Below are 57671 nucleotides of genomic sequence, written 5' to 3' on the forward strand. Positions count from 1 at the left end.
CGGTGCCCGTAGCCGCTTTCAGGCCGGTGCCAAGGCTGTGGCCAAGGGATGGCTTACGGGCGACGAATAGCGACTGATGGCGGAGAAGCCCCTGTCGCCAGGTCAGAGCGGACCGGCAGCCCCTCGGATGGCGTCGGGGGCACGACCCGGCCTCCAGTGGCGGCGGGGAAGGCGGAAGCCGGGATATCGCGCAGTGCCGACACGACATCCGGCCCGGCGCCGTGCTCGATGTCCGCCCCTGGTGTGAGAGCGGGCCGAGATGGAACGCGAGCGACGCGGTGGATCTTCCACCGCGTCCGCTGCACTGATTCGGTAACCGGAAGGATCCGTTCGACAAGGCGCAGGAGGTTCTACTCGATCGTGAGATTCCATCGCCATCAGAGGCTCTCCCACCACTCCTGAAGCCGGGCCGGCTCGCCGAACCCGTTGACGAAAAGACGCCACCGACGTTAGACGTCGGTATCACCGCGGAGTCAGGAGCCGATGGCGGAGGCCCAGGAGGCGTGCAGGTCGGCGTAGACGCCGTCCTCCCCGACCAGCTCGGCGTGCGGGCCGCGCTGGACGATCCGGCCGTGCTGGAACACCAGGACCTCGTCGGCCGCCTCGGCGGTGGACAGCCGGTGGGCGATCGACACGGCGGTCCTGCCCCGGGTGACGCCGTCGAGCGCCCGCGCGAGCCGTACCTCGGTGGCGGGGTCCACCGCCGAGGTCGCCTCGTCGAGCAGCAGCAGGTCGGGGTCGGCGAGGTAGGCGCGGGCGAGCGCGACGAGCTGCCGCTCCCCCGCCGACAGCGACTCGCCGCGCTGACCGACCGGGGTGTCCAGACCGGCGGGGAGGCCGTCGAGCCAGTCGGCGAGCCCGAGCTCGGTCAGGGCGATCCTGATCTCCTCGTCCGAGGCCGACGGCCGGCCGAACCTGATGTTGTCCGCCAGCGAAGCGTCGAACAGGAACCCGTCCTGCGGCACCATCACGATCCGCTCCCGCAGCGAGGAGAAGCTCACCTCGCGCAGGTCGACGCCGTCGACCAGGATCCGGCCCGAGGTGGGGTCCATGAGCCGGGTGAGCAGCTTGGCGAACGTCGTCTTGCCCGATCCCGTCTCCCCGACGACCGCCATCCGCGTGCCCGGTGTGATCTCCACGGAGACGTCGTGCAGCACCGGCGGGCCGCCGGGGTAGGCGAAGCCGACGCGCTCGAAGGCGACCGAGATCGGGCCGCGCGGCAGCGTCACGCCGTCGGCGGGGTCGGCCACGTCGGCCGGGGTGTCGAGCACGCCGAGGACGCGCCGCCATCCCGCGATCGCGTTCTGCGCCTCGTTGAGCACCTCGGTCGCCGTCTGCAGCGGGCTGATGAACAGCGTGATCAGGAACAGGAACGCGATGAGCCGCCCCTGCGTGATCGACCCGGCCACTCCCAGGTGGACGCCCAGGACGATGACGCCGGCGACCGCGACGGCCGCGACCATCTCGGTGGTCGGGAACGTGAAACCGATGATCATCTGAGCCCGGGTCTGCGCCCTGCGCTGGCCGATCACGGCCCGGTCGATCCGCTCGGCCGTACGGTCCTCCGAGCCGTACGCCCGGATGACGGCGCTGCCGACGACCGACTCGCTGACGGCGGCCAGGACGTCGCCGGCCCGCTCCCGCACCCTCGTGTACGCCCGGGAGACCATGCGCTGGAACCGGGGCAACACGATCATCACCGGCAGGAAGCACACCCACACCAGCAGCGTGAGCCGCCAAGAGAAGACGGCCATCAGCGCGGTCGCGACGACGAGCTGCCCGACCGCGATGATGATAGTCAGACCGCCCCACTGCATGAACGCGCTGATCTGGTCCACGTCCCCGGTAACCCGTGACACCAGTGCGCCGCGCCGTTCGCTGTTCTGGGTCAGTACGGAAAGGTCGTGCACGTGGCGGAATCCCTTGCCGCGCAGCGTGGCCAGCCCCGACTCGGTGGACCGGTAGAGCCTGACGTTCATCAGGTAGCCGCACAGGGCGGTCAGCAGCACGGCCACCGCGCACAGGAGGACGGCGTTCCTGATGAACGGCACGTCCGGCGTGCCGCCGTCCAGCCCCCGGTCGATCACCTGCTGGACCGCGATCGGCACGATGATCTTCCCGAGCGTGGCCAGCACGGCCAGCGCGAGGGTCCCGGCCAGCCCGTGCCGGAACTCGGGCGAAAGGCGCAGGCCGTGCCGGACGGTCTCCATGGCCGAACGCTCGGCCTCCCGCAGGGTCTCCTCGGCCCGCGCCTCGTCCGTCACGCCGTCGCCGGCCCTTTCGTCCACGGCGGTCACGCCACGACCTCCTCGTCGCTGTCGAAGGACTCGTCGACGACCTCGTCGAGCGCGTCGGCCCGTTCGGCCTCCTCGCGCTCGTAGGCGGTCACCAGCGCGCGGTAGCCCTCGCACCGCGCCAGCAGTTCGTCGTGCGGGCCGTGATCGACCACCGTGCCCTGCTCCAGGTAGACGACCTCGTCGGCCAGCGCGATCGTCGCCATCCGGTAGGCGACCACGACCACGGTCGACTCGGCGGACTCCTCCCGCAGCCCGTGCAGGATCCGCTTCTCCACCTGCGGGTCCACGCTGGAGGTGGCGTCGTCCAGGATGAGCAGCCGGGGCTCACGTACGAGCGCGCGGGCCAGCGCGAGACGCTGCCGCTGGCCGCCGGAGAGCGACGCGCCGCGCTCGCCGACGCGGGTGTCCAGCCCGGACCGCAGCGCGCTCACGAACCCCTCGGCCTGCGCCAGCCGCAGCGCCGCCCAGATCTTCTCGTCCGGCACGTCGAGGCCGAGCGTGACGTTGCCGCGCACGGTGTCGTCGAACAGGAACGTCTGCTGGAGGACCAGCGCCACCGCGCCGCTCACCCCGCCCTTGGCCACGTCGCGCAGGTCGGTCCCGTCGATCCTGACGACCCCGACGTCGGGGTCGATCAGACGGGCGAGAAGCTGCGTGAGCGTGGACTTGCCCGATCCGGTCGGGCCGACGACGGCGACCGTCCGGCCCGGTTCGACCCGGAAGGAGACGTCCCGCAGCACGGGCGCGCCGGGGTCGTAGCCGTACCGCACGTTCTCGGCCGTCACCCGTGCGGGGCCCGCGCCGTCGAGCGAGGCCGTGCCGTACGCCATGGAGCCGGTGGCGTCGAGCACGTCGCGCACCCGGCTCCAGCCGACGACGCTGCGCGGCAGCTCGGCCAGCACCCAGCCGAGCGCGCGGATCGGCCAGGCGAGCAGCGTGAAGAGGTAGGACACCTGGACCAGGTCGCCGGTCGCGAGGCTGCCCGACTCCAGGCGGGCCGCGCCGACGAGCAGCACGGCGAGCACGCCGAGCGTGGGCAGCGCCTCCAGCAGCGGGTCGAACAGTCCGCGCACCCGCCCCACGGCGATGTTGGCGTCGCGCAGCTCGTCGGCCCGCGCCTGGAAGCGCGCGGCCTCGGCGTCCTCCCGGCCGAGCGTCTTGACCACCAGCGCCCCGTCGAAGCTCTCGTGCGCGACCTCGCTCACCTCGGCCCTGAGCCGCTGCGCCCGCATCGCCAGCGGGGACAGCCTGCGCTGGTAGACCAGGTTGAGCAGGGCGATGGCCGGGAAGATCAGGAAACCGACGAGCGCGAGGACCGGGTCGACGAGCACGATCGCCACGGCGGCGGTCACGAGCATCACGATCACGCCGACGGCCATGGGCAGCGGGGCCAGCGGGCCCCAGGCCGCCTCGACGTCGGAGTTGGCGTTGGACAGGAGCTGCCCGGTGGGGTGCCGGTGGTGCCAGGCCAGCGGCAGCCGCAGGTACTGCCGGGTCACCTCGCGCCTGGACCGGGCCTGCATGCGGTACTGCATGACCCCGGCGAGGATGCGCCGTCCCATGACCCCGGCCGCCTTGAGCACGGCCACGCCGACGATGAACAGCGCGGCGAGAAGCAGCGCTCCCGTGGCCGCCTCTCCGCCGTCGCGGAACGCGGGCAGGACGGCGTGGTCGGTCGCCCAGCCCAGCGCCCACGAGGAGGCCACGGTCATCCCGCCGTAGAGCGCGCTGGCGAGGACCGCGGCGGTGAACACTCCCGGCTCCGCCCTGACGGCCACCCCGATCACCCGAAAACCCTGGAGCATGACAGAACGGGCCGGTGCTTTCGATTCTTCGGACTTTTCAGACTCTCTGGACTCTTCGGACTCCTTGGACTCCGTGGACTCCTTGGACACTCGGGGCGTTTCCTCTCAATCAGGGGAAAGGGCCGGGCGCTCCCGCATACGGCGGGAGGACATCGCACCCGCGGGTCGCGGTGCGCGGATCGGCCTCCGGCCGCGGACGGGCGCCGAGCCCTCGGTCCTAGACTCTCCCAATCGCCGCGATCAGCCGGTTATTCCGGCGGTTAGGCTGACCGTGTGAAACATGCCCGACAGGAGCGCGCAGCGCTCTGCGATCTGCTGGACCGGCTCGGCCCCGGCGCCCCCACGCTCTGCGAGGGCTGGGCCACCGAGGACCTCGCCGCCCACCTCGTGCTCCGCGAGCGGCGTCTCGACGCCGCCCCGGGCATCGCGATCCCGTTCCTGTCCGGTCACACCCGTGCGGTGCAGGAGCGGATCAAGACCCGCCACCCCTACCCCGAGCTCGTCGATCTGGTGCGGCAGGGCCCGCCGGCGTGGTCGCCGTACGGGCTCCCCGGCCTCGACGAGCTGGTCGGCACGGTGGAACTGTTCATCCATCATGAGGACGTCCGCCGGGCGCAGGCGGGATGGGCGCCGCGCACACTCCCCGCCGGTCTGCAGGACGTGCTGTGGCGGCGGCTGCGCACCATGGCCCGCCTGCTGCTGCGCCGGTCCCCCGTCGGCGTCGTGCTGCGCCGTACGAGCGGGGAGAAGACCGCGGGCAGGCGTGCTTCGCCCGTGGTGATCGTCAGCGGCGAGCCGGCCGAACTCACGCTGTTCGCCTTCGGACGCGGGGAACAGGCGATGGTCGACTACTCCGGCGAGCCCTCGGCCGTCGACCGTCTGCGGCAGACCCGATTCGGGCTGTAACGGCTCACCCGACACAAACGCCCGGGTGGACGATTCAGCCACATCCTCTCGGCTCCATGGGGCAGCATGTGGTCAACGCATCACGGTTGGAGCCCCGAATGAACGTCAAAAAAGTGCTGACCTATGTGGCCGTCGCCTTTGTGATCTTCTATCTGTTCACCCAACCGGCCAATGCCGCCGCCGCCGTGAAGGGCGTGTTCGGCGGCATCACCACGGGAGCCGAACGCCTCGGGGCGTTCTTCACATCCCTTGTCTCCGGTTGAGGGGCGGTAGAGCCTCGTGTCCTTGCGGCTAGTTATGATCATTTCAGTCACCGGGTACAAACAGCCGGGAAACTGACTGCAGGAGGCTCCCCAATGCAGGTCAAGAAGGTTCTTACGTACGCGGCCATCGCGTTCGTGGTCTTCTACCTCTACAACCAGCCGCACGCGGCCGCGGCCGCCGTGAAGGGCGTCTTCGAGACCGTCAACACCGGTGCGTCGCGATTGGCGACGTTCTTCACCTCGGTGTTGGGATGATGCCGCCCGGCCCGCCGTTTTGACCCGGGGCGGACGCGGTGCTCGGCGCGCCCGTAATCGATGAAGACGCCGATCATCGCCCGCCATATCGCCTCCGCGACATCGGGGGATGCTCGCCACCGGCGGCCCGCTCACGCGCGGCCGCCACCACGCACTCGACCCGGTCGGGTGCCCGGACGGTCTGATCGTCCCCTCGGAACGGCCGCCCGGACCCGATGAGACGCCGGCGGAGTCCCCGCCGGCACCGAGATCGGCCGAGCCATCCCTCCACTCCCCCACCCGTGATCTTGCGATTTCTCGCAGGATGGCCTTCTGACCTGCACGAATCGATTCCGTGATCTTGCAGATACTCGCAGCCATGGCGTCCGACCTGCCGATATGCGTTAGCCGATCTTGCACTCGATCGGAAAGTGCAAGATCGGCTAAGGCGTTTTCACCGCTCGGCGGGCAGACCTGCAAGAAACTGCGAGATCACAAACGCGAAGTGCCTGCTCTCAGTACCCGCGTGCGAGTTTTCGCAAGATCACGGGGTGGGGTCAGCGGACGGGGTGACCGGCAGCGCGCAGCGCGTCCTTGACCTCTTGGATCTTGAGCTGGCCGAAATGGAACACCGAGGCGGCCAGCACCGCGTCGGCGCCGGCCTCGATGGCGGGCGGGAAGTCCGCCAGGCCGCCGGCGCCGCCCGAGGCGATCACCGGGACGGAGACCGCGGCGCGCACGGCCCGGATCATCTCCAGGTCGTACCCCGACTTCGTGCCGTCACCGTCCATCGAGTTGAGCAGGATCTCCCCCACGCCGAGCTCCTCGGCCCGCGCGGCCCACTCGACCGCGTCGATGCCCGTGCCCCGGCGGCCCCCGTGGGTCGTCACCTCGAAGCCGGACGGGGTGGGCGGCCCGTCGACGACCCTGCGGGCGTCCACGGACAGCACGACGCACTGGGCGCCGAACCGGCGGGACGCCTCGGTCAGCAGCTCGGGCCGGGCGATGGCGGCGGTGTTGATCCCGACCTTGTCCGCTCCGGCGCGCAGCAGCCGGTCCACGTCCTCGACCGAGCGCACGCCGCCGCCGACCGTCAGCGGGATGAAGACCTGCTCGGCCGTACGGCGTACCGCCTCCAGCGTGGTCTCCCGCTCGCCCGACGACGCGGTGATGTCCAGGAACGTCAGCTCGTCGGCCCCCTCGGCGTCGTAGCGCCGGGCCAGCTCGACCGGGTCGCCCGCGTCGCGGAGGTTCTCGAAGTTGACCCCCTTGACGACCCGGCCGCCGTCGACGTCGAGGCAGGGAATGACCCGTACCGCGACGGTCATCGCGTCTCCTCCCCCCGGTCGACCCGGTATGCCTCGACCTCGACCTCGACCAGCATCCGGGGGTCGACGAGCCCGGCGACCTGGACGCTCGTGCAGACGGGCCGCACCGAGCCGAACACCTGGCCATGTGCCCGTCCGACCGCGTCGAAGTCGGCGGCCTTGACCACGAAGAGCCGGGTGCGGACGACGTCCTCGACCGAGACGCCCGCCTTCTCGACCGCGTCCAGAGCGATGGAGATGGCGGTGAGCGTCTGGTTGAAGGCGTCGCCCACGTGCTGGACCTCGCCGCCTACCGTGGCGGTGCATCCGGACACCAGCACGTGCGGACCCGCGACGACCGCGCGGGCGTAGCCGTACCGGTCCTCCCAGGGACCGCCCGAGAAGATGCGGCCGTGCGCGTCGGTGTCGCCGGTCATGACGCGCTCACCGCCGCCAGCGCCTCTTCCAGCGTGAACTCCTGGGCGTACAGCGCCTTGCCGACGATCGCGCCCTCGACGCCGTCCGGCACGAGCGAAGCCAGCGTGCGCAGGTCGTCCAGCGACGACACACCGCCGCTCGCGATCACCGGCCGGTCGGTCCTGGCGCAGACCTGCCGCAGCAGGTCGACATTGGGGCCGCGCAGCGTGCCGTCCTTGGTGACGTCGGTGACCACGTAGCGGGGGCAGCCGTCGGACTCCAGCCGGTCGAGCACCTCCCACAGGTCACCGCCCTCCTTCGTCCAGCCGCGGGCGGCCAGTGTGGTCCCCCGGACGTCCAGCCCCACCGCGACGCGGTCGCCGTACTCCGCGATGATCTTCGAGCACCAGGCCGGCTCCTCCAGCGCGGCCGTGCCGATGTTGACCCGGCGGCAGCCGGTGGCCAGCGCGGCGGTCAGCGACTCGTCGTCGCGGATGCCGCCGGACAGCTCGACGTTCACGTCCAGCCGTCCGATCACCGAGGCGAGCAGCTCACGGTTGTCGCCCCGGCCGAACGCCGCGTCGAGGTCGACCAGATGGATCCACTCCGCGCCGGCCTCCTGCCAGGCGAGCGCGGCGGCCAGCGGATCCCCGTATGAGGTCTCCGTCCCCGCCTCCCCCTGCACCAAGCGGACGGCCTGGCCGTCCGCGACGTCCACGGCTGGGAGCAATACGAGCGACATTGGAACACGACCTCCGGTCAGGAACGATGGTGACGAGCACCGGGTTCGGCGGGACCCACGATTAGGACGGGTCCCACTCAGGACAGGTTCACAGCGTTCTCACAGCCTGTCCAGCCAGTTCGACAGCAGTACGGCTCCCGCCTCGCCGGACTTCTCCGGATGGAACTGGGTGGCCATGAGCGGCCCGTTCTCCACGGCGGCCACGAACGGCGCGCCGTGCTCGGACCAGGCGACCAGGGGCTCGGCGAAGCCCGGGCCGGCCTCCAGCCGCCACTCCCGCACCCCGTAGGAGTGCACGAAGTAGAAGCGGGTGCCGGCGTCCAGGCCCCGGAACAGGACGCCGCCGGTGGGCGCGGCGACCGTGTTCCAGCCCATGTGGGGCAGCACCGGGGCGTCGAGGCGCTCCACCACCCCGGGCCACTCGCCGCAGCCGGGGGTGTGGACGCCGTGCTCGACGCCCTTCTCGAACAGGATCTGCATGCCGACGCAGATGCCGAGCACGGGCCTGCCGCCGGCCAGGCGGCGGCCGATGATCTGCTCGCCGCGCACCCGCCGGAGCCCCTCCATGCACGCCGAGAACGCGCCGACCCCCGGGACCACCAGGCCGTCGGCCTCGAGCGCGGCGTCGAAGTCGGCCGTCACCGTCACCTCGGCGCCGGCCCTGGCCAGCGCCCGCTCAGCGGAGCGGAGGTTGCCCGAGCCGTAGTCGAGGACGACCACGCGGTTCCTCACTCCCACCACAGCACCCCCGCGGTGATCGCCAGCACGGCTCCGACGCCGGCCAGCACGGCCAGCGGCTTGATCCCCTGCCGCACCCCGGAGATGACCCCGCCGATCAGGAAGAGACCGACGAAGATCATCCCCACCGAGGCGAGGGTCATCAGAGCACGCCCTTGGTGCTGGGCACGCCGCTCGCCCGCGGGTCCCGCTCGGAGGCCTCGCGCAGGGCCCGGGCGAGGGCCTTGAACTGCGCCTCCACGATGTGGTGCGCGTTGCGCCCGTACGGCACGTGCACGTGCAGGCACACGGCCGCCTGGGCCACGAACGACTCCAGGATGTGCCGCGTCATCGTCGTGTCGTACTCCGGCCCGATCATGGGGGCCATGCCCGCCGGCTCGGTGTGCACCAGGTACGGCCGGCCGGACAGGTCCACAGTGACCTGGGCGAGCGTCTCGTCCAGCGGGCAGAACGCGGTGCCGAACCGCCGGATGCCCGACTTGTCGCCCAGGGCCTCGCGGAACGCGGCGCCCAGCGCGAGAGAGGTGTCCTCGATCGTGTGGTGCGAGTCGATGTGGAGGTCGCCCTCGGTCTTCACGGTCAGGTCGAACAGCCCGTGCTTGCCGAGCTGGGCCAGCATGTGGTCGAAGAACCCCACGCCGGTCGAGACGTCGACGACGCCGGTGCCGTCGAGGCCGACCTCGACCAGCACGGACGTCTCCTTCGTGCTGCGCTCGACCCGGCCACGACGCTCGTTACTCATTGGAGGACCCCTTCCACAGCGGCACGGAAGGCCGCCATCTCTTCCCGGGTGCCGATCGACACCCTGAGCCAGCCGTCCGGGCCGGTCTCCCTGATCAGCACTCCGCGTTCCAGCAGCCCCTCCCAGACGGCGTGCCGGTCGGGGAACCGCCCGAACAGCACGAAGTTCGCGTCCGAGTCGGCGACCGTCAGGCCGAGCCCGCGCAGCCAGTCCACCGTGGCGTCGCGCTCGGCGCGCAGCGCGTCGACCGTGCCGAGCAGCTCGGCGCGGTGCGCGAGCGCGACCCGCGCGGCCGCCTGGGTCAGGGTCGACAGATGATACGGCAGGCGGACCAGCAGCAGCCCGTCGATGACGGCGGGGTCGGCGGCCAGGTACCCGAGCCGGGTGCCGGCCATGGCGAACGCCTTCGACATGGTCCGCGTCACGATCAGCCGGGGGTGGCCGGACAGCAGGGCCAGCGCCGACGGCGTGCCCTCCCTGGCGAACTCGGCGTAGGCCTCGTCGACCACCACCATGCCCGGCGCCGCACGCAGGACGTGCTCGATCACGTCGAGCGGCAGCGCCGTACCGGTCGGGTTGTTCGGGGAGGTCAGGAAGACCACGTCGGGGCGGTGGCGGCGGATGTCGGCGACGGCGGCCTCGGGGTCGATCGCGAAGCCCTCGTCGCGGGCGGCCTCGATCCAGCGGGTGCCGGTGGCGCCCGAGATGATCGGATGCATCGAGTAGGACGGCTCGAAGCCGATGGCCGAACGCCCCGGACCGCCGAACGCCTGCAGGATCTGCTGGATGATCTCGTTCGACCCGTTGGCCGCCCACACCTGCCGGGCCGTCAGACCGTGGCCCAGGTAGTCGGCGAGGTCCTTGCGCAGCTCGACCGCGTCCCGGTCGGGATAGCGGTTGAGCGTGGCGGCGCCGTGCCGTACGGCCCGGGCGAGGTCGTCGATCAGCGCCGCCGACGGCGGGTAGGGGTTCTCGTTGGTGTTGAGCTGGACGGGCACGTCGAGCTGCGGCGCGCCGTACGGCTGCTTGCCGCGCAGGTCGTCGCGGAGCGGCAGATCGTCAAGGGTCATGAGGGAATGTTCCAGTCGAACCGGGCGCGGATGGCGGCGCCGTGTGCGGGCAGGTCCTCGGCGTCGGCGAGCGCGCAGACGTACGGCGCGGCCTCGGCGAGCGCTTCGCGGGTGTAGTCGACGACATGGATGCCGCGCAGGAACGTCTGCACCGACAGCCCCGAGGAGTGGCAGGCGCAGCCTCCGGTCGGCAGCACGTGGTTGGACCCGGCCATGTAGTCGCCCAGGGAGACCGGGGCGTACGGCCCGACGAAGATCGCCCCGGCGTTGCGCACCCGCGCGGCGACCGCCGCGGCGTCGGCCGTCTGGATCTCCAGGTGCTCGGCGGCGTAGGCGTCGACGACCTTCAGCCCGTCCTCGATGTCCGACACCAGCACGATGCCGGACTGCCGGCCGGCCAGCGCCTGCGTGATCCGCTCGCTGTGGCGGGTCGCGGCGACCTGGCCGGGCAGTTCCTTCTCCACCGCGTCGGCCAGCGCCGGGCTGGTGGTGACCAGCACGGAGGCGGCGATGACGTCGTGCTCGGCCTGGCTGATCAGGTCGGCCGCGACGTGCACGGGGTCGGCGGTCTCGTCGGCGAGGATCGCGATCTCGGTGGGCCCGGCCTCGGAGTCGATGCCGATGCGGCCCTTGAGCAGCCGCTTGGCCGCGGCCACCCAGATGTTGCCCGGCCCGGTCACCATGTCGGCACGCGGACACTCCTCGGTGCCGTACGCGAACATCGCCACGGCCTGCGCGCCGCCCACGGCGTACACCTCGTCGACCCCGAGCAGCGCGCACGCGGCGAGGATCGCGGGGTGCGGCAGGCCGCCGAAGTCCGCCTGGGCCGGGGAGGTGACGGCGAGCGAGGGCACCCCCGCCTCCTGGGCTGGGACCACGTTCATGACCACGCTGGAGGGGTAGACGGCCCGGCCGCCCGGCACGTACAGCCCGACCCGGCCGACCGGGACCCACCGCTCGGTGACCGTGCCGCCGGGCACGACGTTCGTGGTGGTGTCGGTGCGGCGCTGGTCGCGGTGGACCAGGCGGGCCCGCCTGATCGACTCCTGGAGCGCGGCGCGCACCTTCGGATCAAGGTCGGCCAGCGCGCGCTCGATCTCGGCGACCGGCACGCGGGCCCTGTCCAGCTCGACGCCGTCGAACTTCGCGGTCAGCTCCCGTACGGCCGCCGCACCGCGATGGCGCACCTCCTCGCAGATGGGCCGCACCTTCTCCAGGGCGGCCTCGACGTCGAGCTCGGCGCGGGGCAGCACGGCGCGCAGGTCTCCCGGCAGGGAGCCGCGCAGGTCGATACGGGAAATCACCGTAACAGTCTACGGAGAACCGGCAACCGCTCCGGCTCTCCGTCCACCATCCGGGCACCGTCTCGCCCCGCGAATGACCACCGCTTGGCAGGGGCGGCTCCCGGGCGGCGGGGCGCCAAAAGCCGGCCTCGCGGTGGATGAGCAGCCCATCGTCCTGAAGCACCATGAATGCATGCGACATGCATGCTAAAATGCAGGCATGGGTACTATTCAGATTCGCGATGTCCCCGACACGACCGAGCGGACGCTCAAAGCACGGGCGGAGCGCGAAGGCAAGTCGCTGGCCGCCTACGTGCGGGACCTGCTGAACGAGGAGGCGGCCACACCGACCCTGGACGAGGTGATGACCAAGATCGCCGCTGACGAGCCGGTGCCGTACGATCCCGACTTCGTACGCGAGGCGATGCGCGAGGGCCGTCGGTGACCGTGGTCGTCGACGCCTCGATCGTTTTCCGCCTGTTGGCCAACGTGAAGGGCGACGATCTTCTTCGGCGGCGGTTGGCCCGGAAGCTGCACGCACCGGCGCTGATCGATGTCGAGATCGCTTCGGTGGTGCGTGGGCATGTGATCACCAGCAAGCCGGAGGTGCGCATCTCGGAGGCACGGGCCAGAACCATGCTGGAACGCTATGCACAGCTCAAGATCGTCCGGCATTCCATGTTGCCGCTACAGCCGCGAGTGCTGGAGCTTCGGAACAATCTCACCGCCTATGACGGCATGTACGTCGCCCTCGCGGAGCTGCTGGGGGTACCGCTCTTGACCGACGACGCGAAGTTCGCCGGTTCGACCGGGCACCGCGCGGAGATCCACCGTTATCCGCCGCCATGGCAGGCCGATCAGTCACCCGAAGGCGTTTAGGCGGTCGACATCGCACCATCGAAAGCTCCGGCGGCAGGACGGGCGGTGATGGTCTGTGCCCCAGGGCGCGTCTGGTCCCGCTGGTATCGAGAGACCATTCCGTTGGCCGAGCGACGCTACGCCGCATACCGCGCCGAGAAAGAACTGGAGAGCTACCGATGAGTCCTGCACGAAACTGGCGGGAGGTCAAGGCTGAGGCCCACCGGCTGCACCCGGAGATGACGGACCCCGCACGGCGGGCCGCCGCCGATGCGCGTTTGAACGCTCGGGTCACTCATCATCGCCTGAAGGAACTGCGCCAGAGGCTGGGCAAGACCCAGGGCGAGATCGCCGCCGTGCTGGGGGTGTCCCAGTCGAGGATCTCCCAGATCGAAAATGGCGAGGTGCATGCCATGGAGCTGGAGACTTTGCGGTCATACGTCGCCGCTCTGGGCGGTCATCTGGATGTGACCGCCGGTGTCGGTGCATGCACGATCAAGGTCGCCTGAGCCTTTGGCCGGTGTGGCCGCCCACACCGGACGAGGTTTGATCACCTGCGACGAGCCGGTGGCGTACGATCCCGGCCTCGTACGCCAGACATGATGCTCGACAGGCCGCCGGTGACGACATCCCGGCGGTCCTCGAGGGCTACTCGATGGTGTAGGCGAGGTTGGGGCGCAGCCAGTGCTCGATCTCGCTCAGGGCGAGGCCGCGCCGTACGGCGTAGTCCTCGGCCTGGTCCCGGTTGATCCGTCCCACTGTGAAGTAGCGCGAGGAGGGGTGGGCGAAGATCAGCCCGCTGACGGCGGACCCCGGGGTCATGGCGCAGGACTCGGTGAGGCCCATGCCGACCTGCCCGGCGTCGAGCAGTTCGAACAGGATCCGCTTCTCGCTGTGGTCGGGGCAGGCGGGGTAGCCGAGGGCCGGGCGGATGCCGCGGAAGCGCTCGGCGTGCAGGTCCTCGATGCGCGGGTCGGCGTCGGGCTCGAACCAGGCGCGCCGCGCCTGCAGGTGGATGTGTTCGGCGAACGCCTCGGCGAGCCGGTCGGCCAGGGCCTTCACCATGATCGCCCGATAGTCGTCGTGCTCGGCCTCGAACTCGGCGGCGAGCTCGTCGGCTCCGTGTACGGCGACGGCGAACCCGCCGATGTGGTCCCCGGAGGGAGCCAGGTAGTCCGCGAGGCATCGGTTGGGCCGGCCTTCGGGCTTGACGGTCTGCTGGCGCAGCATCGGCAGGCGTACGACGCCGTCCCCGCCCGCTGCGGCGGTCTCGAGCACGATGTCGTCGCCCTCGGAGTGGGCGGGCCAGAAGCCGAAGGCGCCGTGTGCCCGCAGCCGCTCCCCCGCGATGATCTGGTCGAGCAGGGCGAGCGCCTCGTCGTAGAGTTCGCGGGCCACCGGCTGGTCGAGGATCGCGGGGAACTTGCCCTTCAGGTCCCAGGCGAGGAACAGGAACTGCCAGTCGATCATCGCGCGCAGCTCCGTCAGGTCCGGCCGGACGACGCGGACGCCGGTGAAGTCCGGGACGGGCAGGTCGGCGAAGTCGACCCGCTCGCGGTTGGCTCGGGCCTGGGCGAGGGAGAGCAGCGGGGTCTGCCGCCGGTTCTCGTGCTGCTCGCGCAGCCGCTCCTGCTCGGCCAGGTTGCGCGTGACCAGTTCGTCGGCGCGCTCCGGATCGAGCAGGTCGGACACGACGCCCACCACGCGGGAGGCGTCGAGCACGTGGACGGTGGGGCCGTCGTAGGCGGGGGCGATGCGGACGGCGGTGTGCTGGCGCGAGGTGGTGGCGCCGCCGATCAGCAGCGGCAGCTTCAGCCCGCGGCGGCGCATCTCCCCGGCGACGTTGACCATCTCGTCGAGCGACGGGGTGATCAGGCCGGACAGGCCCACGGCGTCGGCGCCCTCGGCCACGGCGGTGTCGAGGATGACGCTCGCCGGGACCATGACGCCGAGGTCGACGACCTCGTAGTTGTTGCAGCCGAGGACGACGCCCACGATGTTCTTGCCGATGTCGTGCACGTCGCCCTTGACGGTGGCGAGCACGATCTTTCCGTTGCCCCTGACGACGTCGGCCGACTCCAGCTGGGCCTGCTCCTTCTCGGCCTCCATGTACGGCTCCAGATAGGCGACCGAGCGCTTCATCACCCGCGCGCTCTTGACCACCTGCGGCAGGAACATCTTGCCGGAGCCGAACAGGTCGCCCACGATCTTCATGCCGTCCATGAGCGGCCCCTCGATCACGTCGAGCGGGCGGGCCGCCCCCTGCCGGGCCTCCTCCGTGTCGGCCTCGATGAAGTCCACGATGCCGTGCACGAGCGCGTGCGCCAGGCGCTTCTCGACGGGCGCGTCGCGCCAGGCCAGGTCGACCGTACGGCGGGCCGCCGTGCCGCTGACCGTCTCGGCGAAGGCGACGAGCCGGTCGGTGGCGTCGGGCCGCCGGTCGAAGAGCACGTCCTCGACGAGCTCCAGCAGGTCCTCGGGGATGTCCTGGTAGACGGCGAGCTGCCCGGCGTTGACGATGCCCATGTCCAGGCCGGCCCGTACGGCGTGGAAGAGGAACGCCGAGTGCATCGCCTCCCGCACGGTGTCGTTGCCGCGGAAGGAGAACGACAGGTTGGAGATGCCGCCGCTGGTCCGCACCCCGGGGCAGCGCTCCTTGATGAGCGGCAGGGCGTCGATGAACGCCTTGGCGTAGCCGTTGTGCTCGGCGATGCCGGTGGCGACGGCGAGCACGTTCGGGTCGAACACGATGTCCTCGGCGGGGAATCCCGCCTGCTGCGTGAGCAGGTCGTAGGCGCGGGCGCAGATCTCCACCTTGCGCTCGACGGTGTCGGCCTGGCCGCGCTCGTCGAAGGCCATGACGACCACGCCGGCGCCGTAGTCGCGGATCAGCCGCGCCTGCTCCAGGAACGGGCCCTCGCCCTCCTTGAGGCTGATCGAGTTGACGATGCCCTTGCCCTGCACGCACTTGAGCCCGGCCTCGAGCACGCTCCACCGCGAGCTGTCGATCATGATCGGCACACGGGCGACCTCGGGCTCGGTGGCGATCAGGTTCAGGAACGTGGTCATCGCCAGCTCGCCGTCGAGCAGGTCGGCGTCCATGTTGACGTCGAGCACGTTGGCCCCGCCGCGCACCTGGTCCAGCGCGACGTCGACGGCCGCCTGGTAGTCGTCGGCCTCGATGAGGCGGCGGAAACGCTTCGACCCGGTGACGTTGGTGCGCTCTCCGATCATCACGAAGCCGGTGTCGTCGCCGATCTCGAACGGCTCCAGCCCGCTGAAGCGGGGGCGTGCCGGCGGCGTGGGAACCGCACGCGGCGACAGGCCGGACACCGCGCCGGCGATCCGCCCAATGTGCTCCGGGGTCGTGCCGCAGCATCCGCCCACGACGTTGACCATGCCCGACTCGGCGAACTCGCGGAGCAGCCGGGCGGTCTCCTGCGGAGTCTGGTCGTATCCGCCGAACGCGTTCGGCAGCCCCGCGTTGGGATGACAGGCCGTGTAGGTGCCGGCCAGCCGGGACAGCTCGGCGACATGCGGGCGCATCTCCTCCGCGCCCAGCGAGCAGTTCACGCCCACGACCAGCGGATCGGCGTGTTCGATGGAGCGCCAGAACGCCTCGACCGTCTGCCCCGACAGCGTGCGCCCGCTCAGGTCGACGATCGTGACCGAGATCCACAGCGGCAGGTCGGGGGCGACGTCGCGCGCCGCCGCGATCGCGGCCTTGGCGTTGAGCGTGTCGAAGATCGTCTCGATCAGCAGCAGGTCGACGCCGCCCTCGGCCAGCGCCCGGATCTGCTCCGCGTACGCCTCACGGACCTGGTCGAAGGTGACCGCGCGGTAGGCGGGGTCCTCCACCCGGGGAGAGAGCGAAAGCGTGACGTTGAGCGGCCCGACCGACCCGGCGACGAAACGCCCCCCGGCCTCGTCCGCCGCCTGTCGTGCCAGCCGGGCGCCCTGGATGTTCATCTCCCGCACCAGCGACTGAAGTCCGTAGTCGGCCTGGCCGATGCTCGTCGCGGTGAACGTGTTCGTCGTGGTGATGTCCGCGCCCGCCGCGAGATATCGCCGGTGGACGTCGAGGATGACGTCCGGCCGGGTCAGGTTCAGCAGGTCGGGGTCGCCGGCGACGTCACGCGGGTGGTCGCGGAGCAGTTCCCCGCGATAGTCGTCCGCGGTGAGCCCGGCGCCCTGGAGCATCGTGCCCCACGCGCCGTCGAGCACCGCGATCCGCCGATCGAACAGCTCTCGCAGTCGCAGCGTACGATCCTCGGCTCGGTCGTCGTCGTGCTTTGAACGTGTGTTCACCGGTCACCTCCCGGCTGTCGGGAGGCGCCCTTGACGATACGTCGCCCGGCCGAGCGTGGCGGGCCTCAGCCCGTTGCAGCGCCTCTCGACCGGGATCTCCACGGTACCGAAAAGCCGCCGGAAAAATCTACCGCCCCGGTGGGGAAGCCGATCACGGGAGGATCCGTGCCCTACGCTTCCAGACGTGGGCAAGACCAACAAGGGCAGGGGCGGGCAGGGGACTCCCGCGACGGTGGCGCTGGCCAAGGCCGGGGCCGACTTCACCCTCCACCCCTATGAGCACGATCCCAGCGCGCAGGCGTACGGCGAGGAGGCCGCCGACGCGCTCGGCGTGCCGTACGAGCGGATCTTCAAGACTCTGGTGGCGGAGACCGAGCGGGGGCTGGCCGTCGCCGTGGTCCCGGTCGCGGCCAAGCTGGACCTGAAGGCGTTCGCCTCCGCGCTGCACGGCAAGCGCGCGACGATGGCCGAGGCGGCCAAGGTGGAGCGGGTCACCGGATACGTCGTCGGGGGCATCAGCCCGCTCGGCCAGCGCAGGCAGCTGCCCACGGTCGTCGACGAGTCGGCGCTCGGCTTCGAGACCGTCTATTTCTCCGCCGGCCGGCGCGGCCTGCAGATCGAGACGGCTCCCGCCACCCTCGTCGAGCTCACCGGCGCCTTCGTCGCCGCGATCGCCAGGACCGACTGACGCCTCTCGCCGGACCTTCCGGCGGCCGCCGCACAGCCGAATGTCACGTCTCGGGCATTCGGCACGTCTCTATAGCGGAAGGAGACGACAAGGAGGCGGCATGCCCGTGGTGACTGAGGCGGAACCCACTCCGGTGGCGGACTTGGAGAACAGCGGAAACCTGTTATCCGGAGTCGCCTACCGCGTGCTGGGCGGGGTGGCGGACGCCGAGGCCGGAGCCAGGCGGAGCGGAGGCCACGCGTGAGCGAGCTGAAATCCGTTCCGAGGCGCGTCGCGGGGTCGGCGACCTTCCTCGACGAGCGACTGGGCGCCGGCAACATCGTCAGGCGCAACATGCGCAAGATCTTCCCCGACCACTGGTCGTTCCTCCTGGGCGAGATCGCGCTCTATTCGTTCATCATCCTGCTGCTGACCGGAACGTTCCTGACCTTCTGGTTCAAGCCGAGCATGGGTGAGATCGTCTACAACGGCCCCTACGCGCCCCTGAAGGGCGTCATGATGTCCGAGGCCTACGCGTCGACGCTGCAGATCAGCTTCGAGGTCCGCGGCGGCCTGCTCATCCGCCAGATACACCACTGGGCGGCGCTGCTGTTCATCGCCGGGATGATGGCGCACGCGCTGCGCGTGTTCTTCACCGGCGCCTACCGCAAGCCGCGCGAGCTCAACTGGCTGATCGGCATACTGATCCTCACGCTGGCGCTGGCCGAGGGCCTGACCGGCTACTCGCTCCCCGACGACCTGCTGTCCGGCGCGGGCCTGCGGGTCACCGAAGGCGTGATCATCTCGCTGCCGGTGGTGGGCACCTATATCCGGTTCTTCCTGTTCGGCGGGGAGTATCCGGGCGAGGACGTGATCTCGCGGTTCTACTCGATTCACATCCTGCTCATCCCGGGCATCATCCTGGCGCTCGTCTCGGCCCACCTGGTGCTCATGTGGGTGCAGAAGCACACCCAGATGCCCGGCACCGGCCGGACGAACCGGAACGTGGTGGGCGCCCCCTTCTACCCGACCTTCATGGCCAAGGCCGGCGCCTACTTCATGTTCACCTTCGGCGTGCTCGCCCTCCTGGGCACCTTCGCGCAGATCAACCCGGTCTGGCTGTACGGTCCCTACAGTCCAGCGGACATCTCCGCCGGCTCGCAGCCCGACTTCTACCTGGCCTTCCTCGAAGGCGCGCTGCGCATCATGCCGGCGTGGGAGATCAACCTCTTCGGCACGTCCCACGGCGGAACGCTGCCGCTCAGCGTGATCATCCCCGCGCTACTGCCGCTGGGCATCGTCACCGTGGGCATGGCGCTCTACCCCTTCGCCGAACGCTGGATAACCGGGGACGACCGCGAGCACCACATCGCGGACCGCCCGCGCAACAACCCGCACCGCACGTCGATCGGCATGGCCGTCATCGCGTTCTACGGCGTGCTCTGGCTGTTCGGCGCCAACGACATCATCTCGACCAACTTCCACATCAGCCTCTACACGACCACGTACGCGGGACGGGTGCTGGTGTTCCTCGCGCCGGCCCTGGCCTACGTGATCACCTATCGGGTCTGCCTCGGCCTCCAGCGCTCCGACGCCGCGCTGATCGCCCACGGGGTGGAATCCGGCGTGATCAAGCGGCTGCCGGACGGCCGGTACGTCGAGGTCCACTCGACGCTGGCCGAGGACGTCGAGGCGCACCTTCGCGGCAAGGAGCCGGTGCCGACGCTGTCGGCGCCTGCGGGCGACGGGGTCCCGGCGAAGGAACTGCGCGGACCCGTCGGCAGGCTGCGGGCCCGGATGTCCCGGGCGTACGGAGGCGAGAAGATCCCCCTCGGGAACGGCCACGTGCCGGGCGAGGACGGGGAGGCCGCCATCGGCGCGGAAGGCGGCACCCGTGCGGGCGGCGACACCCGCGCGCTGACCCGCTGACGATCCCGCCGCGGGTCCGGGGGCGCGCTCCGGGCCCGCGGTCTCCCTTGGGGGGAGCGGGTGGTCACCCTCGGGCCGCGCTCCTCAGCGGAGCGCGGCCCGAGTCCCGCGTGACACTCCCTAGGCCGGACGGATCTCGCTGAACAGTTTGAGCATGACGGGCCGCAGCCGCTGCCGCGCCTGCGGCGGCCAGCGCAGGCTCACGGAGGGGAACACCGCCTCCAGGACGATCTTCAGGTACGGCCGGCCGGACCCGACCGGCACCTCGACGCACAGCCCCGACACCGCGGTGACGATCTCACGCCGGCCGAGCCGCAGCAGGGCGCGGCCGCCGACCCTGTTCTGTGCTCCGTCCGCCCACAGTTCCATCGACTCCCAGAAAAGCACGGGCTCCGATTCCTCACGAAGCCATCCGGGGCGGACGGGCAGCGGCAATCGCAGGGTGAATCCCGCCAGCAGCCCATGACGGCTCAAATAGAAGGAACCGTGGAAGCGCGGCAGTTCGTAAAGGACCTTCGGCTCGTTCGACGTCATCATCGAGATCGTCCCCGCGCTGGCCTCCATGGCGATCCGCCAGGCACTGGGGTCGCTGTAATAGGCATCCGGAACGAAGGCCAAGGGAATTCACCTCGCTGTGCGTAAGAGGGGCGACCACGCGAAGTCCTGGCAGCGACAGCCGGGCCGACCCCAGCTATAAGAAAGACGAAACGGACCGGGGTGAAAGTGACATCCCGCGACTTCGACGGCAGGCGCGAAAGAGCCTCACCTGGCAAATCAGGTGTGCCGGGTGGCGCATGTCACATTCCCACCCGCAGCGCGCATCTCATGGAGAAATCGGTACGTCCTCCGATGAGAGCGCATGGCGGCGCCGATGTCAAAGGATCGGCGGCGAAAAGCTGTCCCCGGAGGATCATCACGGGGTAAATTACGGCAACAAGCGGCATATGACGGCATTCCACAGCGGCACGCACTGTTTCGGAAATCAGCCCGGCCGGCGGGACGGCTCGCCGGATGGGACCGCCGGCAAGGAGGGCGCATGGGTGCAGGGCAATCTCCGGAGCCACCGGCCGATGAGCCCTGTGCGGACCATGTCTTCCAGCGGCACGCCGCTCTGCTCCACGCGGTGGCGTTCAGCGTGCTCGGCGACGACGGGGAGGCCGACAAGGTCGTCCGGGAGACCCGCGCCCGTTGGCTGGCCGAGGCCGACGGCCCCGCGCCGCGATCCCCCGTCGGGCTGCTCCGGATCGCCACCGTCCTGGCGCTCACCCGCCTGCGCGCCGCGCACTCGGCCGGCGAGTCCCACGTCGGTCCCTGGCTCCCCGGGTCACTGCGGAACGAGCCCGAGCTCATGGTGGCCGAGTCGATCTCGGCCGCCCTCTCGACCGTCATCGACGCGCTGGGGCGGGATGAGCGCGTGGTGTTCCTGCTGCGCCGTGCCTTCGGCCTCGCCTACGCGAACATCGCGGCGGTGACCGGGCTGCCGGAGGCGGAGGTCCGGCGGATCGACGCCGAGGCCGAGGCACGGGTGCGCTGTGCGGTGCGGCCACCCGAACGCCGGCAAGTGTGCGACTGAGGAAAGCACACAGTCGACCGGCGTCCGCCGGACGCCCCGCTCAGCGGCCGCGCTCCGTCAGCCCGTAGAGGTTCCCGTCGTGGCCGCGGATCTGCGCCCAGCGGCCGCCTTCGCGCCAGGGCGTGGCCTGCGGCTCCACGACGAACTCCACGCCACGCGCGCGCAGGTCGTCGCAGGTGGCGTCGAGATCGTCGCAGTCGAACCAGCCGATGGCCATCCGGCCGGCCCGGGCATGGAGCGCCGCCAGGACGTCCGGGCCGACGGCGGCGAGCGCCACGCAGGTCTGCGCCCCGGGCGGGCGGACCTCGACCCAGCGTCCGCCGTCGGCGTGCGGGACGTCCACCACCGGTTCGAAGCCGAGCGTGTCGACCAGGAACTCCAGCGTTCTGCTCTGGTCGCCTACGTAGAGCACGGCGAGCCGAGGGTTGACGATCAACGTGAGTCCTTCCGGCGAATGGGGCGGGGACAGGGCTACTCGGGCGAGATTCCGTACGCTCCCGGCGGGCGGCCTCACCCGCTCCCGGCGGGCAGGGGCCGGGCGTCGTACCGCTGGAGCGGCGCGGCCGGGTCGGGGGCGACGGCGATGTGGATCCGGCTCAGCCTGGCGGGATCCCCGATGACGTCGACGGCGCCGATGCGGTCGTCCACGAAGGCGAACCGCAAGGCGAGCAGCAGCCGGCCGCGCGGCGCGACGACGGCGCCGAGCGCGCCGTCGACCAGGGCCGGCCGGGCGAAGCGCGCTCTGGCCGCGTTGGTCCTGGTCTCCTCCGCGACCAGGCGGGCGCCGCGGATCTCCGCCCCGGCCTGTCCGCGCAGCGCGGCCTGGTCGGCCCGCCGTACGGCGTCGGGGGCCAGCACGGCCAGCAGCGCGTCCAGATCACCGGTCCGCGAGGCGGCGAGGAAGGCGTCCACGATCACACGGTGCCGCGCGAGATCGGCGCTGCCCGCCGTGGCCGTGCCGTGCACGCGTCGGCGGGCACGGCTGGCCAGCTTCTTGGCGGCGTCGGGTGACCGATCGACGATCCCGGCGATCTGGTCGAACGGCACGGCGAACAGATCGTGGAGCACGAAGGCGGTGCGCTCGGCGGGGCCGAGCGCGTTGAGCACCACGAGCAGCGCGAGCCCGACCGAGTCGGCCAGCACCACCTCGTCCGCCGGGTCGGCGTCGTCGACGACGGCGAGCAGGTCGAGTTCGGTGAGGTCGGCGAACTCCTCGCGCCGCCGCTGTCTGGAACGCAGCATGTCGAGGCAGACGCGCCCCACGATCGTGGTCAGCCACGCCGTCAGGTTGCCGACACCGGCGGCCCCCGCGCGTGAGGCACGCAGCCAGGTCTCCTGCACCGCGTCGTCGGCCTCGTCCACCGACCCCAGCATGCGGAAGGCGACCCCCCGCAGATGGCCGCGGGAACGGTCGAAGTGCTCGGCCAATGCGGACTGGTCGTCCATCGGTCACCTTTCGTCGTCGTGGTTCGTCATAGGTGTGGGAGATGAACTGCACGCGATTGACAAGGAGAGCCGGGTGTCCGTACTGATTATTGACGCCGGGCCGCCGGAGCGGGTGTGATGGGTGTGGCCGGGGCGAGCGGGTCGGCGTTCGCCGGCGCCGCGGGTGAGCGGGCGGAGAACGTCGGATACATATCCTATCGCCGCACCCCGTCCCCCGAGTTTGCCACCCCACCACTGCGGGACAAGGACGCGGACAATTACCCGTCCGGCGCCCACGCAATGCCAGGGCCTCGTTGAACCCCTGCGTGCCCGGTTGAACCCTCCGCGCCTCGTGGATTCCCATGCCGGCGTCCACTCTACGGCGACGGTCCTCCCTTGGTCGGCTTCACGCGACAGAAATGTCCCCACTGCATGGATCGCTCGTGATCATCGCCGGATGTCCATAGATGGACTCCTTTACTCTGGAATAAACGCGATTCAGAAACTAAGCTGACTCCCGTTGAGCTCCTGTGAAGAATCACCCTCTCCCACATTCCTTCATCCAGGAAGGTCCCGCAGTGCCCCTTCACGCCGAAGCCGACACCGGTCAGAAAGACAAAAGCCATCTTCCCGAGGCGTCGGAACTGCTCCGTGATCTTCCCCTGGAGGTCGTGCCGATTAAAGACCTGATGCCATCGCTTTCACCCCGTGAACGGCAGGAGGACCCGGCCCATATCCGCCTGCTCGCGGAGATGGACGGCGTCATGAGTCCGCTCCTCGCGCACCGTCCCACCATGCGCGTCATCGACGGCATGCATCGCCTGCGCGCGGCCGCGATGAGAGGTCAGACCGAAATCGCGGTCAAATTCTTCGACGGGAGCGAGGCCGACGCGTTCGTCCTCTCCGTCCAGCTCAACGTCGGGCACGGCCTTCCCCTGACGCTGAACGAGCGCAAGGCGGCCGCCCGTCGCATCATCCGCTCCCATCCGCACTGGTCGGACCGTGCCATCGCCGAGCGGGCGGGGTTGAGCCCCAAGACCGTCGGCAAGGTGCGCAGGCAGATGAACGGCGAGTCTCAGCTCATGGGCAGCCGTCTCGGCCGCGACGGCAGGTCGAGGCCGCTCAGCAGCGCCGAGGGGCGTCTGACCGCGGCCGCCCTGCTGGCGACCGGCACCGATATGTCGCTTCGCGAGCTGTCGAGGAGGACCGGCCTGTCCACCGGGACCGTGCGGGACGTGCGCGACCGCCTCGGCCGCGGCCTCGACCCGATCCCGGAGCGGCTGCGTGCCGGGGCGCGAAGGGCGCCCGCCGCCCCACCGGACACCATCGCCGTCACGACACGGGGCGAAGCGCCGGCCCCGCACGCCGGGACCGCCCGGCGGCAGCCCGCGGGCCGGCCGCACCGCGAGGCGCGGGCGGCCCAGGGCACGGTCGAGACCGCCTCGGTCGTACGGAAGCTCGCCAGAGACCCGTCCATGCGCGCGACGGAGTCGGGACGCCTGCTGCTGCGGATGCTCCTGGCCACGGAGATGGATCCGGCCCAGTGGGAGGAGATCGCCGAAGCGATCCCGGCCCACTGCGTGCCGCTCATCCGTGCGGTCGTGCTGAAGCGATGCGAGGACTGGCGGAAGCTGGCGAGCATGGTCCCGCCCATGTCCGAAAAATCCATCTAAAGACTGTCATTTAAAGATTCAATCGAACTTCTTCCAATTCCCCATTCACCGTTGAGCGACGGCCGCCATTGGAGGGTTCATCGTGTCAGAAATCCGGCGTTTTCCCGGTACGGACGCGGAGATCGAGCTTCGCAGGATCAATCGAGAGACGGTCGAGAAGTACATGAACACCAGGGGCGAGGAGCGGCTGCGCCGCCACCTGCTCTTCACCGAGGACGGCGTCGGGGGCCTGTGGACCAACGACACCGGCCGGCCGATCGCCATCCACGGCCGCGACCGCCTCGCCGAGCACGCGATCTGGTCGCTGAAGTGCTTCCCCGACTGGGTCTGGACCAATATCCAGATCTTCGAGACGCAGGACCCGAACTTCTTCTGGGTCGAATGCGACGGCGAGGGGGCGATCCGCTTCGCCGGCTACCCGGAGGGCCACTACAAGAACCACTTCCTGCACTCGTTCCTCCTGGAGAACGGGAAGATCAGGCAGCAGCGGGAGTTCATGAACCCGTTCGAGCAACTGCGCGCGCTCGGCATCCCCGTCCCCGAGATCAGGCGTGAGGGGATCCCCACCTGACGCCGCCGTCACCCCGACGGGCGCGAGGACCGGCTCGTTCGGCAGGCGATCCCGTTCATCCCATCTTGGGGCGGCTGACCCGGATCCGACAGAAAGGACGGTCATGCCCGGCATACCGGTAATTGAGCCTTACCCCATTCCGACCGCGGGCGAGTTGCCGCCCAGCATCGCGCGGTGGACGCCGGACCCCGAGCGCGCGGTGCTTCTCATCCACGACATGCAGCGCTACTTCGTCGAGCCCTTTCCGGGTTCCGTACGGGACCGGCTCGTCGCGAACATCGCGCTGCTGCGCGACCGCAGCGCCGCCCTCGGCGTACCGGTGGGGTACACGGCCCAGCCCGGAGACATGAGCGACGAGGTCCGGGGGCTGCTCAAGGACTTCTGGGGACCGGGCATGCGCAGGGCGCCGGCGGACCGTCAGGTGGTCGACGAACTGGCCCCCGCCCCCGGCGACTGGATGTTCACCAAGCTGCGCTACAGCGCGTTCTTCCGGTCCGATCTGCTGGAGCGCATCCGGGACCGCGGGCGTGACCAGCTCATCGTCTGCGGGGTGTACGCGCACGTCGGCGTCCTGATGACGGCGATCGACGCGTTCACCAACGACCTGCAGACGTTCCTGGTCGCCGACGCCGTCGCCGATTTCACCGCCGATTACCACCGGATGGCCCTGACGTACGCGGCCGAGCGCTGCGCGGTCGTCCTCGATGCGAAGGAGGTGTTCGCGTGACGACTCCCGGAGGCGGGGACCTGCTCGACGCGGTGCTGGAGCTCCAGGTGCCCGCCTTCGCGCTGCTCCACCGGCCGGAGACCACCGGCCAGGAGCTGCTCGACGTCCTGATCGGCGAGTTCGCCGAGGTGGAGACGCTGGCGGAGCTCCCTCTTCCCGGGGCCGACCGTCAGGGCACGGCCGAGGGACGGCCGCGGGAGCGGGACGGCGCCCGCCACGACGTGCTGGCGCTGATCCCGTACCGGCAGATCCGCGAACGCGGCTTCACCTGCGTCGACGACGGCGCCCCGCTGCTCGCGATGACCGTGACCGCCCAGGAGACGATGCCGGCGGCCGAGGCGCTGTCCCGGATCCCCGACCTGCCGATCGCCGTGTCCGACGGACGTTTCGACGTGGCCGACGACGACTACGCCGAGACCGTGCGCCGGGTGGTCAAGGAGGCGATCGGCGAGGGCGAGGGCGCCAACTTCGTCATCAAGCGCTCCTACGTCACCGAGATCGAGGACTACACGCCCCGTTCCGCGCTCGCCCTCTTCCGGCGACTGATGAAGATCGAGTCGGGAGCGTACTGGACCTTCGTCGTCCACACCGGGGAACGCACCTTCGTCGGCGCCACCCCAGAACGCCACATCACCCTGCACGACGGCGTCGTGACGATGAACCCCATCAGCGGCACCTACCGCTATCCGCCGTCCGGCCCCACCCTGCCGGAGATCATGGGCTTCCTCGCCGACAGGAAGGAGTCCGACGAGCTCTACATGGTCCTCGACGAGGAGCTCAAGATGATGACCCGGATCTGCGCCCCGGGCGTGCGGGTGATCGGTCCCCGGCTCAAGGAGATGGCGCGGCTGGCGCACACCGAGTACGTCATCGAGGGCGACAGCGACTGGGACGTCCGCGACATCCTCCGCGAGTCGATGTTCGCCCCGACCGTCACGGGCAGCCCGTTGCAGAACGCCTGCCGGGTCATCGGCAGGCACGAGCCACGGGGCCGCGGCTACTACAGCGGAGTCGTCGCCCTCATCGGACGCGACGGGTCCGGCGGACGGACGCTCGACTCGTCCATCCTCATCCGCACCGCCGACATCGACGCGGCGGGCCGGGCCGAGATCGCGGTCGGCGCCACGCTCGTACGGCACTCCGACCCGATGTCCGAGGTCGCCGAGACCCACGCCAAGGCGTCCGGACTGCTCACCGCGCTCGGCAGCGGGCCCGCCGCCAGGCTCGACGCCCACCCCCGGGTCCGCGCCGCACTGGAGGACCGCAACGCGACAATCGCCGGTTTCTGGCTGGGCGGCGCCGAGCCGGCGACGGCGTTCCCCCGGCTGGCCGGATGCCGGACGCTCATCGTCGACGCCGAGGACACCTTCACCTCGATGCTCGACCATCAGCTGCGCAGCATGGGCATGCGGGTGACCATGCGCCGGCACGACGAGATCCCCTCGTTCGACGGCTACGACCTCGTCGTCCTGGGCCCGGGTCCCGGCGACCCCCGCGATCTGCGCCATCCCAGGATCGCCTACCTGCGGTCGGCCGCCGACACCCTGCTGGCCGAGCGGCGCCCCTTCCTGGCCGTCTGCCTGAGCCACCAGGTCCTGTGCCTCCGGCTCGGGCTCGCCCTGCAGCGGCGCGACGCGCCCAACCAGGGCGTGCAGAAGGAGATCGACCTGTTCGGCGAGCGGGAACGCGTCGGGTTCTACAACACCTTCGCGGCCCGCTCGACGGCGGACGGGACCGAGATCCACGGCGTCGGCACGCTGGCGATCTGCCGGGATCCGGTGACGGAAGAGGTGCACGCCCTGCACGGCCCGTGGTTCTCCTCGCTCCAGTTCCACGCGGAGTCCGTGCTCACCCAGAACGGCCCGCGCATCCTCGGCTCCTCCATCGAAAGGGCGCTGTTCCGATGACGACAGATCCGGCCGTGCCGGCCGGGACGCACCCGTACGTGGTCGTCGACTCGTTCACCGACACCCCGCTGCGGGGCAACCCCGTCGCCGTCTTCTTCGACGCGGCGGACCTCCCCGCCGAGCGCATGCAGCGGATCGCCAGGGAGATGAACCTCTCCGAGGTCACCTTCGTCCTCCCGCCCGAGCGGGGCGGCGACGCCCACATCCGCATCTTCACCCCCGTCAACGAGCTGCCGTTCGCCGGGCACCCGCTCCTCGGCACGGCCATCGCGCTCGGCGAGTCGTTCTACGGGGACCGGCTCCGGCTGGAGACGGTGATGGGGATCATCACCTTCGACCTGGAGCGCTCCGGCGGGAGGATCGTCTCCGCCGAGATGGGGCAGCCGGTGCCGACCTGGACGGAGTTCGACCGCGCCGAAGAACTGCTCGCCGCGCTGGGCCTGGAGAAGTCCGAACTTCCGGTGGAGATCTACACCAACGGCCCCCGGCACGTCTTCGTCGGGCTGGACGGCGTGGCCGCGCTGTCGCGGCTCAACCCCGACCACCGGGCTCTGGCGGCGTTCCCCGACATGGCGACCAACTGTTTCGCGGGCAGCGGCACGAGCTGGCGCAGCCGCATGTTCTCTCCCGCCTACGGCGTGACCGAGGACGCGGCCACGGGCTCTGCCGCCGGTCCGCTCGCCGTCCACCTCGCCCGCCACGGGTGCGTCGGGTTCGGCCGGTGGATCGACATCCACCAGGGAGTCGAGATGGGCCGCCCCTCGCTGATGCGGGCGTGCGCCGAGGGCGCAGCCGACGGCATCACGTCGGTGCGGGTCGCTGGAGCGGGCGTCGTCGTCGCCCGCGGAGTGATCTACGTGTGAGGAGTGCGCAGGTGAGCAGCAGGTTCGAGAGCCTGACCGGCGTCATCGACCCGGCCTTCCCGGAGTACGGCGCGCCGCCGGACGAGCCCATGGAGTTGTTGCGGCGCTGGATCGCGTCCGCCGTCGAGGCGGGCGTGCGCGAGCCCCTCGCCCTCGCGCTCGCCACGGCCGACCACCGGGGCCGCGCCTCCAGCCGCATGGTCGCCGTCGTCGAGGTCTCCACCCTGGGCCTGGTCTTCACCAGCCACAGCACGAGCCGGAAGGGCCGGGAGATCGCCGAGACCGGATGGGCCTCGGGCCTGCTCTACTGGCGGGAGACGGCACAGCAGTTGATCATCTGCGGCCCGGTGGTGATGCTGCCCGAGGCGGAGTCCGACCGGCTCTGGAACTCCCGGCCGGCGCCGCTGCACGCGATGTCGACCGCCTCCCGGCAGAGCGAGCCCCTCGGCGACGTCGCCGCCCTGCGCGCGGAGGCGGAGCGGCTGGCGGCCGACGGAATCGCCCTGCCCCGGCCGCGGCGATTCGCCGGCTACCGCCTCGAACCGGAGTCCGTCGAGTTCTGGTCGGCGGCCCCCGACAGGCTGCACCGGCGGCTGCGTTACGACAAGACCCCCGAAGGCTGGCACGCCACCCGGCTGCAGCCCTGATCGGGCCCGTGCCCCCGGGCACACCCCCGCGCCATCGAAAGAAGCACAGAAGGAGTACGGCCCTTGACCGACACGAAGCAGACCCATTTCGATGCGATCGTCATCGGTGCCGGTTTCGCCGGCTTATACATGCTCCACAAGCTCCGCAACGAGCTCGGCCTGACCGTCCGTCTCTTCGACCGGGCCGGCGGCATCGGCGGCACCTGGTACTGGAACCGCTACCCCGGCGCGATGTCGGACGTCGACAGCTACATCTACCGCTACTCCTTCGACAAGGAACTGCTCCAGGAGTGGAACTGGACCACCCGCTACAGCCCGCAGCGGGAGATCCTCGCCTACCTCCAGACGGTGGTCGACCGGCACGATCTGGCCAGGGACATCCAGCTCGACACGTCCGTCGAGGCGGCGGTCTTCGATGAGTCGCGCGACCGGTGGACCGTGTCCGCCGACACCGGCGAGACCTTCACCTCGCGCTACCTGGTCACCGCGCTGGGACCGCTGTCGAGCCGGAACTTCCCGGACATCAAGGGCCGCGACACCTTCCAGGGCCGGATGGTCCACACCGGCGCCTGGCCCGACGACCTCGACATCGAGGGCAAGCGGGTCGGCGTCATCGGCACCGGTTCCACCGGAACCCAGTTCGTCTGCGCGGCCTCGAAGCTCGCCGGGCACCTGACCGTGTTCCAGCGGTCCGCGCAGTACTGCGTACCCTCCGGGCACGGACCGGTCAGCGAGGAGTACGTGGCCGAGTGCCGGGCCAACTACGACAAGATCTGGGAGCAGGCGCGCGCGTCCCGGGTCGCATGCGGATTCGAGGAGAGCGACATCCCCGCGATGAGCGTGTCCGAGGAGGAACGCCGCCGCATCTTCCAGGAGAACTGGGACAAGGGCAACGGCTTCCGCTTCATGTTCGGCACCTTCTCCGACATCGCCACCGACCCGGCGGCCAACGAGGCCGCCTGCGAGTTCATCAGGTCGAAGATCAGGGAGATCGTCAAGGATCCGGAGACGGCGCGCAAGCTCATCCCGACCCAGCCCTACGCCAAGCGGCCGATCTGCAACCCCGACTACTACGAGAGCTACAACCGCGACAACGTCACCCTGGTCAGCATCAAGGAGAACCCGATCAGGGAGATGACGCCGAAGGGCGTGGTGACCGAGGACGGCGTCGAGCACGAACTCGACGTCCTGGTCTTCGCGACCGGGTACGACGCCGTCGACGGCAGCTACCGGCAGATCGACATCCGCGGCCGGGGCGGCAGGACGATCCAGGAGCACTGGGACGACGGGCCCACCAGCTATCTGGGCGTCGCCACGCACGGGTTCCCGAACCTCTTCATGGTGCTCGGCCCGAACAGCGCCTTCAGCAACCTGCCGCCCTGCATCGAGACCCAGGTCGAGTGGCTCACTGACCTGATCAGGACCGCCGAGGAGAGCGGCAGGACCTCCATCGAGCCCACCGGGCAGGCCGAGGCGGAGTGGACCCGCACCTGCAAGGAACTCGCCGACTACACCATCTTCGCGAAGGTCGACTCCTGGATCTTCGGCGCCAACATCCCCGGCAAGAAGAACCGGGTCATGTTCTACTTCGCCGGTCTCGCCGCCTACCGCCAGAAGCTGGACGAGGTGGCCGCCGCCGGCTACGACGGCTTCGTCCTCGACAGCAGCCCGTCCATGACGCCGGCCTGACGCCCGCACCGGCGCCCCGTACCCGAGGAGTCCGGCGGGCCGGGGCGCCGGCCCGTGCCCCCGGTCCGCCGGCTCCCCGGCGCGTCCGCCGCTCCCCCTTGCGTGAATCGCCATTTCCTGCTCTCGGCGAAACGTAATTACGTGAGTAACTCCCCCATCCGGGACGCCGAATGGATAAACAACAAGGCTTGACTTTTCCGACCTGAATTCAGATAGCATGGACTCATGAGTGAGACCGTGATTCGCGTCGAGGATCAAGTGGTGACCTTCATCAACATCCTCGACGTCGACCCGACGAAACAGCAGGAACTCATCGACGTCCTGAACGAGGGCACCGAGAAGGTGATGAGCCACCGGCCGGGATTCGTGTCGGTGAACATTCTCGCCAGCCTGGACGGCACCCGAGTGGTGAACCTCGCTCAGTGGCGCAGCCTGGACGACATCAAGGCGACCATGACCGACCCGGAGGCGCAGAACTTCGCGAAGAGGGCGGCCGAGATCGCCAAGGCGGCACCAGCCCCTTATCGGGTCGTTTCCGTACATCACGCCTGATAACTAAAGAATCCTCGCGCGGAGGGTGAGAACAGCGAGGATTCGACCATGTTCCACCGCCCCGCTGGTCGGCATCGGCGGGGCGGTCCCCTGTCCGCGCAGGCGCGTCGCCGCCTTCGGTTCTGGTCACTCACCGTAGTAGGTGCCCGCGACGCACCGTCCCTGGGAACGACACGTCAGCCCGACACCAGACCCGCAGGGAGCACCGTCGCCATGACCACCGCCAACACTCCTGACATCGTGATCGCCGGCGCCGGCATCGGCGGGCTCACCACGGCCCTCGCACTGCACGCCCGCGGGATCGACTCGATCGTGCTCGAGGTCGCCGCCGAGATCCGCCCGCTCGGAGTCGGCATCAACATCCAGCCCGCCGCGATCGCCGAGCTGACCGGCCTCGGGCTCGGAGAGGCCCTGGCGGCGACCGGGATCCCCACCCGTGAGCACCGCTACCTCGACCACCGCGGCGCCCTGCTCTGGGCCGAACCGCGGGGCATCGCGGCAGGCCATCGGCATCCGCAGTACTCGATCCACCGGGGTGAGCTGCAGACGCTGCTGCTGGCCGCGGTCCGCGACCGGCTCGGCCCCGGCGCCGTACGCACCGGAATCCGGGTGCACGACTTCGCGCACGTCAGCGGCGGAGTCCGCGTTCACGCCGCCGACGAGGTCGCCGGCACCGAGGTCGCCTACGACGCCGAGGCGCTGATCGGCGCGGACGGCCTCCACTCCGCCGTACGGTCCCGGCTCCACCCGGATCAGACCCCGCTGCGCGCCGCCGGGGTGAGCATGTGGCGCGGCCTGACCGAGCTCGACGGCTTCCTCGACGGCCGCACCATGATCCTCGCCAACGACGAGCAGGCCACCCGGCTGGTCGCCTATCCGATCTCGGCGCGGCACGCCGCACGCGGCAAGGCCCTGCTCAACTGGGTCTGCCTGGTCGCCACTCCGGGGCGGGAGCGGTCCGCCGACGCGGGCCGGAACCGTCCGGGCCGGCTGGACGAGGTGCTGCCGCACTTCGCGCACTGGGACTTCGGCTGGCTCGACGTGCCGCGGGTGCTCGCCGGCGGCGGGCGGATCCTGCACTACCGGATGGTGGACCGCGATCCGCTGGAGAGCTGGGGGAACGGCAGGGTGACGCTGCTCGGCGACGCCGCCCACCCGATGTACCCGATCGGCGCCAACGGCGCCTCACAGGCGATCCTGGACGCCGCCGTCCTCGCCGCCGAGCTCGCTCAGGGCGATGACGTGACGGCCGCGCTGGCAAGGTACGAGGAGGACCGCCGTCCGGCCACCACCGCGATCACCCTGGCCAACCGGAGGATGGACGGCGCCGAGCGCGCCATGGTCGGCCGATCCGACGCGGACAAGACCTCCACCCTCTCCGCGATAACGGAGAGTTACCAGCGGACGGTCGAGCAGGCCCGGCCGGCCGCGTCGGCGTGAGCGGTGGTCCGCTCCTTTCCCGCGACGCGTCCAGGGCACGGCACGAGCCCGGATCGGGATCACACCCGGCCTCGCATTCTTCCGCTCCGGCGAGAAGGTCTCCCGTGCCGTGCTCCGTTTCCCGTACGGACTCCGTCTCCCCTCCGGTGCGCGACGGCCGTCCGCGACGACGAAAGCAGACCAGAAAAAGGGCAGCGTGAAAAAAGGCACTCAGAAAAAGGGGAGCCCTGGATAAAGGCATCCGCAACAAAGGCCGCAAAAGAATATGCCGGAACGCCGCTCCGTGAATTGGCGAAGCGACGGCACCGGTACCGCAGAAATGGACGGCATCGGGCTCCCGACGCCGACGGAATTCATCGGCGGAGAAGACACTCCGCCGATCGTCCGCACACCGCCGGAGAGAACTTCCGGCACCGCGTCATCGCTTCCGGCACCGTTTCGTCCACGGCATTCCTCGGCCGGTGGATCGCCCGGCGATCCGGGCGCCACAACGTCTGATCGTCCGTCCCGGCGGCCACCTCCTCACCGATATGACGAACGGCGATGTCGAAAGGTGACCGGGTGGTCCGGCGACGGAGCCGGCGGTGTCCGTACGGCCCGGCCGGCGCGACGGACACCGCCGGCGGGCTCAGCGTGAACGCGCCGCCGCTCTCCCGCCCACCGGGCGGGCGGCCAGCTCGGTCACCGCGGTCCACGCCGCCGTGAGCGAGTCGGCCGCCAGCGGCTTGAACCGAGCCAGCTGCGGCACGTCCCCGGCCCTGGTCATCTCGGCGTGGACGAAGTGGAGGTTCTCCTCGGACACCCCCAGGTCGGTGAAGTACGCCCGGAGGTAGGGCGTCTGGAAGTCGAAACCCTCCCTCGGCGTGCCGGGCGCGTAACAGCCGCCCCGTGCGGTGACCACGACCACCCTCGTCCGGCGCAGCAGGCGCTCCCCCGTGCCGGACGCGAGGAACGCCCCCGGGAACGTGATCCGGTCGATCCAGGCCTTCAGGGAGGCCGGGACCGAGAAGTTGTACATGGGCACGCCGAGGAGCACGGTGTCCGCCGCCAGCATCTCCTCGATCAGGGGCAGGGTCAGCGCCCACTCGCGTTCCTCGGCCGCTGTCTCGGTCATCCCGGCCACCTTCGCCAGCGGCACGGCCCCCTGTCTCTCCACCCGCAGGCCGAGCGAGACGAAGGCCGGGGAGACGAGTGACACCGGGTCGGCGGCCAGGTCCCGATAGCGGTATCCGTCGGCGCCGTGCAGCTTCCGCCACACCTGTGCGAAACCGGCGGTCAGCTGCCTGCTGATCGAGTCGCCCGCATCGGTGGCGCTGGAATCCACATGCAGCAGGGATGTCACCGGTCCACCCCCGGCGGCTCTGGACGAGTCATAAGTCCCCCTTCTACTACTCTTCGTGTCACTTGCTTCACCAACAGTAGTCAGCATGGGCTCCGGTCCCGGACTCGGTCGGCAAAGGGCGGGGCGGCGGCTCGGCGAGTGTTGCCATCGCGGGCGGCGGGGCGGGTAGGCGAGACTCGGAGGCGACAGCCGTACGAACCGGGCCGGCCGGAGCCGGTCCCGGCCGGGAGCCGGGCCGGACGCACTCTCTTGGGGGGACCGTCGATGACCGAGTTGCACGACCTCACCGCGACCGAGATGTCCGAGTTGCTGCGCACCGGGAAGGTGAGCGCGGTGGAGTTGACCGAGGCGTGCCTGCGGCGGATCGACGAGGTGAACGGCGAGGTCAACGCCATCGTGACGCTGGTGGCGGACCGGGCGCTCGACGAGGCGGCGAAGGCCGACGCCGACCTGGCACGCGGCCATTGGCGCGGCCCGCTGCACGGGCTGCCCGTCGCCCACAAGGACCTCGCCGACACGGCCGGGGTGCGCACGACGTACGGCTCCCGCGCGTTCGCCGATCACGTCCCCACCGAGGACGACCCGCTCGTACGGCGGATCCGCGAGTCCGGCGGCATCATGATCGGCAAGACCAACACCCCCGAGTTCGGCACCGGATCGCACACGGTCAACGAGGTGTTCGGCGCGACCCGCAACCCCTATGACCTGTCCAGGAGCGCGGGCGGCAGCAGCGGCGGGGCGGCGGCTGCGCTGGCCACCCGGATGGTGCCTCTGGCCGACGGTTCCGACATGGGCGGTTCCCTGCGCAACCCCGCGTCGTTCTGCAACGTGACCGGGCTGCGGCCGACGCCGGGGCGGGTGCCGGCCAAGTCGGCCACCGCCGCGTGGTTCACGCTGCCGGTCTCGGGGCCGATGGCGCGGACGGTGGGCGACCTGGCGCTCTTCATGTCGGCCATCGCCGGTTTCGACCCGGCCTCGCCGTACTCGATCAGGGAGGACGGCTCGGCCTTCGCCGCCCCGTGGGACGGCGACGTCGCGGGCGCCCGGGTCGCGTTCAGCCCTGATCTCGGCGGGCTGCCGGTGGATCCGGAGACCACGCGGGTGACGGCGGAGGCGGCGGCGGTGCTGACCGGTCTCGGGGCGAAGGTCGAGCGGGTGGATCTCGACCTGTCCGACGCCGAGGACGCCTTCCGGATCTACCGGGCGTGGTATTACGCGCTCAACTTCGACGGCGTCTCCGGCGTCGGGCCCAACGTCGCGTGGAACGTCGAGCGGGGGCGTGAGGTCACCGGGGCCGACCTCGCCCGCGCCGAGCGGCTGCGCACCGGGCTGTTCCACCGGATGCGCGCGTTCTTCGACGACTACGACTTCCTGGTCGCGCCGGTCAGCCAGGTGCCGCCGTTCCCGGTGGACGATCCGTACGTCACGCAGGTCGCCGGGCAGCCGATGCCCGACTATCTGGCGTGGATGCGCTCCTGCTACTGGATCAGCGTGCTGCACGCGCCCGCGATGTCGGTGCCGTGCGGGTTCACCTCGGGCGGTCTGCCGGTCGGCGTGCAGATCGTCGGCAGGCCGTGGGCGGACGCCGAGGTGCTGCGGCTCGGGTACGCCTTCGAGCGGGCGACCGGGCACTGGCGCACGCGTCCGGCCGGCGTCTGAGCCGGATCAGATCCCGCGCACCTCGCGGCGCTCCCGTGAGAAGAACACGAACTCGATCATCCAGAAGACGGCGGTGGCCAGCATCGGCCAGGCCAGCAGCACGCCGTGCGCGGTCACGCCGAGCGAGGTGGTCGTGGTGAGACCACCGGGGGCGGCGGCCTGGAGCGTCCCTTTCGCCGTTCCGCCGACCAGGAGCGCGAGGTAGCCGGCGAGCAGGCCGCCGCCCGCGAGGCCCACCAGGACCTCGACGGGCCGCCGGCGGGCCAGGACGTACCCGGCGATGCCGCAGAGCAGACCGAACCCGCCGGTGATGACGGCGAACCAGCCGTCGGCCTCGATGAGCGTCTGCGCCTCCGGATCGGCGAGCATCGGGCCGGCGTCGGTCAGCACGAAGCGCGAGGCCGGCGCGACCGCCGACCAGACGAATCCGGCCACCACGCCGAGCGGTGCCAGGACGAGGACGGTAAGTGCCGCCACCTGAAGATTGCCCCTCACATACCGCACCGTCCAAATGGTACCTACGCCGCACTGGTCACCTGCTGATCAGATCCAGCCCGTTACGCTTGTTTCACCTGCGCACTCGAGGAGACGACGTGAGCGAGCAGAGCGAGCGAGCCAACAGGCACGGCAGGCAAGAGGTGTGGCAGATCGACCCGTCCGGGCCGCTGCGGGGGGACGTCGAGGTACGCGGCTCGAAGAACGCGGTGTCCAAGCACATGGTCGCGGCCATGCTGGGCACCGGTCCGAGCACCCTGCACAACGCCCCCGAGGTCGGCGAGGTGGGGTTGACCGCGGCGATGCTGGAGGCCCTCGGCATCCACGTGGAGATCACCCCGGGCGAGATCAACGTCGAGCGTGGCACCGATATCCGGCCTCGCGTCCCCGAGGAGTACACGGGTCTCAACCGCATTCCGATCCTGATGCTCGGCCCGCTGCTGCACCTGGCCGGTGAGGCGTTCGTCCCGCTGGTCGGCGGCGACCCGATCGGGCGGCGGCCGGTCAACTACCACGTCGAGGCGCTGCGGTCGATGGGCGCCGAGATCGAGGTGGGCGAGAACGGGATCAGCGCCAAGGCCAAGCGGCTGCGCGGCAGCCGGATCACGCTGCCCTATCCCAGCGTCGGCGCCACCGAGACGATCCTGATGACGGCCGTGCTCGCCGAGGGCAAAACGGTCATCAAGGGCGCCGCGATGGAGCCGGAGGTGGTGGAGCTGGCGCTGTTCCTCCAGCGGATGGGCGCGATGATCGAGCTCAGTCCGGACCGGCGCATCGTCATCGAGGGCGTGGAACGGCTGCACGGCGCCTCCACCTGGCTGGCCGGCGACCGCATCGAGGCGTTCTCCTACCTGGTGGCGGGGCTCGTCACCGGGGGTGAGGTGCGGGTGCACGGCTGCCCGCAGGACCGCCTGGTCACCGCCATCACCACGCTGGCCAGGATGGGCGCCCGGTTCGAGATCACCGACGAGTGGCTGTGCGCCTCGGCCCCCGACGGTCTGCGCGCGGCCGCCGTGCAGACCGACACCCATCCCGGGTTCATGACGGACTGGCAGACGCCGCTGATGGTGCTGTTCACCCGGGCCGAGGGCATGTCGGTGCTGCACGAGACGGTCTTCGAGAACCGGCTGGTCTACGTGCCGGCGCTGCAGAAGCTGGGCTGCGAGATCGAGGTGTTCGCGCAGTGCCTGGGCGGCCCGGCCTGCCGCTATCACGACACCAACGCCAAGCACTCCGCGGTGGTGCGCGGGGTGTCGAAGCTGCGGGGCGCCGACGTCACCCTGCCCGACATCCGGGCCGGTTTCTCGGCGGTGCTGGCGGCCGCGGTGGCGGAGGGCACCTCCACCCTGCGCGGGGTCAACCACATCGAACGTGGATATCACCGGCCGTTCGAGCAGTTCACCTCACTTGGGCTGAAGATCAGCAGGCCGATGTAAAGCTTTCGCCCGATCACGTTTGGACGTGATCCGGGGGTCGCACTGATATTCCCGTGACCTCTCGTCTACTCGGCGCCGCCGCCGCGTTGGGCTTGGCGGGCGCGGCCGGGGGAATTCTGGTCGCGGGCCTGGCCATGCCGCTGGTGAGCGGGGCCGGCCTGGCGGCCAGGAACGCCACGTCCATGTTCACGGAACTGCCACCGCCGCCCAGCGAGGATCGCCTGCCGGAGATGACCAGGATCCTCGACCGCAATGGCGAGCAGATCGCGCAGTTCTACTACCAGAACCGCCGGTCCGTGCCGCTCGACCGGGTCGCCCCGGTCATGCGGCAGGCCATCGTGGCCATCGAGGACTCCCGGTTCTACGAGCACGGCGGGCTCGACGTCAAGGGCACGCTGCGGGCGCTCATCGCCAACACCAGGGCGGGCGGCATCCGCCAGGGCGGCTCCTCGATCACCCAGCAGCTCGTGAAGAACATCATGGTCACGCAGGCGGAGACCGCCCGCGAGCGTGCCCTGGCCCGGGTACGGAGCATCCAGAGAAAGATCGACGAGCTGCGCTACGCGCTGGCGTTGGAGAAGAAGTACACCAAGGACGAGATCCTGGAGCGCTACCTCAACATCGCCTATTTCGGGGCGGGCGCCTTCGGGGTGCAGGCCGCCGCCCAGCGGTTCTTCGGCGTCGACGCCGCCGATCTCACGCTCCCGCAGGCGGCCACGCTCGCCGGGGCGGTGCGCACGCCGTACGACACCGATCCGTCGATCGGCGCGGGGCAGCGGGCGCGGCTGCTCGCCCGGCGCAACCTGGTGATCGGCCGGATGGCCGAGCTGCATGTGATCGGCCCGGAGACGGCGCGTACGGCACGTGCCGCGCCGCTGGGACTGCGCATGCGCGCCGAGCCCGGTGGCTGTCAGGCGAGCGCCTACCCGTTCTTCTGCGTGTACGTGCAGCAGGAGGTGCTGACCGATCCCGCGTTCGGGCGCACCCGGGCCGAGCGCGAGCGCCGTCTCCAGCGGGGCGGGCTCACGCTGTGGACCACGGTCGACCCGGTGGCGCAGCGGGCCGCCGAGCGGGCCATCGCGGCACGGGTCGACCCCCGGGACAATCAGACGGCCGCCGAGACCATGGTCGAGCCGGGCACCGGGTTCATCCGGGCGATGACGGTCAGCAAGCGGTACGGACGCAACCGGCACAACCGAAGCATCGGGCCGCGCACCACCTACAACCTGGCCGCCGACCAGGCGCACGGCGGCGGGCTCGGCCTGCAGGCGGGGTCGACGTTCAAGGCGTTCACGCTGGCGACGGCGCTGTCACAGGGCATGCGGTTCGGCGACGGGTTCCAGATCCCGGGGGCGTTCGTCCCGGGCAGCGGCTACCGGGACTGCTCGGGCAAGGCGGTCAACGATCCCACGACGACGATCTACAACGCGGGCGGCGAAGGCGGGGGCGGGCCGTACACCCTGGAGATGGGCACCTGGAACTCGGTCAACATCTTCTTCATGACCCTGGAACGCGAGGTCGGCCTGTGCAACGTCGTCGAGACCGCGAAGGCGCTCGGCATCAGGCGGGCGGACGGCGAGCCGCTGCACGAGGTGCCGACGTTCACCCTGGGCGTCAACGAGATGGACCCGACGACCGTGGCCGCCGCTTTCGCGGCGTTCGCCGCGCGGGGACGCTACTGCCGTCCGATGGCGATCACCGCGGTCGTGGCGAAGGACGGCACCCGCACGGAGATGTCGCCCGACTGCGTGACCGCGCTCGAACCCGAGGTCGCCGACGCCGTGAACCACGTGCTCGAGGGCGTGTTCGCCAGGGGCACCATGCGCGGCCAGTCCATCGGACGGCCGCAGGCGGGCAAGACGGGCACGAACAACGGGTACACCTCCGCCTGGTTCGCCGGATACACCCCCACGCTCGCCGGCGCGGTCAGCATCGGCGACATCCGCGGCTCCTACCGCCACCCGCTCACCGGCGTGACCATCGGCGGCCGCTACTACGGCGCCGTGCAGGGGGCGTCCCTGCCCGGTCCGATCTGGGTCGACTCGATGCGGCGGGCCCTGCGGGGCACTCCGGTGTACGACTTCGTCCCGCCGGACCCGGCCCGGTTCGGCGGCGGTTTCACGCCGGGCCTGAAAGAGGCGTTGGAGAAGCAGCGCGAGAAGGAGAAGAGGAAGCGGGAGGCCGAGCGCGAACGGCACGACGGCGGCGGGCGGACCGGCGAGGGCGGCGTGGCGAACGGCGACGAGGAGCCGACCGGCGGCGCCGGGGGCACGATGGCCCGTGACTCACACCCGGCGGAAAGCCGGGAAACCCCTCCGGCCGCAGCACCGGCACGACGCGGCCGCCCTGTCCACCGTGCGCAGCAGCACCCCACCTGAGCGGACGCGGACGCCGGGTGGCCTGATGAGGGCCGGACGGTCTTTCCCGGGGCGTTCCCGGGGCGTTCTCGGGGCGTTCTCGGGGCCCCAACGGTAGGTTTCGGTGACGGCCGGGCACATCGGCCGCAGCGCGTCACCTGGGTCTGCGACAGCGGAGTATCCGGCTACACCGATCGATGTACGACGGCGGCAGGTCAGCCGGCCAGACAGGCGGGACCGAGGAGCTGCTTGAGGTCTCCCATGAGAGCGGGAGAGGGCGACACCCTGAGCCGGTCGTCGAGGCGCATGACCGTCGTGCGCGGCCCGTTGTGGAGCTGGAGATGGACCTCGGTGGTGCCCGGGTGGGTGGTGAGCACCTCCTTGAGCCGGCCGACCACCGGCGGGGTGCACCGGGCGACCGGCATGCTGACCACCAGCGGGCCGCCCGACTCGGCCGTGAGGTCGGGGGCGGACACCTCCATCGCGATGATCTTCGCGACGTCCTCCCGCTTGTCCAACCGGCCCTTGACGAAGACGATCGCGTCCTCGGCCAGGATCGTGGCGCACAGCTGGTACGCCGACGGGAAGATCATCACCTCGATGGAGCCCTCCAGGTCCTCCAGCTCGGTGAGGACCCAGGTGTCGCCCTTCTTGGTGACCTTGCGCTGCAGGCCGGACAGAATGCCGCCGACCGTGATGATCTGGCCGTCCGGGCGGCTCTCGTCCTGCAGGGCGGCGATCGAGCAGTCGGTGCCCGAGGCGAGGATGTGCTCCAGGCCGAGCAGCGGGTGATCCGAGACGTACAGGCCGAGCATCTCGCGTTCGAACTGCAGCAGCGTGGTCTTGTCCCACTCCCCCGGCGGGATCTGCACGTCGAAGGTCTGGTCCTCGGTGCCGTCGGCCGCGCCGAACAGCGAGTCCTGGCCGATGGCCTCGTTCTTCTTGATGTCGATGATCGCGTCGACGGCCTGCTCGTGGACCATGACCAGGCCCTTGCGCACGTGCCCGAGCGAGTCGAACGCGCCCGCCTTGATCAGTGACTCGATGACCCGCTTGTTGCAGACGACCGCGGGGACCTTGCGCAGGAAGTCCTTGAAGTCGTCGAACCTGCCCTTCTCCTGGCGTGCGGCGATGATGCCGTCGACCACGTTGCCGCCGACGTTCCGTACCGCCGACAGGCCGAACCGCACGTCGGTGCCGCGCGGGGTGAAGTCGAAGTCGGAGTCGTTGACGTCCGGCGGGAGCACCTTGATGCCCATGCGACGGCATTCGTTCAGGTAGAGGGCGCTCTTGTCCTTGTCGTCCTTGACCGACGTCAGCAGGGCCGCCATGTACTCGGCGGGGTGGTTGGCCTTGAGGTAGGCGGTCCAGTACGCGACCAGGCCGTAACCGGCGGTGTGCGCCTTGTTGAAGGCGTAGTCGGAGAACGGCAGCAGGATGTCCCACAGGGCCTTGATGGCGGCGTCGGAGAAGCCGTTCTCCTTCATGCCCTTCTCGAAGAACTCGAACTGCTTGTCCAGCTCGGCCTTCTTCTTCTTGCCCATCGCGCGGCGGAGCAGGTCGGCGCCGCCGAGCGTGTAGTTGGCCACCTTCTGCGCGATGGCCATGACCTGCTCCTGATAGACGATCAGGCCGTAGGTCGTGTCGAGGATGTCCTTGAGCGGCTCCTCCAGTTCGGGGTGGATCGGGGTGATCTCCTGCTGGCCGTTCTTGCGCAGCGCGTAGTTCGTGTGGGAGTTGGCGCCCATCGGGCCGGGCCGGTAGAGCGCGAGGGCCGCGGAAATGTCCTCGAAGTTGTCGGGACGCATCATGCGCATGAGGGTGCGCATGCCGCCGCCGTCGAGCTGGAACACCCCCAGGGTGTCGCCCCTGGCCAGCAGTTCGTAGGCCTTGGTGTCATCGAGCGGCAGCTTCAGTAGATCGATCTTGTTCCCGGTGTTCGTCTCGATCATCTTCAGGCAGTCGTCGATGATCGTGAGGTTGCGCAGGCCCAGGAAGTCCATCTTCAGCAGGCCGAGCGTCTCGCAGGTCGGATAGTCGAACTGCGTGATGATCGCGCCGTCGGAGTCGCGGCGCATGATCGGGATGTGATCGGTCAGCGGCTCGGCCGACATGATCACGCCGGCGGCGTGCACGCCGGTCTGCCGGATCAGCCCCTCCAGGCCCTTGCCGAGGTCGATCGCCGCCTTGACGTCGACGTCCTCCTCGTAGAGCTTGCGCAGCTCACCCGCCTCGTTGTAGCGGGGATGGTCGGTGTCGAAGATGCCCGACAGCGGGATGTCCTTGCCCATGACGGCCGGCGGGAACGCCTTGGACACGCGGTCGCCCAGCGCGTACGGGTAGCCCAGGACGCGGGCGGCGTCCTTGATGGCGGCTTTCGCCTTAATGGTGCCGAAGGTGGCGATCATGGCAACCTTGTCCGCGCCCCACTTCTCCGTGACGTAGCGGATCACGTCGGCCCGCCTGCGCTCGTCGAAGTCGATGTCGATGTCGGGCATGGACACGCGCTCGGGGTTCAGGAAGCGCTCGAAGATCAGCCCGTGCGGGATCGGGTCGAGGTCGGTGATGCCGAGTGCGTACGCGACCAGCGACCCGGCGGCAGAACCACGGCCCGGGCCCACCCGGATGCCGTTGTTCTTGGCCCACATGATGAAGTCGGCCACCACGAGGAAGTAGCTCGGGAAGCCCATCTGGAGGATGACGCCGATCTCGTTCTCGACCCAGTCGCGGTGCTCCTCGTCCACCCCTTCGGGGAAGCGGCGCTCCATTCCCTCCCAGACCTGCTGCCGGAAGTACGCCTCCTCGCTCAGGCCGTCCGGGATCGGGAAGGTCGGCATCAGGTTCTTGAACTCGAAGAACCCGGAGGGGTCGACTCTCTCCGCGATCAGCAGCGTGTTGCGGCAGCCCTCCTGCCACAGGTCGGAGGAGTCGATGGCCCGCATCTCGTCGGCCGACTTGAGGTAGTAGCCGGTGCCGTCGAACCGGAACCGGCCGGCGTCGCTGAGCTGCTTGCCGGTCTGGATGCACAGCAGCGCGTCGTGGCCGGAGGCGTCGGACTCGTACGTGTAGTGCGAGTCGTTGGTGACCAGCGGCGGGATGCCCAGCTCCCGGCTGATCCGGATGAGCCCGTCGCGTACCCTGCGCTCGATGTCGAGACCGTGGTCCATGATCTCCAGGAAGTAGTTCTCCTTCCCGAAGATCTCCTGGAACTTCGCGGCCGCCTTGAGCGCCTCGTCGTACTGTCCCAGCCGCAGGCGCGTCTGCACCTCGCCCGAGGGACATCCGGTGGTCGCGATCAGGCCCTCGGAGTGCTCGGCGAGCAGCTCGGCGTCCATCCGGGCCCATTTGCGTACGAAGCCCTCGGTGTACGCCCGGGAGGAGAGCTTCATCAGGTTGTGCAGACCCGCCTTGTTCCGGGCCCAGATCGTCATGTGGGTGTAGTAGCCGCCCGCCGAGACGTCGTCGCTCTTCTGGTGCGGCTCGCCCCACAGGACCGGCTTCTTGCGCAGCCGCGACTCGGGCGCCACGTAGGCCTCGATGCCGAGGATCGGCTTCACCCCGGCGGCGGTCGCCTGCTTGTAGAAGTCGTACGCCCCGTGCATGTTGCCGTGGTCGGTGATCGCGATCGCGGGCATGCCGAGCTCGCCCACGAGTTTGAACATCTGCTTCAACCGGGCCGCCCCGTCCAGCATCGAGTACTCGGTGTGGACGTGCAGATGAACAAACGAATCACCCATGGGACCCCCAACTCGCCGCGCCGCTTTCCGGGCCGCCCGGCGCATGCCGCGCGCCCGCGCGTCAGAGCCTACGCGGGATCCGGGGACCCGTGGGACCGGAGTGAGGAGATCTACGCGCCGTCCCGCGCCGCCTCGGCGCCGCCGCTCACCACCCCCGCGTGCCGCCCTTCAGCGTCGCCGCTCGCCGTCCCCGCGTTCCGCTTCGGCGAGCCGCAGCCCGGCCTCGATCACCGCGTTCATCACCGGTGCGAGCCATTCCTCGCCCAGCCGGGGCGCGCGGCGTGCCATGGCGGCGACCAGCCGGCGCTCACGCTCCATGTCCCGCCCCTGGAAGCCGCCGACCGGCTTCAGACGTTGAATGGTCCCGGCGAGGGCCACCCTGCGTTCGAGGAGCGTCGCGAGCGCCGCGTCGACCCGGTCGATCGCCGCCCTCGCGTCGGCCAGGGTCGCGGGCTCCTCCGGCCGGACGAGCGGCGCCAGCACCGTGGCGGCCTCGTGCGCCGCCGCCACCACGGCGGGCGCGGCCGCCGGGACGAGCAGCAGGCCGTCGGCCCCGGCCGCGACCGCCGCCGCGGCGAGCACGCCGTCGCCCCCTGCTCCGATCGAGGCGCTTTCTCCTCCGATCGAGGCGCTCTCTCCGATCAGGGCGATGACGGGACGGCCAGAGCGCTCCCGCGCCGCCCGCATCAGCGCGAGGTCGAGGGGCACTCCCTCCAGAGGCGTACGGCTGCCGCTCTCACAGAGCACCACCAGGTCGTTGCCCTCGGCGACGCAGTAGTCCGCGATGGCCAGCCACTCCTCCAGCGTGGCGCCCCGGCCGCGCTGGACGACCACCGGCAGGCCGAGCCGTGCCACCGCCCGGACCAGGGCGAAGTCCTGCATCCACGCCGCGCCGACCACCACGCCGTCGGCGTGCCGCGCGATCGAGTCCAGGTCCGCCGCAGAGAACGGCTCCACCAGCAGCGGCCCGGCCCAATCCGCCCGCGCCCGGCAGATCACCTCGTCGGCCGGGGTGCCGCCATGGTGATCGCGCAGGCTCAGCCAGCGGGCGTCGTGGCCGCCGATCACCGCGACGGGCATACCGTCCCCGATGGCCAGATCCCCCACCCGCACGACCCGGCTCCGTACGGCACGGCGGTCGAGTTGGGCTGCGTTCGACATGTGGCCTCCTTCGTCAGGCCGGCCCCGCGAGCCGGCTGAGCTAGGTCGTTTCCCTAAACGAAAAAGGCAGAGACGCACGTCCCTGCCTTCAGCCGGCTCCGGATGGTCGCTAACTCACGATCGCACGACCGGCCCTCCCGGAGCCGGCTGCGTAAACGTGAAGCACTGAGCCATGTCTTCGACCTTAGCACCACGTACCGATCCCCAATCGATCTGTCTCATATGCCGGAATAAGGGGATCGGGTGGCCATTCGCCCGAGTTGATCCCTTTGCCATCCGTGGGACGATTCTTGCGTCCGGGAGGGGAATAGATGTCGCAAGCGGAAGGCCGGCTCGTGGGTGGCCGGTACCACCTGGTGGAGCAGATCGGCCGGGGTGGCATGGGGGTGGTGTGGCGGGCCCATGACCAGCTGCTGGACCGCGAGGTCGCGGTCAAGGAGGTCCGCTTCGACAGCGCCATGGGCGACGAGCTGAGCGACCTCAACCGCCGGACGATGCGCGAGGCCCGCGCGGCCGGCCGGCTCACCCATCCCAACGTGGTCGTCGTCCACGACGTGATCGAGGAGGACGACCGGCCCTGGATCGTCATGCAGCTCGTGCCGTCCCGCTCGCTCGGGCAGGTGATCAGGGAGGACGGCCCGCTCACCCCCGAGCGCACGGCGGAGATCGGCCTGCAGGTCCTCGACGCGCTGCGTGCGGCCCACCGGCAGGGCGTGCTGCACCGCGACGTCAAACCGGAGAACGTGCTGCTGGCCGAGGACGGCCGGGTCGTGCTGACCGACTTCGGCATCGCCCGCATCGAGGCGGACTCCACGATGACCCGCACCGGACTCGTCGGCACCCCGGCCTTCATCCCGCCGGAGCGGCTGCGCGGCTCGCCCGCCCAGCGCGAGTCCGACCTGTGGTCCCTGGGCGCGACGCTCTACGCGGCGGTGGAGGGCAGGCCGCCGCATGACAAGGGCATGGCGATGGCGACCATGCACGCCGTGCTCAACGACGATCCCGCGCCGTCCAAGCGGGCCGGGCGGCTGGGCCCGGTGCTGACCGGGCTGCTCGCCAAGGAACCCGAGGACCGGCCGGGATACGACGAGATCACCCGCCTGCTGCGGCAGGCCGCCCGCCCCGCCTCCCCCGCCGCGCCTCCGGGTGAGGCCGCACGTGCCGGGGCCAGGCCGTACGGCTCGGCGGCGAAGCCTGCCCGGGCCGCCGAGGACGATCGCGGCGACGCCACCAGGAAGGCGCCGGGCCGGAGTCCGTCGCGCCCGGTCTCCGGCGCGGCGGCCGGGAGCTCCCCGGGCAAGGGCGCCGCCGCCAAGCCGGCCGAACCGCGGCCGACCGAAGCGCAGCAGCCCGAACCGCGGCCGGCCGAAGCGCATCGGGCCGAACCGCGGCCGGATCGGGGCGCGCTGGACGACGCGGAAGCGGCGGGCCCCGGCGAGATCACCTCGCCGCTCCCCGCGATCGGAGCCGACGGCCGGCCCGTGACCGATGCGGGTACGGACGAAGCCGGAGCGGCGGGCGCCGACGACGACGCGACCGGCGGCAAGGTCCCGGGCGGCGGGGCCTCCGCCGAGGCCTCCGGCGGAACTGCCGCGAAGACTCCCGGCAAGACTTCCGGCAAGGGTTCAGGCAAGGCGACGGCGCAGCGACCCGGCGAAGCAGCGGCCGGGGCGGACCGGGCCGACCGGCCCCGGAAACCCGAGCAGCTCCAGAAACCCGAGCAGTTCCAGAAACCCGGGAAGGCCCGCCGACCCGGTAAGACCGGCGACGACGCGCCGGCCGATGCGTCCTCCTCCGGCGCGAAGAAGGACCGTCCCGCCGCCGTGCTGCCCATCCCGGAGACCGGGGCGCAGGCCGCTCCACCCGTGGCGAAGGTCGTACCGAAACCGGCGTCCACCCCGTCGGCACCGGCTCACAACGACCCCGCGGAGGACCCGGTCCGGGACGACTCGACCGGCGCCGCGCGGGATCAGGCGCCCGCTGAACCGGCCCCCGCTGAGCCGGCCGCCGACCGGCTCGGGCCGCTCGGGCCGCTCGGGCAGCTCACGCCGGCCGCGGACCCGGACGGACTGGCGGTGCCCACGCAGCGAAGCGTGATGTGGCAGGGCGGCGTGGACGGTCGTCCGGCCGAGCGGCGGCGGATGCCCGTCGTGAAGGTGGCGCTCGTGCTGGTCCCGGTCCTGATGGTGATCGCGGGAGTCGCCGGCTACCTGGGGCTGCGCGAGGGCGAGCGCTCCTCCGGCCAGACGGAGGCCGCCGTGTCGTCCCACGCCGAGGCGCCGGCCAAGGGCAAGGAGTCGCCGGCGCCCGCCGCCTCAGAACTCGCCGTGCCGGGGGCCTCCCCCTCGGCGGAATCGACGTCGAGCCCCTCGCCGAGCCCGACGACCTCCCAGCCCGCCGACGTCCCGAAGGGGTGGTACCGCTACAAGGACAAGACCGGCTTCTCCGTGGCCCTTCCCAAGGGCTGGAAGGTGAGCAGCCGGCGCGACACCCGCGTGTGGTTCCGCGGCCCCGGCACCTCCGGATTCCTGCTGATCGACCAGACGAGCAGTCCGCGGAAGGACGCCGAGAAGGACTGGCGTGACTACGAGCCGAGCGCGAAGCACGGCTTCCCCGGGTACAAGCTGATCAAGATCAAGTCGATCGACTACTGGAAGTCGGCCGCGGACTGGGAATTCACCTGGGATACGAGCAGCGGCAAGGCGCACGTGCTCAATCGTGGTTTCGTCACCGACAAACACCACGGCTACGCCATCTACTGGCACACGCTGGACGACCGCTGGGAGAAGGACTACCACTACTTCGAGACCTTCACCGCCACCTTCGAACCGGCCAAATGACCCTCGCCCGCGGAACCGAGGGCCGATCGCCTGCCGCATCCGTCCAGCGTGCCCGGCCGTACGGGACCGCTTCGACGGCAAGTGATTTATACGGTTCGTGGACTGTTTTCGGGAATCCCCAAGCGTGTCACGATGGTGATCGGCATCGGTTGCCCGACAGAGAGGGGTCCGAACTATGCCACCTGCGATCGTCGGGCACGAGGGGCCTCTTGCCGGGCAGCGGTTTCCGCTAGGCGACAAATCGCTCACTTTCGGTCGCAGAGGCGACAACAGCGTGGTGATCACGAGTGAGCGGGCCTCACGTTTTCACGCCGAGGTGCTGCCCGAGTCCGAGCATTACGTGGTGCACGACAGGGGAAGCCGGAACGGCACGCTGGTCAACGGGAAACGTGTCACGTCGCACGTGCTCCGGCCCGGCGATGTGATCACGATCGGCGGGGAGACGTTCCGGTTCGAGGCGTTCGACGACTCAGAAACAATCATGGACGCCACCCTGCTCCAGACGTTCCGCAGAGCGGTTCCGAGCGTCGAGCCGGGGCAGGTCCTGCGCGTCACCATCTCGGGGGGCGGCCCCGTCGGCCTGAGCCTCGCCCTGCTGCTCGATCACCTCATGGGCGAGCGAGTGGCCATCACGATGTACGACGGCCGCTGGACCCTGGACGGGTCACGCGTCGTGTGGAAGAACGCGGCCCAGGGCAACAACCGGCGGCAGCAGGTCGTGACGATCCAGAGCCGCCAATATCTGAACCTCCCCGAGGCGGTGCAGGCGCGGCTGTTCACCCCCGAGGCCTACACGGAGATGTGGCCGACCGGCCCCGATTCGATACGCGGACGCAATCCGCGTAACATCCGCATCGCCTATATCGAGGACACGCTGCTCGAGATGGCGAACGAGAAACCCGGCCGCATCCGGCTGGTTCCCGAGCGATTCGACCCCGAGAAGCACCACGACACCGTGGTCCTGGACCATGTGCTCGCCATCTGTGAGGGCGGGCGATCCCGAACCCGTGAGCATTTCACCGACAAATTCGGCCAGGCCGACAAGTCCATCTACTCACTCGACGGCCGGCATGTGCAGGACGTCGTGCTGGGTCTGCGGGTGAAGTCCGACCTGTCGGATCCGATGACCGTCCTGCTCACCGTGGCACAGAATCGTTTTCTCCTGAACGCCCTGCGCGGCGAGGGTTTCCTCAACATGCGCCTCACCGACGAAGAGGCACGAGAGGTCATCGGCATCGACCCCGTCCGGCACGTGTTCGAGGAATGCGTCGCGTCCAATCCCTGCCTCATGGCGCGGAACGAAGACGGCGACTTCCACTGCTCGACCCACCGGACGCTGTTCCTGCCCGCCCTGGTCAGAGGCTCGGCGCTGTGGAAACGGGCGAAGGAAGGGCTGGTGTTCTTCGGCGTCGCCGAAGAGAACGTGAGCGCGGTCACCGCCTTCCGGCTGGACATGGTGCAGCGCCCGCGTTTCACCGCCCAGTTGTACTCCCCGACGCCGGCCACCCCTGGCACGTACGGATTCCTCCTCGGGGACGCGGCCAACGCGATCCACTTCTGGCCGGGCCGCGGGCTCAACAGCGGACTGGCGTCGTCCATCTCACTGGCGCAGACGCTCAACCGCAACTGGCGCGGCAGAGCGTTCCGCGACGCGGACTTCATCCGGCACGAGGCGGCGATGTCGATGCTGCAGTACCGGCACAAGAGCCGCGCCTGGAACGCGATGGTGACGACCGACGAGCACGGGGTCACGCGGGCGATCAAGGACAAGATCGCCCAGGGCATCGAGGAGAGCGGCCCGGGCCGGGACGCGGGCGGTAACACAGGCGGTAACACGGACAGGAACGCGGACAGGAACGCGGACATCGACGCGCTGATGGAGCGGCTGCGGCAGATCCGCGATCGCCTTTCAGCCCGGATCGCCGGGATGCCCGATGACGCGACCATCGCCGAGCACCTGCGAAGGCTCAAGAGCGAGACGCTGCGGACGCTGGTCGTGAGCGGAGCGTGGGAAACGCTGATCGTCGGGGGCGAGGAGGTCGACATCGACATCTTCGACCGGCCCGCTGACGCGCCGGAGAGACCTCTGGTCGCGAGGTACGCGGACACACCGGTCGGAAAGGCGGCCCCGGAGAAGTCAAGCGACCCGATATCACCAGGGTGAGCCGCACGGTTCACGGCCGAAGCCGTTCCATCCGGGCCACCAACGCCATGATCACCGGTGTGCGGCGAAGCCTGCGGCGTCGAATTGTGGGACGATGCAGGGGTTTCCGGAGGAGGGCCGTGTGCGGGACGGGCACCGTGTGGCAGGCAGATATCACCTGCTCGAACCCATCGGCCGAGGCGGCATGGGCGTCGTCTGGCGGGCCCACGACGAGCTGCTCGACCGGCCGGTGGCCGTCAAAGAGGTCCTCTATCACCCCATGAGCGAGGAGGACCGCAGGGAGTTCAACCTGCGGACCATCCGGGAGGCGCGTGCGGCGGGCCGCATCGATCATCCGAACGTCGTCGTGGTCCACGACGTCATCGAGGAGGACGGGCGGCCCTGGATCGTCATGCAGCTCGTCAAGGCCCGTTCCCTGGGAGAGGCGCTGCGCGAGCACGGGCCGCTGGTGCCCGAGCGGGTGGCGTCCATCGGCGCGCAGGTGCTGGACGCGCTGTGCACGGCCCACGCCGCCGGAGTGCTCCACCGCGACGTCAAGCCGGAGAACGTGCTGATCGGCGCGGACGGCCGGGTCGTGCTGACGGACTTCGGCATCGCCACGATGCCCGGAGAGACCGCGCTCACCATGACGGGGTCCCTCAGCGGCACCCCCGCGTTCCTGCCGCCGGAGCGGCTGAACGGGCTGCCCGCCACGCCCGAGTCGGATCTGTGGTCGCTCGGGGCGACGCTGTACGCCGCGGTCGAGGGCAGACCGCCCTTCGAGCGCAACACGCCCATCGCGACGATGGCGGCCGTCCTCAGCGACGAGCCGGAACCCCCGCGCCGCGCGGGCGTGCTCACGCCCGTCATCATGGGCCTGCTGCGCAAGAACCCCGCCGAGCGGATCGACGCGCTGGAGGCCGCCGAACTGCTCGCCGCCGCTTCGGCCGCAGACCACGCCGGCCCCCGTTCCCGTCCGGCCCCACCCGCTTCGGCCCCGTCCGCCTTCCATCCGACGGCGCCCCCGGCGCCTCCGATTCCCTACTCGACTCAGCCGCGGAGCCCGGCCGACGGCCGTCCCGGCGGGACGCGTTCCGGGAGGAACCGGGTGGTCGTGTTCGCTCTGCTTCCCGTCCTGCTCGCCGGCGCGGGAGCGGGCGGCTGGTACGGCTACCGCGCGCTGACCGACGTGTCCTCCGCCCCGGCCGGCGCGTCGTCGTCGCCGCCCGACCCGCTGCCCTCGACCCCGTTATCGACCCCGGAGCCGGCCGAGACGACCTCTCCCCCGCCTTCGGTGTCTCCTTCCCCGGCGCCGGCCCCGACGCCGAGCCCGGTGTCGAGCCCGAAGGCGACGGACGCGTCGCTGCCCCGGGGATGGTCGATGTACCACGACACGCGGCTGGGCTTCTCGGTAGCGCTGCCGCCCGGCTGGAAGCCGTACGACCGCCAGGCGGCCCGGGTGTGGTTCCGCCGCCCGGGCAGTACGGACTACCTGCTGATCGACCGCACGCAGTGGGAGGAGAAGGATCCGGTCGCCCAGATGACCCGGGTCGAGGCGACCTCGACCGGGCGGAACCTCCTGCCCGGCTACACGCGGATCCGGCTGGATCCGCTGCGCTATCGCGGAGTCGAGGCGGCCGACTGGGAGTTCACCTTCGAACCAGGTCAGGGGAAGGTCCGGGTGCTCGACCGGGGGTTCCGGTTCGACGACGGGCGCTGCTTCACCATCTACTGGCAGGTCGCGGACGCCCGCTGGACGACCGGACTGGCCTACTGGCGGATGTTCACCGCCTCGTTCCGTCCCCGATAGCGATCTCCCGGGGATCGTCGCGCGGAGTTAGCCGGCGGAGGCTCTGGGTAGCGCGAGATCCATGGCTGATGCGCAGACGACCTCACAACGAGTCGTGGCGGGGCGCTACCGCCTGATCGAGCCGCTCGGGCGCGGCGGCATGGGAGTCGTGTGGCGTGCGGTCGACCAGGTGCTGGAACGAGACGTCGCCGTCAAGGAACTCCGGGGCGCGGCCGGGCTGACCGGGCCGGACCGGGAGACCTTCATCGTACGGACGTTCCGGGAGGCGAGGGCCGCCGGACGGCTGAGCCATCCGAGCGTCGCGGCGGTGTACGACGTGTTCGAGGAGGGCGGCCACCCCTGGATCGTGCTGCAGCTGGTGCGTTCGCGCACCCTGGGGTCGATCATCCGGGAGGAGGGCGCGCTGCCGCCCCGGCGGGTCGCCGAGATCGGCGCACAGGTCCTGGCCGCCCTCCGCGCCGCGCATGCCGCCGGCGTCCTGCATCGCGACGTCAAGCCCGACAACGTGCTCATCACCGACGAGGGCCGTGCCGTACTCACCGATTTCGGCATCGCCGCCATGGACGACGACGCTCCGCTCACGCACACCGACATGCTGGTGGGCACGCCCGCCTTCATCGCCCCGGAGCGGGCGGCGGGCGCGCGGGCCGACCGGGCGTCTGACCTGTGGTCTCTCGGCGTGACGATGTTCCTGGCCGCGGAGGGGCGGTCGCCGTTCCACCGCGGGCACGCGCTCGCGACGCTGGCCGCCGTCATGTACGAGCCGCCCGGCCCGATGCACCGCGCCGGACCCCTGGCACCGGTGATCAACGGCCTGCTCGCCAAGGACCCGGCCTATCGGATGACGGCGGAGGAGGCGGCGCGGCACCTGCACGGCGTGGCCACCGGACGCTCGACCGGCGGCGGGGCGCCGACCGGTCCCCTCGTGCCGGCGCAACGGCCGCGTCCCCGGGGCGCCCCGCGCCCGGGCGCCGCCGCCGAGGCCACAGAGCCCACCCCGGTCCCCTCGACGCCCGGATACGGCTCCCGGCCGTACGGCCGGTTCGACGAGCCACCGCCACCGCCGCCGGCGCTGTCCCGGACCGGAGGGACACCGTGGCACGCCGCGGTCGGCGCGACGGCCCTGATCGCGCTCGTCGGTCTGACCGTGGGCGGACTGGCCTTCGTGACCGCGAGAACCGACGCGGCGCAGGTGCCCGGGTCCTCGATCAGCACGCCCACCGTGACGGTCTACGCCACCAGGACGGCCTCGCCCCCGGCGGCCGAGCCCGCCGCCGGGCCGCGTGGGCGGCCGGAGGCGCGAACGGTGGCCGACCAGCGTGCTCGCCCGGCACCCGGCCCGGCGACCGGTTCCCGGGCAGGGGCCAAGACGGGGTCCGAGACGAGATCGGAGACGGGGTCCGATCGGCGGCGCGACGCGGAACGGTCCCGCAAGCCCTCACGGAAGCCGACACACCGCGGAAAGCCGACACACGCCGACAGGTCCGAGGGGCGCGGCTCCGGCGGGAGCACACCGTCGCCGAGCGGCGACGACGGCCCGAAGAGCGGCAAGGTCGAGCCCTCCGAGGGCGACGGCGCCGGAAACGGCGACACGGGCGGCCCCGGCGGGCGCGGCGACGGCGACGGCGACGGCGAGTCGATCAGCTCTCGGCGCTGACGATCTCCAGCGCGTGGGCCAGGTCGGCCGGATATTCGCTGGTGAACGACATCCACTTCCCCGTCGACGGGTGCTCGAACGCGAGCGACACCGCGTGCAGCCACTGCCTGGCCACGCCCAGGCGGGCGGCCAGGGTGGGATCGGCTCCGTACAGGAAGTCGCCGACACAGGGGTGCCGGAGCGCGGACAGGTGGACCCGGATCTGATGGGTCCGGCCGGTCTCCAGCTTGATGTCGAGCAGGGACGCCGCCCGGAACGCCTCGATCGTGTCGTAGTGGGTCACCGAGTCCTTGCCGCCCGCGACGACGGCGAACCGCCCGTCACCGGACGGATGCCGGTCGATCGGCGCGTCGACGGTGCCACGCAGCGGGTCCATGTGGCCCTGTACGAGCGCGTGGTAACGCTTGTCGACCGTACGCTCCTTGAACGCCCGCTTGAGCCTTGAGTAGGCGTACTCGCTCTTGGCGACGACCATCGCGCCCGTGGTGTTCGCGTCGAGGCGGTGGACGATGCCCTGCCGTTCGGCCGCCCCGCTCGTGGCCACCCGGTGCCCGGCGGCGAGCAGGCCGCCGAGCACGGTGGGGCCGGTCCAGCCGACGGTCGGGTGCGCGGCCACGCCGATGGGCTTGCTCACCACGACGATGTCGTCGTCCTCATGGATGATCGTCATGCCCGGCACCGGCTCCGCCACGGGCATCGGGGCGTCGGGCGGCGGCGGGATCGTCACGTCGAGCCACGCTCCCGCGTGCACCCGGTCGGACTTGGTCGGTACGGATCCGTCGAGCAGCACCTCGCCCGCGGCGATCAGCTCCGCGGCCCGGGTCCGGGAGAAGCCGAAAAGGCGGGCCAGGGCGGCGTCGAGGCGCTCGCCCTCCAGGCCGTCCGGCACGGGCAGGTTTCGCCGGTCACCCATCGGCTCTCTCTTCCTCCTGCTGGTCCTGCCGCGTGCCGTCGATCTGGAAACCCCGCCAGGCGAGGAACACAGCCAGGATGCCCCCGCACACGATCGCGGAGTCCGCGACGTTGAACACCGGGAACCGGGTCGCGGGGAACACCTGGACGAAGTCGACGACGTGACCCTGGAGCGGGGCGGGCGCGCGGAAGATCCGGTCCGTCAAGTTGCCCATGGCCCCGCCGAGCAGCAGGCCGAGCGTGATCGCCCAGGGCAGGCTGCGCAGCCGCCGTGCCGTACGGATGATCGCGATGACGACGCCCGTGGCGATCAGGGAGAACACGACGGTCAGCCCGGTGCCCATGCTGAACGCCGCGCCGGGATTGCGGATCACGTTCAGCACCAAGGCACCCGGGATGAGGACGACGGGTTCCCTGTCCTCGAGGAACTCCACCACCAGGAACTTGGTCACCAGGTCGAGTGCGTAGATCACCGCCGCCAGCGTGGCGAGGAGGGCGATCCTCCGGCCACGAGGGGGGCGGGTCGGCGACCCCTCACTCAGCGGCGTTCCTCCCGCTGCTTGCACGCTACGCACAGCGTCGCCCTCGGGAACGCCAGAAGGCGCTCCTTGCCGATCGGCTTGTGGCACGATTCACACTCTCCGTAGGTCCCTGCGTCGACGCGGGCGATCGCCCGCTCATTCTGCGCGAGCAACTCTCGCGCATTCAGGGTAAGGGCGATCTCACGCTCGCGCTCATATGTCTTCGCCCCGGCATCGGCGGGATCGTCCCCGGCGCCCTGGCTGACGTCTCCCGAGGCCAGCTGCGCCTCCGCGCGGGCGATGTCCGCGTTGAGCTCATCGACCTCGTGCAGTAGCCGCTCCCGGACCTCGGCGAGCTCGTCCTCGGACCAGATGTCTTCGATGGCGGCGGTTCTCGCCGTGCGCGTGGCCATTGCGGGCCCCCTTCTATCAAGGAGCGGTGATCGAGCACATGGGCAGGTCCAGGCGGGCCGGGGGCGACCGGCGGCGCATCGCTCCGGTTCCTCCCCGTCACCTGGACTTCCACGAAGACGCGCGGCGCCCGCAGGCGCCTACCCCCACAACAATCGCGGCATCTCCGTATGTTCCTCCCACGTATTCCCAGGCGTGCCCTCTCTTACCCACCCGCGTTACCCGCTGCGCGAGGAGTCACTCAGGACGGCGGGTACGCTACGATGGCGCCACAGACGTTCGTACGGGGCTATAGCTCAGACGGTTAGAGCGCTTCCCTGATAAGGAAGAGGTCCCTGGTTCGAGTCCAGGTAGCCCCACCATAAAACCCCAGCTCAGAGGCCGGTTCCCAAGATCATGGACCTGGCCTCTTGATCGTTTGACCGTCATTTGACCGTCGCGCTCACCGTCACCAGCGGGCACCAACGAGTTCAAGTAAGTTTTCACGGGCACCTTGATCGCGATGTCCGTCTGGAGCTGTATGGCCATGGTGTTCAAGCGAGCACCTACCAACGCGGCAGTACCGTCCGTCGACGGCACCAACCTCACCGACGAATTCAAGGCTGTCGGCGAGGTGTCGGAACCGAGTGAAGGGCCCTGCTGCGGAACCTGTAGGAGTGAGACGCGGCCTCACGCCGATCGGTCCTCCCGGTGTACCACTCAGGCAGCAGCCCGGCGGGGGTCGGCGTCAGCGAGCCGGTCGGCGGCACCTTCCAGTGGCTGGGGCGGCTCAGGTTTACCACGCCGATGGAGAACGTCGCGTTGCTGAAGCCGCTACATGGGGCCATACCGCCAGATCATGGCCGTGTTAGACCATCCGGTCCACGCCGACGTGGTCGCCCTAGCCCGTGCCTGCCCTGCATCCCCGGTCAGGTCCGATGGGCCGGCACCGAAGTTCTTGGCGATCTCGGGGATCGTCTCCTCGCACTGCGGTAGGGCTATGGAACCGGACATGCTGAAGGTCACCATCAACTTGATGGTGACCTTCAGCCCGGATGCCCTAGCGGGTGGGTACCGGGGCACAACCGGTAGAAGAACCCGAACCCGTCACCATGCCTCGTGAAGCCTCTTCTCCAAAGGACGACTCGATGCTATGGCTCCCATGTCCGGGCCAGGTAACCCGTAACTCCTGCTCGAGGTCGGCCGTCTTCCCGGGGAGCACCCCCGGGGCAACTAGTGTCCGCGGTGCCGGAGCTACGACTACTTTACCCTGCCTTGAACCGCCTGCAACCCCCGCTTCATGTGTATTGGACGGATAACCCCCTACGTTTGTACCGTTCAGGCTACCCTTAGACCAAGCTTGACTCCTACGCTTGCACCGGCTTTACCAGCACTTTCTCAGCCGCTACTATGTAACTAGTAAATACTTCTCCATACTAGGAATGACTGATGACTACGGAGACTGCTCCGGCGCAAGCGACGCGACCTTCTCGCAGGGGCAGTGAACCGCTCTCGGAGATGCCCTCGGCGACCGCGCTCGACCAAGCCGAGAAGGCCTCCCGTCGCGCCCGCCGCCGCGCCCAACTGCGCCTGTCATTCATCGCCCGCCCCGACGCCGAGACCAGCAGCAGCGAAGCACCGCCGCTCGCCCGGATGCTGCGCGGCGGCCGCGGCGGCCAGGTCCGGCTCAAGCTGTTCCTCAGTTACCTGTGGATGCAGACCAGCGACCAGGCCACCCCGCTCGCCCATCCCGCACAGGCATGGGCCCAGCTCCTTGACCTCCCCCAAGCGGCCACTACCGGGGCCCGCCGCATCAACGAGGCGCAGGCATGGCTGGAGAGGCACGGCTTCATCACCGTCAAGGCCCACCCGGGACACGCCAACGCCGTCACCGTCTTGAACGAAACCGGCGACGGCAGCCCCTACGTCGCCCCCGGCGCCGCAGCCAAAGCACACCGCAACACCCCCGAAGGCCTCCGGCACCTCTACGTCCAGCTCCCCGCAACCCTGTGGACCAACGGCTACATCCAGCTCATGACCGGAGCCGGCCTGGCCATGTACCTGATCCTGCTCGACCAGTACTGGCCCACCGAACTCACCGAACCACTCCACCACGTCTGGATCAGCCCCAAAGCCTTCGCGGAGCGCTACGACCTCAGCACTGACACCCGCACCAAGGGCATCAACGACCTGCGCGACCTCGGCCTACTGACCTTCAGCCGCAAGCCCATCAATCCCGACGACTTCGACATCGAACGCTTGCGCAACGTCTACACCCTGCACCCCGGCCAGCTCGACAAACCAGCCCACCGCCGCCCCCAGCACACCAAAACCATCCCTACGCGCGAGCTCAAGCCCGACCCCCTCACCGCCAGCACTCCCGAAGAGTTGGTCGACCAGATGCGGCGCTACCGGATCTGGGCAGGGGACCCGTCGTACCGAGAGTTGGTCCGCCGTTCCGGCGGGACGCTCTCGCTCACCCGCTTACATCGAACTTTCACGCAGAGCATCTTGCCGAGATCCGAAGTCCTCCAGGCGTTCATCCGAGCATGCGGGGGCAGCGGGGACGATGTAGAGC

General features: G+C 70.3%; 48 protein-coding genes, 1 tRNA gene and 1 riboswitch (1 of these 50 running past the window's edge). Of the genes, 28 read left to right on the forward strand and 21 right to left on the reverse strand.

The genetic code is table 11. The features are described 5' to 3' along the window. Window positions 1-473 precede the first annotated feature (473 nt). Together AP234_RS32025 and AP234_RS32030 are read right to left on the reverse strand one after the other, a co-directional pair. Window positions 474-2210 (reverse strand): ABC transporter ATP-binding protein, encoded by a 1737-nt coding sequence (locus tag AP234_RS32025; protein WP_083502625.1) that lies wholly within the window; start codon window positions 2208-2210, stop codon window positions 474-476. 83 nt (window positions 2211-2293) lie between these two features. Then, on the reverse strand, window positions 2294-4102 hold the full coding sequence (locus AP234_RS32030) for an ABC transporter ATP-binding protein (protein ID WP_055483543.1): 1809 nt from the start codon (window positions 4100-4102) through the stop codon (window positions 2294-2296). A gap of 273 nt (window positions 4103-4375) precedes the next feature. On the opposite strand from AP234_RS32030, the gene AP234_RS32035 reads away from it, so the two are divergent. The 3 genes from AP234_RS32035 (at window position 4376) to AP234_RS37710 (ending at window position 5526) form a co-directional block, all read left to right on the forward strand. Continuing rightward, on the forward strand, window positions 4376-5008 hold the full coding sequence (locus AP234_RS32035; protein ID WP_055483504.1) for a TIGR03085 family metal-binding protein: 633 nt from the start codon (window positions 4376-4378) through the stop codon (window positions 5006-5008). A 56-nt stretch (window positions 5009-5064) separates the two neighbouring features. After that, window positions 5065-5271: a hypothetical protein gene (locus tag AP234_RS36845; RefSeq protein WP_152990737.1), complete on the forward strand. Its 207-nt coding sequence runs from the start codon at window positions 5065-5067 to the stop codon at window positions 5269-5271. 93 nt (window positions 5272-5364) lie between these two features. After that, on the forward strand, window positions 5365-5526 hold the full coding sequence (locus AP234_RS37710) for a hypothetical protein (RefSeq protein ID WP_162842226.1): 162 nt from the start codon (window positions 5365-5367) through the stop codon (window positions 5524-5526). Between the two features lie 536 nt (window positions 5527-6062). Here the strand turns inward: AP234_RS37710 and hisF are convergent. The 8 genes from hisF to hisD form a co-directional block, all read right to left on the reverse strand. Continuing rightward, the gene (hisF, locus tag AP234_RS32040; protein ID WP_055483505.1) at window positions 6063-6833 is read right to left on the reverse strand and encodes an imidazole glycerol phosphate synthase subunit HisF; all 771 of its coding nucleotides are present in this window, start codon (window positions 6831-6833) and stop codon (window positions 6063-6065) included. Further along, a complete protein-coding gene (locus AP234_RS32045) occupies window positions 6830-7249 on the reverse strand; it encodes a RidA family protein (RefSeq protein ID WP_055483506.1) in 420 nt (139 codons plus the stop codon). The genes hisF and AP234_RS32045 overlap by 4 nt, the downstream gene beginning before the upstream one ends. Then, window positions 7246-7971: a bifunctional 1-(5-phosphoribosyl)-5-((5-phosphoribosylamino)methylideneamino)imidazole-4-carboxamide isomerase/phosphoribosylanthranilate isomerase PriA gene (gene priA, locus AP234_RS32050; RefSeq protein ID WP_055483507.1), complete on the reverse strand. Its 726-nt coding sequence runs from the start codon at window positions 7969-7971 to the stop codon at window positions 7246-7248. The genes AP234_RS32045 and priA overlap by 4 nt, the downstream gene beginning before the upstream one ends. Before the next feature lie 99 nt (window positions 7972-8070). Beyond that, a complete protein-coding gene (gene hisH / locus AP234_RS32055) occupies window positions 8071-8703 on the reverse strand; it encodes an imidazole glycerol phosphate synthase subunit HisH (protein ID WP_162842228.1) in 633 nt (210 codons plus the stop codon). Beyond that, window positions 8700-8852, reverse strand: a complete 153-nt coding sequence (locus tag AP234_RS37715; protein ID WP_162842227.1) for a hypothetical protein — start codon at window positions 8850-8852, stop codon at window positions 8700-8702. Before AP234_RS37715 ends, hisH begins: the two co-directional genes overlap by 4 nt. Next, window positions 8852-9451: an imidazoleglycerol-phosphate dehydratase HisB gene (gene hisB / locus AP234_RS32060; protein WP_055483509.1), complete on the reverse strand. Its 600-nt coding sequence runs from the start codon at window positions 9449-9451 to the stop codon at window positions 8852-8854. Before hisB ends, AP234_RS37715 begins: the two co-directional genes overlap by 1 nt. Further along, window positions 9448-10521 (reverse strand): histidinol-phosphate transaminase, encoded by a 1074-nt coding sequence (locus tag AP234_RS32065; protein ID WP_055483510.1) that lies wholly within the window; start codon window positions 10519-10521, stop codon window positions 9448-9450. Before AP234_RS32065 ends, hisB begins: the two co-directional genes overlap by 4 nt. Then, window positions 10518-11825 carry a histidinol dehydrogenase gene (hisD, locus tag AP234_RS32070; protein ID WP_055483511.1) on the reverse strand — a complete coding sequence of 436 codons (1308 nt, stop codon included), beginning with the start codon at window positions 11823-11825 and terminating at the stop codon, window positions 10518-10520. The genes AP234_RS32065 and hisD overlap by 4 nt, the downstream gene beginning before the upstream one ends. 199 nt (window positions 11826-12024) lie before the next feature. Here hisD and AP234_RS32075 point away from each other — a divergent pair, with 199 nt between their 5' ends. From AP234_RS32075 to AP234_RS32085, 3 genes are all read left to right on the forward strand, one after another. Next, window positions 12025-12249: a FitA-like ribbon-helix-helix domain-containing protein gene (locus AP234_RS32075; protein WP_055483512.1), complete on the forward strand. Its 225-nt coding sequence runs from the start codon at window positions 12025-12027 to the stop codon at window positions 12247-12249. Continuing rightward, a complete protein-coding gene (locus AP234_RS32080; protein ID WP_055483513.1) occupies window positions 12246-12683 on the forward strand; it encodes a type II toxin-antitoxin system VapC family toxin in 438 nt (145 codons plus the stop codon). Before AP234_RS32075 ends, AP234_RS32080 begins: the two co-directional genes overlap by 4 nt. A 158-nt stretch (window positions 12684-12841) precedes the next feature. Continuing rightward, window positions 12842-13171: a helix-turn-helix domain-containing protein gene (locus AP234_RS32085; protein WP_055483514.1), complete on the forward strand. Its 330-nt coding sequence runs from the start codon at window positions 12842-12844 to the stop codon at window positions 13169-13171. 139 nt (window positions 13172-13310) lie between these two features. Here the strand turns inward: AP234_RS32085 and metH are convergent, their stop codons facing one another. Beyond that, window positions 13311-16970 (reverse strand): methionine synthase, encoded by a 3660-nt coding sequence (gene metH / locus AP234_RS32090; protein ID WP_055483515.1) that lies wholly within the window; start codon window positions 16968-16970, stop codon window positions 13311-13313. Window positions 16971-16985: 15 nt separating this feature from the next. After that, window positions 16986-17063, reverse strand: a riboswitch (S-adenosyl-L-homocysteine riboswitch). Window positions 17064-17154: 91 nt separating this feature from the next. Here metH and ybaK point away from each other — a divergent pair. From ybaK to qcrB, 3 genes are all read left to right on the forward strand, one after another. After that, window positions 17155-17658, forward strand: a complete 504-nt coding sequence (gene ybaK, locus AP234_RS32095; protein WP_055483516.1) for a Cys-tRNA(Pro) deacylase — start codon at window positions 17155-17157, stop codon at window positions 17656-17658. Window positions 17659-17758: 100 nt separating this feature from the next. Further along, window positions 17759-17902, forward strand: coding sequence for a hypothetical protein (locus tag AP234_RS37505; protein WP_160330529.1), 144 nt, complete (start codon window positions 17759-17761; stop codon window positions 17900-17902). Beyond that, on the forward strand, window positions 17899-19566 hold the full coding sequence (qcrB, locus tag AP234_RS32100; protein ID WP_055483517.1) for a cytochrome bc1 complex cytochrome b subunit: 1668 nt from the start codon (window positions 17899-17901) through the stop codon (window positions 19564-19566). Before AP234_RS37505 ends, qcrB begins: the two co-directional genes overlap by 4 nt. Before the next feature lie 120 nt (window positions 19567-19686). Here qcrB and AP234_RS32105 read toward each other — a convergent pair whose 3' ends face one another. Further along, the gene (locus AP234_RS32105) at window positions 19687-20184 is read right to left on the reverse strand and encodes a hypothetical protein (RefSeq protein ID WP_055483518.1); all 498 of its coding nucleotides are present in this window, start codon (window positions 20182-20184) and stop codon (window positions 19687-19689) included. Window positions 20185-20602: 418 nt separating this feature from the next. Between AP234_RS32105 and AP234_RS32110 the strand changes: the two genes are divergently transcribed. Beyond that, complete coding sequence (locus AP234_RS32110; RefSeq protein WP_055483519.1) at window positions 20603-21139, forward strand: sigma factor-like helix-turn-helix DNA-binding protein; 537 nt, start codon at window positions 20603-20605, stop codon at window positions 21137-21139. A gap of 40 nt (window positions 21140-21179) precedes the next feature. On the opposite strand, the gene AP234_RS32115 is transcribed toward AP234_RS32110, so the two are convergent. Together AP234_RS32115 and AP234_RS32120 are read right to left on the reverse strand one after the other, a co-directional pair. Then, on the reverse strand, window positions 21180-21575 hold the full coding sequence (locus tag AP234_RS32115; RefSeq protein WP_055483520.1) for a VOC family protein: 396 nt from the start codon (window positions 21573-21575) through the stop codon (window positions 21180-21182). A gap of 74 nt (window positions 21576-21649) precedes the next feature. Next, window positions 21650-22585 (reverse strand): sigma-70 family RNA polymerase sigma factor, encoded by a 936-nt coding sequence (locus AP234_RS32120; RefSeq protein WP_055483521.1) that lies wholly within the window; start codon window positions 22583-22585, stop codon window positions 21650-21652. Between the two features lie 557 nt (window positions 22586-23142). Between AP234_RS32120 and AP234_RS32125 the strand changes: the two genes are divergently transcribed. The 9 genes from AP234_RS32125 to AP234_RS32165 all read left to right on the forward strand — a co-directional run bounded on the left by AP234_RS32125 (window position 23143) and on the right by AP234_RS32165 (window position 32633). After that, window positions 23143-24237: a ParB/RepB/Spo0J family partition protein gene (locus tag AP234_RS32125; RefSeq protein WP_431999127.1), complete on the forward strand. Its 1095-nt coding sequence runs from the start codon at window positions 23143-23145 to the stop codon at window positions 24235-24237. A gap of 82 nt (window positions 24238-24319) precedes the next feature. Further along, window positions 24320-24808 carry a PhzA/PhzB family protein gene (locus tag AP234_RS32130; RefSeq protein ID WP_055483522.1) on the forward strand — a complete coding sequence of 163 codons (489 nt, stop codon included), beginning with the start codon at window positions 24320-24322 and terminating at the stop codon, window positions 24806-24808. A gap of 103 nt (window positions 24809-24911) precedes the next feature. Next, window positions 24912-25535: an isochorismatase family protein gene (locus AP234_RS32135; protein WP_055483523.1), complete on the forward strand. Its 624-nt coding sequence runs from the start codon at window positions 24912-24914 to the stop codon at window positions 25533-25535. Beyond that, on the forward strand, window positions 25532-27442 hold the full coding sequence (locus AP234_RS32140) for an anthranilate synthase family protein (protein ID WP_055483524.1): 1911 nt from the start codon (window positions 25532-25534) through the stop codon (window positions 27440-27442). The genes AP234_RS32135 and AP234_RS32140 overlap by 4 nt, the downstream gene beginning before the upstream one ends. After that, entirely contained in the window at window positions 27439-28305 is an 867-nt protein-coding gene (locus AP234_RS32145; RefSeq protein ID WP_055483525.1) for a PhzF family phenazine biosynthesis protein, read from the forward strand. The genes AP234_RS32140 and AP234_RS32145 overlap by 4 nt, the downstream gene beginning before the upstream one ends. Window positions 28306-28316: 11 nt before the next feature. Further along, window positions 28317-28952, forward strand: coding sequence for a phenazine biosynthesis FMN-dependent oxidase PhzG (gene phzG / locus AP234_RS32150; protein WP_055483526.1), 636 nt, complete (start codon window positions 28317-28319; stop codon window positions 28950-28952). A gap of 63 nt (window positions 28953-29015) precedes the next feature. Beyond that, window positions 29016-30641, forward strand: a complete 1626-nt coding sequence (locus AP234_RS32155) for a flavin-containing monooxygenase (RefSeq protein ID WP_055483527.1) — start codon at window positions 29016-29018, stop codon at window positions 30639-30641. A gap of 225 nt (window positions 30642-30866) precedes the next feature. Continuing rightward, window positions 30867-31193 (forward strand): antibiotic biosynthesis monooxygenase, encoded by a 327-nt coding sequence (locus AP234_RS32160; RefSeq protein ID WP_055483528.1) that lies wholly within the window; start codon window positions 30867-30869, stop codon window positions 31191-31193. Between the two features lie 213 nt (window positions 31194-31406). Then, window positions 31407-32633, forward strand: coding sequence for a flavin-dependent oxidoreductase (locus AP234_RS32165; protein ID WP_055483529.1), 1227 nt, complete (start codon window positions 31407-31409; stop codon window positions 32631-32633). A 628-nt stretch (window positions 32634-33261) separates the two neighbouring features. Here AP234_RS32165 and AP234_RS32170 read toward each other — a convergent pair. Then, complete coding sequence (locus AP234_RS32170) at window positions 33262-33975, reverse strand: NAD(P)H-dependent oxidoreductase (RefSeq protein WP_055483530.1); 714 nt, start codon at window positions 33973-33975, stop codon at window positions 33262-33264. Between the two features lie 264 nt (window positions 33976-34239). On the opposite strand from AP234_RS32170, the gene AP234_RS32175 reads away from it, so the two are divergent. Continuing rightward, window positions 34240-35634: an amidase gene (locus AP234_RS32175; protein ID WP_055483531.1), complete on the forward strand. Its 1395-nt coding sequence runs from the start codon at window positions 34240-34242 to the stop codon at window positions 35632-35634. A gap of 6 nt (window positions 35635-35640) precedes the next feature. Here AP234_RS32175 and AP234_RS32180 read toward each other — a convergent pair whose 3' ends face one another. Beyond that, the gene (locus AP234_RS32180; protein WP_152990738.1) at window positions 35641-36138 is read right to left on the reverse strand and encodes a hypothetical protein; all 498 of its coding nucleotides are present in this window, start codon (window positions 36136-36138) and stop codon (window positions 35641-35643) included. Between the two features lie 89 nt (window positions 36139-36227). On the opposite strand from AP234_RS32180, the gene murA reads away from it, so the two are divergent. Both murA and AP234_RS32190 read left to right on the forward strand, forming a co-directional pair. Then, window positions 36228-37565 carry a UDP-N-acetylglucosamine 1-carboxyvinyltransferase gene (gene murA, locus AP234_RS32185; RefSeq protein WP_055483533.1) on the forward strand — a complete coding sequence of 446 codons (1338 nt, stop codon included), beginning with the start codon at window positions 36228-36230 and terminating at the stop codon, window positions 37563-37565. A 53-nt stretch (window positions 37566-37618) separates the two neighbouring features. Beyond that, a complete protein-coding gene (locus AP234_RS32190) occupies window positions 37619-39943 on the forward strand; it encodes a transglycosylase domain-containing protein (RefSeq protein WP_235558505.1) in 2325 nt (774 codons plus the stop codon). A gap of 194 nt (window positions 39944-40137) precedes the next feature. Here the strand turns inward: AP234_RS32190 and dnaE are convergent, their stop codons facing one another. Then, entirely contained in the window at window positions 40138-43659 is a 3522-nt protein-coding gene (dnaE, locus tag AP234_RS32195) for a DNA polymerase III subunit alpha (RefSeq protein ID WP_055483534.1), read from the reverse strand. 168 nt (window positions 43660-43827) lie between these two features. After that, entirely contained in the window at window positions 43828-44820 is a 993-nt protein-coding gene (locus AP234_RS39735) for a chorismate mutase (protein ID WP_431999128.1), read from the reverse strand. A 311-nt stretch (window positions 44821-45131) separates the two neighbouring features. Here AP234_RS39735 and AP234_RS32205 point away from each other — a divergent pair, with 311 nt between their 5' ends. The 4 genes from AP234_RS32205 to AP234_RS36855 all read left to right on the forward strand — a co-directional run bounded on the left by AP234_RS32205 (window position 45132) and on the right by AP234_RS36855 (window position 53270). Further along, window positions 45132-47660, forward strand: coding sequence for a serine/threonine-protein kinase (locus AP234_RS32205; RefSeq protein ID WP_083502622.1), 2529 nt, complete (start codon window positions 45132-45134; stop codon window positions 47658-47660). Between the two features lie 175 nt (window positions 47661-47835). After that, window positions 47836-49824 (forward strand): FHA domain-containing protein, encoded by a 1989-nt coding sequence (locus AP234_RS35595; RefSeq protein ID WP_083502623.1) that lies wholly within the window; start codon window positions 47836-47838, stop codon window positions 49822-49824. Window positions 49825-49945: 121 nt separating this feature from the next. Then, on the forward strand, window positions 49946-51613 hold the full coding sequence (locus AP234_RS38250) for a serine/threonine-protein kinase (protein WP_055483536.1): 1668 nt from the start codon (window positions 49946-49948) through the stop codon (window positions 51611-51613). Window positions 51614-51674: 61 nt separating this feature from the next. Further along, the gene (locus tag AP234_RS36855) at window positions 51675-53270 is read left to right on the forward strand and encodes a serine/threonine-protein kinase (protein WP_152990739.1); all 1596 of its coding nucleotides are present in this window, start codon (window positions 51675-51677) and stop codon (window positions 53268-53270) included. On the opposite strand, the gene AP234_RS32225 is transcribed toward AP234_RS36855, so the two are convergent. The 3 genes from AP234_RS32225 to AP234_RS32235 are packed head-to-tail and all read right to left on the reverse strand — an operon-like array spanning window position 53254 to window position 55116. Continuing rightward, a complete protein-coding gene (locus AP234_RS32225; protein ID WP_055483538.1) occupies window positions 53254-54183 on the reverse strand; it encodes an RluA family pseudouridine synthase in 930 nt (309 codons plus the stop codon). The genes AP234_RS36855 and AP234_RS32225 overlap by 17 nt on opposite strands. Next, window positions 54176-54757, reverse strand: a complete 582-nt coding sequence (lspA, locus tag AP234_RS32230) for a signal peptidase II (RefSeq protein ID WP_083502624.1) — start codon at window positions 54755-54757, stop codon at window positions 54176-54178. Before lspA ends, AP234_RS32225 begins: the two co-directional genes overlap by 8 nt. After that, on the reverse strand, window positions 54721-55116 hold the full coding sequence (locus tag AP234_RS32235; protein WP_055483539.1) for a TraR/DksA C4-type zinc finger protein: 396 nt from the start codon (window positions 55114-55116) through the stop codon (window positions 54721-54723). Before AP234_RS32235 ends, lspA begins: the two co-directional genes overlap by 37 nt. 283 nt (window positions 55117-55399) lie before the next feature. Between AP234_RS32235 and AP234_RS32240 the strand changes: the two genes are divergently transcribed. Both AP234_RS32240 and AP234_RS35605 read left to right on the forward strand, forming a co-directional pair. Further along, window positions 55400-55476: transfer RNA gene (locus tag AP234_RS32240), tRNA-Ile, on the forward strand. A 1135-nt stretch (window positions 55477-56611) separates the two neighbouring features. Continuing rightward, a protein-coding gene (locus tag AP234_RS35605) for a helix-turn-helix domain-containing protein (RefSeq protein ID WP_055483541.1) crosses the window boundary here: on the forward strand, window positions 56612-57671 show its 5' portion. 50 nt of this gene lie beyond the right edge of the window; 1060 of the gene's 1110 nt are visible here — the first part of the coding sequence; its start codon is at window positions 56612-56614; the stop codon falls past the right edge of the window.

Origin of the sequence: Sphaerimonospora mesophila, from assembly GCF_001417795.1 — a bacterium.
GTDB classification, from domain to species: Bacteria; Actinomycetota; Actinomycetes; order Streptosporangiales; family Streptosporangiaceae; genus Sphaerimonospora; species Sphaerimonospora mesophila.

Coding starts and splice junctions, on each gene's coding strand:
- AP234_RS32065 (WP_055483510.1), bottom strand. CDS start 10,521: ATGACCCTTGACGATCTGCCGCTCCGCGACGACCTGCGCGGCAAGCAG.
- AP234_RS32165 (WP_055483529.1), top strand. CDS start 31,407: ATGACCACCGCCAACACTCCTGACATCGTGATCGCCGGCGCCGGCATC.
- AP234_RS32225 (WP_055483538.1), bottom strand. CDS start 54,183: ATGGGTGACCGGCGAAACCTGCCCGTGCCGGACGGCCTGGAGGGCGAG.
- AP234_RS37505 (WP_160330529.1), top strand. CDS start 17,759: ATGCCCGTGGTGACTGAGGCGGAACCCACTCCGGTGGCGGACTTGGAG.
- AP234_RS32160 (WP_055483528.1), top strand. CDS start 30,867: ATGAGTGAGACCGTGATTCGCGTCGAGGATCAAGTGGTGACCTTCATC.
- AP234_RS32135 (WP_055483523.1), top strand. CDS start 24,912: ATGCCCGGCATACCGGTAATTGAGCCTTACCCCATTCCGACCGCGGGC.
- AP234_RS36845 (WP_152990737.1), top strand. CDS start 5,065: ATGGGGCAGCATGTGGTCAACGCATCACGGTTGGAGCCCCGAATGAAC.
- hisF (WP_055483505.1), bottom strand. CDS start 6,833: ATGACCGTCGCGGTACGGGTCATTCCCTGCCTCGACGTCGACGGCGGC.
- AP234_RS32175 (WP_055483531.1), top strand. CDS start 34,240: ATGACCGAGTTGCACGACCTCACCGCGACCGAGATGTCCGAGTTGCTG.
- hisB (WP_055483509.1), bottom strand. CDS start 9,451: ATGAGTAACGAGCGTCGTGGCCGGGTCGAGCGCAGCACGAAGGAGACG.
- AP234_RS32145 (WP_055483525.1), top strand. CDS start 27,439: ATGACGACAGATCCGGCCGTGCCGGCCGGGACGCACCCGTACGTGGTC.
- AP234_RS32235 (WP_055483539.1), bottom strand. CDS start 55,116: ATGGCCACGCGCACGGCGAGAACCGCCGCCATCGAAGACATCTGGTCC.
- AP234_RS32120 (WP_055483521.1), bottom strand. CDS start 22,585: ATGGACGACCAGTCCGCATTGGCCGAGCACTTCGACCGTTCCCGCGGC.
- AP234_RS32025 (WP_083502625.1), bottom strand. CDS start 2,210: ATGGAGACCGTCCGGCACGGCCTGCGCCTTTCGCCCGAGTTCCGGCAC.
- AP234_RS37710 (WP_162842226.1), top strand. CDS start 5,365: ATGCAGGTCAAGAAGGTTCTTACGTACGCGGCCATCGCGTTCGTGGTC.
- AP234_RS39735 (WP_431999128.1), bottom strand. CDS start 44,820: ATGTCGAACGCAGCCCAACTCGACCGCCGTGCCGTACGGAGCCGGGTC.
- AP234_RS32045 (WP_055483506.1), bottom strand. CDS start 7,249: ATGACCGGCGACACCGACGCGCACGGCCGCATCTTCTCGGGCGGTCCC.
- AP234_RS32075 (WP_055483512.1), top strand. CDS start 12,025: ATGGGTACTATTCAGATTCGCGATGTCCCCGACACGACCGAGCGGACG.
- AP234_RS32205 (WP_083502622.1), top strand. CDS start 45,132: ATGTCGCAAGCGGAAGGCCGGCTCGTGGGTGGCCGGTACCACCTGGTG.
- dnaE (WP_055483534.1), bottom strand. CDS start 43,659: ATGGGTGATTCGTTTGTTCATCTGCACGTCCACACCGAGTACTCGATG.
- AP234_RS37715 (WP_162842227.1), bottom strand. CDS start 8,852: ATGACCCTCGCCTCGGTGGGGATGATCTTCGTCGGTCTCTTCCTGATC.
- AP234_RS36855 (WP_152990739.1), top strand. CDS start 51,675: ATGGCTGATGCGCAGACGACCTCACAACGAGTCGTGGCGGGGCGCTAC.
- AP234_RS32030 (WP_055483543.1), bottom strand. CDS start 4,102: ATGCTCCAGGGTTTTCGGGTGATCGGGGTGGCCGTCAGGGCGGAGCCG.
- AP234_RS32110 (WP_055483519.1), top strand. CDS start 20,603: ATGGGTGCAGGGCAATCTCCGGAGCCACCGGCCGATGAGCCCTGTGCG.
- AP234_RS32085 (WP_055483514.1), top strand. CDS start 12,842: ATGAGTCCTGCACGAAACTGGCGGGAGGTCAAGGCTGAGGCCCACCGG.
- AP234_RS35595 (WP_083502623.1), top strand. CDS start 47,836: ATGCCACCTGCGATCGTCGGGCACGAGGGGCCTCTTGCCGGGCAGCGG.
- priA (WP_055483507.1), bottom strand. CDS start 7,971: ATGTCGCTCGTATTGCTCCCAGCCGTGGACGTCGCGGACGGCCAGGCC.